Origin of the sequence: Brachybacterium sp., from assembly GCF_036379615.1 — a bacterium.
In the GTDB taxonomy this organism is placed as follows: domain Bacteria; phylum Actinomycetota; class Actinomycetes; order Actinomycetales; family Dermabacteraceae; genus Brachybacterium.
The window spans coordinates 1-57,005 of sequence record NZ_DASVGJ010000019.1 but is presented as its reverse complement, the minus strand read 5'-3'; the positions used below and the strand labels follow the sequence as shown (position 1 = coordinate 57,005).

The 57,005-nt window shown below is 69.6% G+C and carries 48 protein-coding genes and 4 pseudogenes (1 of these 52 running past the window's edge); 26 read left to right on the top strand and 26 right to left on the bottom strand.

The genetic code is table 11. The features are described 5' to 3' along the window. Positions 1 to 177, bottom strand: partial view of an alpha-L-rhamnosidase gene (locus tag VF289_RS04310; protein WP_330881431.1) — the start only. 2,154 nt of this gene lie to the left of the window's left edge; the window shows 177 of its 2,331 coding nt (coding positions 1-177); it begins with the start codon at positions 175 to 177; its stop codon lies off the left edge, out of view. A 249-nt stretch (positions 178 to 426) separates the two neighbouring features. Between VF289_RS04310 and VF289_RS04305 the strand changes: the two genes are divergently transcribed. Continuing rightward, entirely contained in the window at positions 427 to 1,437 is a 1,011-nt protein-coding gene (locus tag VF289_RS04305) for a LacI family DNA-binding transcriptional regulator (RefSeq protein WP_330881429.1), read from the top strand. Here VF289_RS04305 and VF289_RS04300 read toward each other — a convergent pair. From VF289_RS04300 to VF289_RS04235, 14 genes are all read right to left on the bottom strand, one after another. Continuing rightward, complete coding sequence (locus tag VF289_RS04300) at positions 1,397 to 2,929, bottom strand: rhamnulokinase family protein (RefSeq protein ID WP_330881427.1); 1,533 nt, start codon at positions 2,927 to 2,929, stop codon at positions 1,397 to 1,399. The genes VF289_RS04305 and VF289_RS04300 overlap by 41 nt on opposite strands. Positions 2,930 to 2,964: 35 nt before the next feature. Next, the gene (locus VF289_RS04295; protein WP_330881425.1) at positions 2,965 to 5,037 is read right to left on the bottom strand and encodes a bifunctional aldolase/short-chain dehydrogenase; all 2,073 of its coding nucleotides are present in this window, start codon (positions 5,035 to 5,037) and stop codon (positions 2,965 to 2,967) included. Between the two features lie 2 nt (positions 5,038 to 5,039). Then, entirely contained in the window at positions 5,040 to 6,218 is a 1,179-nt protein-coding gene (gene rhaI / locus VF289_RS04290) for an L-rhamnose isomerase (RefSeq protein ID WP_330881423.1), read from the bottom strand. Between the two features lie 169 nt (positions 6,219 to 6,387). Further along, entirely contained in the window at positions 6,388 to 8,262 is a 1,875-nt protein-coding gene (locus VF289_RS04285; protein ID WP_330881421.1) for a polysaccharide lyase family protein, read from the bottom strand. A gap of 63 nt (positions 8,263 to 8,325) precedes the next feature. Further along, a complete protein-coding gene (locus tag VF289_RS04280; protein ID WP_330881419.1) occupies positions 8,326 to 9,669 on the bottom strand; it encodes a Gfo/Idh/MocA family oxidoreductase in 1,344 nt (447 codons plus the stop codon). A gap of 104 nt (positions 9,670 to 9,773) precedes the next feature. Further along, positions 9,774 to 12,983, bottom strand: coding sequence for a fibronectin type III domain-containing protein (locus VF289_RS04275; protein WP_330881418.1), 3,210 nt, complete (start codon positions 12,981 to 12,983; stop codon positions 9,774 to 9,776). A 96-nt stretch (positions 12,984 to 13,079) separates the two neighbouring features. Further along, the gene (locus VF289_RS04270; protein WP_330881416.1) at positions 13,080 to 15,194 is read right to left on the bottom strand and encodes a hypothetical protein; all 2,115 of its coding nucleotides are present in this window, start codon (positions 15,192 to 15,194) and stop codon (positions 13,080 to 13,082) included. 76 nt (positions 15,195 to 15,270) lie between these two features. Next, on the bottom strand, positions 15,271 to 16,437 hold the full coding sequence (locus VF289_RS04265) for an oligogalacturonate lyase family protein (RefSeq protein ID WP_330881414.1): 1,167 nt from the start codon (positions 16,435 to 16,437) through the stop codon (positions 15,271 to 15,273). 29 nt (positions 16,438 to 16,466) lie between these two features. Beyond that, positions 16,467 to 18,686, bottom strand: a complete 2,220-nt coding sequence (locus tag VF289_RS04260; RefSeq protein WP_330881412.1) for an ABC transporter ATP-binding protein — start codon at positions 18,684 to 18,686, stop codon at positions 16,467 to 16,469. A 30-nt stretch (positions 18,687 to 18,716) separates the two neighbouring features. Next, positions 18,717 to 19,871 (bottom strand): ABC transporter permease, encoded by a 1,155-nt coding sequence (locus tag VF289_RS04255; protein ID WP_330881410.1) that lies wholly within the window; start codon positions 19,869 to 19,871, stop codon positions 18,717 to 18,719. Positions 19,872 to 19,881: 10 nt separating this feature from the next. Next, positions 19,882 to 20,874: an ABC transporter permease gene (locus VF289_RS04250; protein WP_330881408.1), complete on the bottom strand. Its 993-nt coding sequence runs from the start codon at positions 20,872 to 20,874 to the stop codon at positions 19,882 to 19,884. A 9-nt stretch (positions 20,875 to 20,883) separates the two neighbouring features. After that, positions 20,884 to 22,875 carry an ABC transporter substrate-binding protein gene (locus VF289_RS04245; protein WP_330881406.1) on the bottom strand — a complete coding sequence of 664 codons (1,992 nt, stop codon included), beginning with the start codon at positions 22,873 to 22,875 and terminating at the stop codon, positions 20,884 to 20,886. A gap of 284 nt (positions 22,876 to 23,159) precedes the next feature. Further along, a complete protein-coding gene (locus tag VF289_RS04240) occupies positions 23,160 to 24,161 on the bottom strand; it encodes a LacI family DNA-binding transcriptional regulator (RefSeq protein WP_330881404.1) in 1,002 nt (333 codons plus the stop codon). A gap of 87 nt (positions 24,162 to 24,248) precedes the next feature. Beyond that, complete coding sequence (locus tag VF289_RS04235) at positions 24,249 to 25,259, bottom strand: LacI family DNA-binding transcriptional regulator (RefSeq protein WP_330881402.1); 1,011 nt, start codon at positions 25,257 to 25,259, stop codon at positions 24,249 to 24,251. 411 nt (positions 25,260 to 25,670) lie between these two features. Between VF289_RS04235 and VF289_RS04230 the strand changes: the two genes are divergently transcribed. From VF289_RS04230 to VF289_RS04185, 10 genes are all read left to right on the top strand, one after another. Next, complete coding sequence (locus VF289_RS04230; protein WP_330881400.1) at positions 25,671 to 26,330, top strand: DUF1961 family protein; 660 nt, start codon at positions 25,671 to 25,673, stop codon at positions 26,328 to 26,330. Further along, the gene (locus VF289_RS04225; RefSeq protein WP_330881398.1) at positions 26,330 to 27,010 is read left to right on the top strand and encodes a DUF624 domain-containing protein; all 681 of its coding nucleotides are present in this window, start codon (positions 26,330 to 26,332) and stop codon (positions 27,008 to 27,010) included. Before VF289_RS04230 ends, VF289_RS04225 begins: the two co-directional genes overlap by 1 nt. Before the next feature lie 84 nt (positions 27,011 to 27,094). Continuing rightward, positions 27,095 to 28,627, top strand: a complete 1,533-nt coding sequence (locus VF289_RS04220) for an ABC transporter substrate-binding protein (protein WP_330881396.1) — start codon at positions 27,095 to 27,097, stop codon at positions 28,625 to 28,627. Positions 28,628 to 28,700: 73 nt separating this feature from the next. Continuing rightward, positions 28,701 to 29,690 carry a sugar ABC transporter permease gene (locus VF289_RS04215; RefSeq protein WP_330881394.1) on the top strand — a complete coding sequence of 330 codons (990 nt, stop codon included), beginning with the start codon at positions 28,701 to 28,703 and terminating at the stop codon, positions 29,688 to 29,690. A gap of 10 nt (positions 29,691 to 29,700) precedes the next feature. After that, positions 29,701 to 30,579, top strand: a complete 879-nt coding sequence (locus VF289_RS04210; protein WP_330881392.1) for a carbohydrate ABC transporter permease — start codon at positions 29,701 to 29,703, stop codon at positions 30,577 to 30,579. Between the two features lie 84 nt (positions 30,580 to 30,663). Then, entirely contained in the window at positions 30,664 to 32,775 is a 2,112-nt protein-coding gene (locus tag VF289_RS04205; protein WP_330881390.1) for a rhamnogalacturonan lyase, read from the top strand. Positions 32,776 to 32,849: 74 nt separating this feature from the next. Next, complete coding sequence (locus VF289_RS04200) at positions 32,850 to 35,537, top strand: Tat pathway signal sequence domain protein (protein WP_330881388.1); 2,688 nt, start codon at positions 32,850 to 32,852, stop codon at positions 35,535 to 35,537. Continuing rightward, entirely contained in the window at positions 35,534 to 35,893 is a 360-nt protein-coding gene (locus VF289_RS04195) for an L-rhamnose mutarotase (RefSeq protein ID WP_330881386.1), read from the top strand. The genes VF289_RS04200 and VF289_RS04195 overlap by 4 nt, the downstream gene beginning before the upstream one ends. Before the next feature lie 37 nt (positions 35,894 to 35,930). After that, a complete protein-coding gene (locus tag VF289_RS04190) occupies positions 35,931 to 36,929 on the top strand; it encodes an alpha/beta hydrolase (protein ID WP_330881384.1) in 999 nt (332 codons plus the stop codon). Between the two features lie 2 nt (positions 36,930 to 36,931). After that, positions 36,932 to 39,124 (top strand): sugar phosphate isomerase/epimerase family protein, encoded by a 2,193-nt coding sequence (locus VF289_RS04185; RefSeq protein WP_330881382.1) that lies wholly within the window; start codon positions 36,932 to 36,934, stop codon positions 39,122 to 39,124. Positions 39,125 to 39,131: 7 nt separating this feature from the next. Here VF289_RS04185 and VF289_RS04180 read toward each other — a convergent pair whose 3' ends face one another. Further along, positions 39,132 to 39,491, bottom strand: coding sequence for a DUF1330 domain-containing protein (locus tag VF289_RS04180; RefSeq protein WP_330881380.1), 360 nt, complete (start codon positions 39,489 to 39,491; stop codon positions 39,132 to 39,134). Between the two features lie 114 nt (positions 39,492 to 39,605). Between VF289_RS04180 and VF289_RS04175 the strand changes: the two genes are divergently transcribed. Both VF289_RS04175 and VF289_RS04170 read left to right on the top strand, forming a co-directional pair. Continuing rightward, the gene (locus tag VF289_RS04175) at positions 39,606 to 40,394 is read left to right on the top strand and encodes a helix-turn-helix transcriptional regulator (protein WP_330881378.1); all 789 of its coding nucleotides are present in this window, start codon (positions 39,606 to 39,608) and stop codon (positions 40,392 to 40,394) included. 67 nt (positions 40,395 to 40,461) lie between these two features. After that, positions 40,462 to 41,304 carry a DUF1206 domain-containing protein gene (locus tag VF289_RS04170; RefSeq protein WP_330881377.1) on the top strand — a complete coding sequence of 281 codons (843 nt, stop codon included), beginning with the start codon at positions 40,462 to 40,464 and terminating at the stop codon, positions 41,302 to 41,304. A 194-nt stretch (positions 41,305 to 41,498) separates the two neighbouring features. Here the strand turns inward: VF289_RS04170 and VF289_RS04165 are convergent, their stop codons facing one another. Beyond that, on the bottom strand, positions 41,499 to 41,675 hold the full coding sequence (locus VF289_RS04165) for a hypothetical protein (RefSeq protein ID WP_330881445.1): 177 nt from the start codon (positions 41,673 to 41,675) through the stop codon (positions 41,499 to 41,501). 89 nt (positions 41,676 to 41,764) lie between these two features. Next, positions 41,765 to 41,923: pseudogene (locus VF289_RS04160) on the bottom strand (SOS response-associated peptidase family protein); the annotation flags it as partial. 166 nt (positions 41,924 to 42,089) lie between these two features. On the opposite strand from VF289_RS04160, the pseudogene VF289_RS04155 reads away from it, so the two are divergent. The 4 genes and pseudogenes from VF289_RS04155 (at position 42,090) to VF289_RS04140 (ending at position 44,498) form a co-directional block, all read left to right on the top strand. Continuing rightward, positions 42,090 to 43,099, top strand: a pseudogene (locus VF289_RS04155) (IS481 family transposase). A gap of 130 nt (positions 43,100 to 43,229) precedes the next feature. After that, the gene (locus VF289_RS04150) at positions 43,230 to 43,592 is read left to right on the top strand and encodes a hypothetical protein (RefSeq protein WP_330881375.1); all 363 of its coding nucleotides are present in this window, start codon (positions 43,230 to 43,232) and stop codon (positions 43,590 to 43,592) included. After that, the gene (locus VF289_RS04145; RefSeq protein ID WP_330881373.1) at positions 43,589 to 43,939 is read left to right on the top strand and encodes a transcriptional regulator; all 351 of its coding nucleotides are present in this window, start codon (positions 43,589 to 43,591) and stop codon (positions 43,937 to 43,939) included. Before VF289_RS04150 ends, VF289_RS04145 begins: the two co-directional genes overlap by 4 nt. Before the next feature lie 4 nt (positions 43,940 to 43,943). Beyond that, the gene (locus tag VF289_RS04140; protein ID WP_330881371.1) at positions 43,944 to 44,498 is read left to right on the top strand and encodes a GNAT family N-acetyltransferase; all 555 of its coding nucleotides are present in this window, start codon (positions 43,944 to 43,946) and stop codon (positions 44,496 to 44,498) included. Between the two features lie 685 nt (positions 44,499 to 45,183). Here the strand turns inward: VF289_RS04140 and VF289_RS04135 are convergent. Continuing rightward, positions 45,184 to 45,573 (bottom strand): TetR/AcrR family transcriptional regulator, encoded by a 390-nt coding sequence (locus VF289_RS04135; RefSeq protein WP_330881369.1) that lies wholly within the window; start codon positions 45,571 to 45,573, stop codon positions 45,184 to 45,186. A gap of 134 nt (positions 45,574 to 45,707) precedes the next feature. On the opposite strand from VF289_RS04135, the gene VF289_RS04130 reads away from it, so the two are divergent. The 3 genes from VF289_RS04130 to VF289_RS04120 are packed head-to-tail and all read left to right on the top strand — an operon-like array spanning position 45,708 to position 47,930. Beyond that, complete coding sequence (locus VF289_RS04130; protein WP_330881367.1) at positions 45,708 to 46,619, top strand: oxidoreductase; 912 nt, start codon at positions 45,708 to 45,710, stop codon at positions 46,617 to 46,619. Beyond that, complete coding sequence (locus tag VF289_RS04125) at positions 46,616 to 47,443, top strand: SDR family NAD(P)-dependent oxidoreductase (RefSeq protein ID WP_330881365.1); 828 nt, start codon at positions 46,616 to 46,618, stop codon at positions 47,441 to 47,443. Before VF289_RS04130 ends, VF289_RS04125 begins: the two co-directional genes overlap by 4 nt. A gap of 37 nt (positions 47,444 to 47,480) precedes the next feature. Next, positions 47,481 to 47,930, top strand: a complete 450-nt coding sequence (locus VF289_RS04120; protein ID WP_330881363.1) for a nuclear transport factor 2 family protein — start codon at positions 47,481 to 47,483, stop codon at positions 47,928 to 47,930. A gap of 102 nt (positions 47,931 to 48,032) precedes the next feature. Here the strand turns inward: VF289_RS04120 and VF289_RS04115 are convergent, their stop codons facing one another. From VF289_RS04115 to VF289_RS04105, 3 genes are all read right to left on the bottom strand, one after another. After that, the gene (locus tag VF289_RS04115) at positions 48,033 to 48,347 is read right to left on the bottom strand and encodes a transcriptional regulator (RefSeq protein WP_330881361.1); all 315 of its coding nucleotides are present in this window, start codon (positions 48,345 to 48,347) and stop codon (positions 48,033 to 48,035) included. Then, a complete protein-coding gene (locus VF289_RS04110; protein ID WP_330881359.1) occupies positions 48,344 to 48,859 on the bottom strand; it encodes a hypothetical protein in 516 nt (171 codons plus the stop codon). The genes VF289_RS04115 and VF289_RS04110 overlap by 4 nt, the downstream gene beginning before the upstream one ends. Positions 48,860 to 49,219: 360 nt before the next feature. Continuing rightward, on the bottom strand, positions 49,220 to 49,801 hold the full coding sequence (locus VF289_RS04105) for a DedA family protein (RefSeq protein WP_330881357.1): 582 nt from the start codon (positions 49,799 to 49,801) through the stop codon (positions 49,220 to 49,222). A 120-nt stretch (positions 49,802 to 49,921) separates the two neighbouring features. Between VF289_RS04105 and VF289_RS04100 the strand changes: the two are divergent. Further along, positions 49,922 to 50,155 (top strand): annotated as a pseudogene (locus VF289_RS04100) (transposase); the annotation flags it as partial. An 87-nt stretch (positions 50,156 to 50,242) separates the two neighbouring features. Here the strand turns inward: VF289_RS04100 and VF289_RS04095 are convergent. Then, positions 50,243 to 51,289, bottom strand: coding sequence for an IS110 family transposase (locus VF289_RS04095; RefSeq protein ID WP_330881355.1), 1,047 nt, complete (start codon positions 51,287 to 51,289; stop codon positions 50,243 to 50,245). Between the two features lie 251 nt (positions 51,290 to 51,540). Here VF289_RS04095 and VF289_RS04090 point away from each other — a divergent pair. The 5 genes and pseudogenes from VF289_RS04090 to VF289_RS04070 all read left to right on the top strand — a co-directional run. Continuing rightward, positions 51,541 to 52,446: pseudogene (locus VF289_RS04090) on the top strand (IS3 family transposase); the annotation flags it as partial. 248 nt (positions 52,447 to 52,694) lie between these two features. Further along, on the top strand, positions 52,695 to 53,276 hold the full coding sequence (locus tag VF289_RS04085; RefSeq protein ID WP_330881353.1) for a helix-turn-helix domain-containing protein: 582 nt from the start codon (positions 52,695 to 52,697) through the stop codon (positions 53,274 to 53,276). Between the two features lie 141 nt (positions 53,277 to 53,417). After that, positions 53,418 to 53,642 carry a PLD nuclease N-terminal domain-containing protein gene (locus VF289_RS04080; protein ID WP_330881443.1) on the top strand — a complete coding sequence of 75 codons (225 nt, stop codon included), beginning with the start codon at positions 53,418 to 53,420 and terminating at the stop codon, positions 53,640 to 53,642. Further along, positions 53,639 to 54,571 (top strand): ABC transporter ATP-binding protein, encoded by a 933-nt coding sequence (locus tag VF289_RS04075; protein ID WP_330881351.1) that lies wholly within the window; start codon positions 53,639 to 53,641, stop codon positions 54,569 to 54,571. Before VF289_RS04080 ends, VF289_RS04075 begins: the two co-directional genes overlap by 4 nt. Next, on the top strand, positions 54,568 to 55,329 hold the full coding sequence (locus tag VF289_RS04070; protein ID WP_330881349.1) for a hypothetical protein: 762 nt from the start codon (positions 54,568 to 54,570) through the stop codon (positions 55,327 to 55,329). Before VF289_RS04075 ends, VF289_RS04070 begins: the two co-directional genes overlap by 4 nt. A 94-nt stretch (positions 55,330 to 55,423) precedes the next feature. Here VF289_RS04070 and VF289_RS04065 read toward each other — a convergent pair whose 3' ends face one another. From VF289_RS04065 to VF289_RS04055, 3 genes are all read right to left on the bottom strand, one after another. Beyond that, positions 55,424 to 56,260 carry a helix-turn-helix domain-containing protein gene (locus VF289_RS04065; protein ID WP_330881347.1) on the bottom strand — a complete coding sequence of 279 codons (837 nt, stop codon included), beginning with the start codon at positions 56,258 to 56,260 and terminating at the stop codon, positions 55,424 to 55,426. Beyond that, positions 56,257 to 56,595 (bottom strand): GyrI-like domain-containing protein, encoded by a 339-nt coding sequence (locus tag VF289_RS04060; protein WP_330881441.1) that lies wholly within the window; start codon positions 56,593 to 56,595, stop codon positions 56,257 to 56,259. Before VF289_RS04060 ends, VF289_RS04065 begins: the two co-directional genes overlap by 4 nt. Positions 56,596 to 56,889: 294 nt before the next feature. Next, a partial coding sequence (locus VF289_RS04055) for an IS3 family transposase (protein WP_330881439.1) occupies positions 56,890 to 57,005 on the bottom strand: 116 nt, incomplete at its 5' end.

The window sequence follows — 57,005 nt, the reverse complement described above, 5'->3', positions numbered from 1 at the left end:
GCCCGCCTCCGGGGTCGCCTCCCGCACCAGGACCAGGGCGCGCAGGGAGCGGTCCTGGGCGGTGATGGCCGCGGCGTCCGCGAGCTCCTCGGCGCAGGCGGTGTGTCCGGGGGGAGCAGAGGGTTGCGCGGAGGGCGTGGCGGGATGTGCGGCGGATCCAGCAGGGGAGCGGGTCACGGGGGTCCTCGTCCTCGGGGTGCGCGATCGGCCGACGGGCGTCGGGCCGGGGTGACAGCAGAGACAGCGGAGACAGCGGAGACAGCGGAGACAGCTGGGACAACCGTAGTTGAAACGACTAAATGTATCCAGGGTCCTCGGCGGGGTCGCCGGGCTGCAGGCCTGGCAGGCGATAGGGTCTCCGCACAGGACCTCGGCACCGGGGTCGCCGTCGGGAGCACCTCCGACCTGCACGACGAGAGGGGACCCATGGCCTCCGGGCACCTGGTGAGCATGAAGGACGTCGCGCGGCACGCGGGCGTCTCCGTCGGCACGGTCTCCAACGTCCTGAACCGCCCCGAGATCGTCTCCCCGGACCGCAGGGAACGGGTCGAGGCCGCGATCGCCGAGCTCGGCTACGTGCGCAATGACGCCGCCCGCCAGCTGAAGCTGGGGCGCTCGAGCACCGTCGGCGCGATCGTGCTGGACTCCGGGAACCCGTTCTACGGCCAGCTCGTGGGCGGGATCGAGGCCGCCGCCGAGGACTCGCAGCTGATGGTGATCGCCGGCAGCACCGGCAGCAGGGAGCGGCGCGAGCGCCTGTACCTCTCGCTGTTCGAGGAGCAGCGGGTGCGCGGGATCCTGCTCGCCTCCACCGGTGGCAGTGCCGATCTGGTCGAGGCCATCCGCGGCCGCGGCACCCCGGTGGTGCTGGTGGAGAGCGAGCGCGACGCCCGCGGCTCCTCGGTGAGCGTGGACGACATCGCCGGGGGAGAGCTCGCCGTGCAGCACCTGGTGGCCCAGGGACGGCGCCGCATCGGCGTGGTCGCGGCGCGGCAGGACCTCCGCCAGGTCGCCGATCGTCTGCACGGGGCGAGGCGGGCGGCGAAGGCCGCGGGTCTCGAGATCGAGGTGCTCGAGGCCGAGGACCTCACCGTGCTCGCCGGCCGCACCGTCGGCGAGGAGGTGGTGGCCCGTTCCGCCGCCGAGCGGCCCGATGCCGTGTTCTGCGTGAACGACCTGCTCGCCGTCGGTGTGCTGCAGGCCTTCGCCTTCCGCCACCAGGTCGCGGTGCCCGAGGAGATCGCGCTGGTGGGCTACGACGACATCGACTTCGCCCGCTCCACCGTGGTGCCGCTGACCTCCGTCTCCCAGCCGGCGGACCTCATGGGGCGCACCGCCCTCGCCCTGCTCGAGGAGGAGATCGCCTCCCCGGATGCCGCCCCGCGGCACGTGAGCTTCACGCCGAAGCTGGTGCAGCGGGAGTCGACGACGGGGTGAACCTCTCCACCTCCACGCTCGCCCGCACCAGCTCTCGGATCGCTCCCGGCTCCTCACCGACCGCGCCGAGGGCACGGGACTGCAGCGCCACGTTCCCCAGAGCCGTGGCCTCCATGGGGCCGGCGACCACCTCGAGGCCGATCGCGTCGGCCGTGAGCTGATTCAGCAGGGCGTTGCGGCTGCCGCCGCCCACCACGTGCAGCCGTTCCGGGAGCGGCACCCCGGCGAGCCGGCACGCCGTGCGCAGCTCCTCGCGATAGGTCTCGGCGAGGGACTCGAGGATGCAGCGCACGATCTGCGCGGGAGTCGACGGCGAGAGGTCATCGCCGGCGAGCGCGGTCGCCGCCGCGCGCACCCGGTCCGCCATCCGCCCGGGGGCGAGGAAGTCGGGATCGGTGGGATCGATGCGGAAGCGGTTCGCAGGCATGAGTGCGGCGGCTGCCAGCAGGTCGTCGAGGTCCACCCGGGCGCCGTCCTCCTCCCACTGCCGGATCGACTCGGAGACCAGCCACATCCCGGAGACGTTCTTGAGGAAGCGCACGGTGCCGTCCACGCCCGCCTCGTTCGTGAACCCTGCAGTGCGGGCCCCTTCGTTCGTCACGGGAGCCTCCAGCTCCAGGCCGATGAGCGACCAGGTGCCGGAGGAGATGTACGCGAGGGGACCGTCTCCCGGCGTCTGCTCGGCGGGGGCGGCAGGCTCGGCGGGGACGGCGAGCACTGCGGAGGCGGTGTCGTGGGAGCCGACGGCGATCACCGGCACCTCTCCGATCCCGAGTTCGCGGGCGAGCGCCGGGAGCACCGTGCCGAGCTGGTCACCGGGGGCGATCAGGGGCGCCAGCAGGGCCGGGTCGATCCCGGCCGCCTCGAGCAGCTCGGGGGCCCAGCCCTCGCCGTCGGCGGTGAGCAGGCCCGTCGTGGAGGCGTTGGTGCGCTCCGTGCGGCGCCTGCCGGTGAGCAGGTAGCCGATCAGGTCCGGGACCATCAGGGCGGTGCTGCCGGGCGGGAGGTCCCTCAGGCGGTGCTCGGCGGCGACCTGGTACAGGGTGTTGAAGGGCTGCTGCGCGATGCCGGTGAGGGCGAACTGCCGCTCCCGGGAGACACGCTGGGCCACCTCGTCCGCGACGCCGTCGGTGCGGGAGTCGCGGTAGGCGATCACCTCACCGATCCGCGTCCCGGTGCCGAGCACGGGACGGCCGTCCTCGCCGAGCCGGTCTGGCCCGACCAGCCCGTAGTCCACCGCCCAGGAGTCCACACCGATCGACGAGAGCCCGGGCAGGCCGCGCACCACGGCGAGGTCGCGGGAATCAGCGAGCCCCTGCCGGATCTCCGCCCACAGTGCATCGAGGTCCCAGCACAGATGCCCGCCGCGCTCGACCAGGTGGTTCTCGAAGCGGTGCGCGGGCACCAGCTCGATCCGCCCGTTCTCGACGACGCCCAGCATCACCCGTCCCGAGGTCGCCCCCAGATCGATCGCGGCGACGGCGTACGGCACGGCCCCTTCCGGTGCGGCGCCTCCCGGCCCGGCGGTCATCGCAGGAACGCCGCGGCGACCCCGGCATCGACCGGCACGTGCAGGCCGGTGGTGTGCGAGAGGTCCCCGGCGGTCAGCGCGAACACGGCGTTCGCCACGTTCGCGGGCAGCACCTCGCGCTTGAGCAGAGTGCGCTGGGCGTAGTACTCGCCGAGCTTCTCCTCCTCGACCCCGTACACCTTCGCGCGGCTCGCGCCCCAGCCGCCGGCGAAGATGCCGGAGCCGCGCACCACCCCGTCGGGGTTGATGCCGTTGACGCGGATCTGGTGCCCGCCGAGCTCGGCCGCGAGCAGCCGCACCTGATGCGCCTGATCCGCCTTGGTCGCCGAATAGGCGATGTTGTTCGGGCCGGCGAACACGGAGTTCTTCGAGGAGATGTAGATGATGTCCCCGCCCATGGCCTGGTCGATCATCACCCGCGCCGTCTCCCGGGAGACGAGGAAGCTGCCGCGCGCCATGACGTCGTGCTGCAGGTCCCAGTCCTTCGCAGTGGTCTCCAGCAGGGGCTTGGACAGCGAGAGCCCGGCATTGTTGACGATGAGGTCCAGCCCGCCGAAGGCGAGCACCGCCTCGGCCACCATCGCGATCACGGCCTGCTCGTCGGAGACGTCGGCCCGCAGCGCGACGGCGCGGTCGCGCCCGCCCAGCTCCTCGGCGGTGGCCTGCGCGTTCTCGAGGTTCAGATCCGCGATGACCACGCACGCGCCCTCGGCGACGAGGCGCTCGGCGGTGGCCTTGCCGATGCCGGAGCCGCCGCCGGTCACGAGCGCCACACGCGTGGCGAGCGGCTTCGGCGCGGGCCGGCGCTGCAGCTTCGCCTCCTCGAGCGCCCAGTACTCGATGCGGAACTTCTCCGACTCCTCGATGGGGGAGTAGGTGGAGATCGCCTCGGCTCCGCGCATCACGTTGATGGCGTTGACGTAGAACTCGCCCGCCACCCGCGCGGTCTGCGCGTCGGCGCCGAAGCTGAACATTCCCACGCCCGGGACCAGCACGATCGCCGGATCGGCGCCACGGATCGCGGGGGAGTCCTGCGCGGCGTGGCGCTCGTAGTACGCGGTGTAGTCCGCGCGGTACTGGGCGTGCAGCTCCTTCAGCCGCGCCACGGCCTCCTCGACAGGGGCGTCCGACGGGAGGTCCAGCACGAGGGGCTTGACCTTCGTGCGCAGGAAATGGTCGGGGCAGGAGGTGCCGAGCTCGGCGAGCGGTGCGAGCTTCTCGGAGGCGAGGAACTCATGGACCGCCTCGGTGTCCGTCCAGTGCCCGACCATCGGCGAGTCCGTTGAGGCGAGGCCGCGCACGATCGGGAACAGGGCCGACGCCTTCGCGCGGCGCTCCGGCTTCGGCAGTGCCGCGCGGCGCGCATCGTGCGCGCCGAACGGTTCGGGAGCGCCGGTGCGCTCGATGAACGCGGTGGCCTCGGCGATGATCCACAGGGAGTTCTCACGGGCCTCGTCGGAGGTCTCGCCCCAGGCGGTGATCCCGTGGCCGCCGAGGATGCAGCCGATCGCCGCCGGGTTCTCCGCCTTGATCGCGGCGATGTCGAGCCCCAGCTGGAAGCCGGGTCGGCGCCACGGCACCCACACCACCTTCTCGCCGAAGCACTCGCGGGTCAGGCGCTCGCCGTCGGCCGCGGTCGCGAGCGCGATCCCGGCATCGGGGTGCAGGTGGTCCACGTGCGGCGCGTCCACGAGCGCATGCATCGCGGTGTCGATCGAGGGGGCCGCCCCGCCCCTGCCGTGCAGGCAGTAGTCGAAGGCGGCGACCATCTCGTCCTCGCGCTCCACGCCCGGGTACACGTCCGTCAGGGCGCGCACGCGGTCCAGGCGCAGCACGGCCAGGCCCTTCTCCTGCAGGGTGCCGAGGTCACCGCCGGAGCCCTTGACCCACAGCAGCTCGGTCTCCTCGCCGGTGACCGGGTCGGTGGAGGTGCCCTTGGCGGAGGTGTTGCCGCCGGCGTAGTTGGTGTTGCGGGGGTCGGCGCCCAGCGCGTTGGAGCGGGCCAGCAGCTCGGCGACGGCCGGGTTCGTCGGTGCGGCCGACGGGTCGGTGGTGTGCGATCCGGGCATGCTCAGGCTCCCCATCCCATCTGGTTGCCGCCGACGCGCTCTGCGGCGACCTTCTCCTCGTAGCCGCTGGCGCGGAAGGCCTCGAAGGGCTCAGCGGGCAGGCCCTGCTCCTCGCGGAAGGCCGCGAGCGCGGGGCGCACATCGGTCCAGAACGCGTCCATCAGGATCGCGTTCGCCTCGAGCACGTCATGGCGGTCCTGCGCGTCGGCCAGGGCCGCGCGGTCCACCAGCAGCGCCTTGGCGAGGGTCTCCTGGACGTTCAGCACCGAGCGGATCTGGCCCTGGATCTTCGACTCCAGGTTGTGGCACTGGTCGAGCATGAAGTTCACGCCCGAGGCCGGGCGGTGCGCATCCTGCTGGACGATCTCGAACAGGATCCTGAACAGCTGGAACGGGTCCGCGGCGCCCACGATCAGGTCGTCGTCCGCGTAGTTGCGGGAGTTGAAGTCGAAGGCGCCGAGCCGGTTCTGGCGCAGCAGCTGGGCCACGATGAACTCGATGTTGGTGCCCGGGGCATGGTGCCCGGTGTCGAGCACGACCATGGCCTTCTCGCCCAGGGCCAGGCAGTGCAGGAGGCTCGTGCCCCAGTCCGGGACGTCCGTGTGGTAGAACGCCGGCTCGAAGAACTTGTACTCGAGCACGAGACGCTCGTCCTCGCCCAGTCCCTGGTAGACCTCCGCGAGGGACTCGGCCAGGCGGTCCTGGCGGGCGCGGATCGAGTCCTGGCCGGCGTAGTTGGTGCCGTCGGCCAGCCAGATCTTGAGCTCCTTCGAGCCGGTCGCGCGCATGACGTCCAGGCACTCGAGGTGGTGATCGATCGCGCGGCGGCGCACGGTCCTGTCCCCGGCGGTGAGCGAGCCCCACTTGTACTCGTCGTCCTGGAAGGTGTTGGAGTTGATCATGCCGATCGAGACGCCCTGCTCCTCGGCGTGGGCGCGCAGCGCACCGAAGTCCTCGACCCGGTCCCAGGGGTAGTGCAGGGACACGCGCGGGGCCAGGCCCGTGGCCCGGTGGGTCTGTGCGGCGTCGGCGATCTTCTCGAAGGGGTCCCGCGGGGTGCCGGGGGTGCCGAACACCTTGAAGCGGGTGCCGGAGTTGCCGTAGGCCCAGCTGGGGACCTCGATGGAGAACTCGGTGAGATCGCGGGCGACCTCGGCGGGCAGGGTGGGGAGGGTGGTCATGGGAGAGCTCCTTCGGCAGCGATTCCTCGTCGGCGGGATGTGCCCAGCAGTCGGGGCCATGAGAGGCGGTCGCGGATCCAGGGCGGCGAGCGGACCGCGCGACATGTATTGAAACGACTCAATGGAGGATAGCACGCGTCCGGCCGTCAGTGCGCGGGTCACGGGATCCTCAGCGGATCCGCAGCCGCAGGGCGTCGTAGGTGGCCTGGGCGGCGACGTCGGAGACGCCGTCGTTCACGGTCAGGACGATCGTGTTCTCGCCGCGGCGGAGATCCTCCCCGGCGAGGACGAAGGTCCTTCGGTGGTTCCGCGCGCGGTGCGCGCTGCGATAGATGGCACCGCGGGCGTCGTCCCCGAGGAACTCCCAGACCTGCGCCGCGCCGTCGTTGCAGCGCACCGTCAGGGTGCTGGGGATGCCGAGGTTCGGGTCCGCCGAGCTCAAGGACCACGCCGCCAGAGCGATGGTCAGCTCTGCTCTCCGGTGCCGAGGCGGTGGCTCCTCGAGGTCGAAGGTGATCCTCCACGGCGCGGCGATCTCACCCTCGACCAGCTGGGGCTGGGTGAAGAACCAGGGAGCATCCTCCGCCCCGACCACATGCTCCACCCCGTCGGGGAAGAGCTCGGCGTACTGAGAGGTGTTGTCATAGCGGCGCGCCTCCGGGCCTCCTGTGAACTCGAGGGACGTGCCGTCCGGAGAGCCGATCTGCCAGACCTGCTCCGAGGGGCGTCGGCCCGGCGACTCACCGCCGGAGCCGTCGTCCTCGCTGGGTCGCCACCGCACGGTGAGCCGGAGATCGCCGTCCACCTCCACGCCGTCCTGCACATGCTGGTCCCACCATCCGTCCTGGCGCACGGTCAGCCGGTACGTCCCCGGTCGCACTCCGTCCACGCGGAACTCGCCGTGGCGGTCCGCAGCGGTCCAGTGCTGGAAGCCGGCCGCGGTGTCCTGCGCAGGGGCCCCGTCATCGGAGAGGATCACCAGCGCACCGTCGATGCTCCGGTCGAGAGCCGGCACGTCACCGGTGAGGAGCACCTGCCCGCTGACGCACCCTCGTGCGGACGTGGGGCTCCACCCCTCGAGCGCCGCGGCATCGTAGAGCTCCGCGTGCTCGGGAGCTCCGACCATGGCCTCCGCCTGAGCCCGCAGCTCCTCGGGGGAGTCCGAGACGCCGAGATGGACATAGTGGGGGCCGTAGGTCTTCGACCAGTCGCCGTCGGTGACCACCGGGCGTGAACCGTAGTGCGTCGCGTGCGGTGCGATCAGGAGGACGGGGGCGTCTCCGGTCTGATGCAGCGTGAGGTCCTGGCGATCCGGGCCGCCGTTGAACGAGCTGCGGTCCGAGAGCACGGCGAACGCGCCGATCCAGCGGTCCTCGAGCCTGCCGCAGAGACCATGGACGGTGTGGTCGCGCATCGAGATCGCCCAGTCGTACTTCGTGTAGTGCCTGCGCGGATACGCGCTGCCGAGACCGGCGAGATCATAGGTGGCATCCATGACCATCTCGCCCGTGGACAGCTCGGACGGCGTCGGCATCTGCGCGGCGGAGGCGCGCCACGGCTCGCCGAAGTCATCGTCCTCGAGGCTCGCATGGGTGAAGATCTCGGGGTCGAACCAGCAGACGTAGCGGTGCTGCTCGATGCTGATCGCCGGATGTCCGGCCTGGTGCGCGAACAGGGATGCCAGATGGAAGCCGGGCTCGTTCGCGCGGACGAGGAGCATCCGGCCGCGGCGGTACGGTGACCCCGTCGAGGGCGGGATCGTCGCCGTCACGATCACGGCGTCCTCCGTGCGGCGGATCTCGTGGTCGACCTCCTGCTCGGGCAGCTCGATCTCCTCTCCGACGACGGTGACGTTCTGGTCGAAACGCCCCTTTCCCTTCTCGCCGATCAGCTCCTGGCCGTCGAGCATGAGGGAGGTCATGCGGCCCTCCGGCTCCTTCCGCAGAACGGCCCGCACCCGGCCGTTGTCGACGATGATCTCGGTGTCGGTCTCGATGACCTCTGGTGCGGCGGTGCGGGGGACCGTGGGGCGGGTGACGGACATGAGGAGTCCTCTCCATCGGGGGTCTGCGACGGTGTACGTGCGAGGTCGACGCCGCCGGAAGGATCAGAGGGGCAGGTCGAACCGGTCGACGTGGACGGTGCCCCCGCTCGTCATCGAGGCGTTCGCGGCGATGCCGATCACCGCACTGCGCAGGCCATCGACCCAGCTCGCCTGACGGCCCAGCGGATCCGAGGCGCCGCCGCCGAACACATCGTCCAGCAGCATCGCGTCCCCGCCGCCGTGCCCGCCCCGTCCCGTCGGGATCGGGATCTCCACGGCCCGCTCCCACTGGCGCTGCAGCCGCAGGGTGCTGCGACGCGTGCGCACCTCGGTCGCCTCCTCGCCCGGAGCGCTCTCCTCGAGGGCGCTGGGGTCGATCTCGGCCTCCTCCGGCGCGCGGTGCGGACGCTCGCACACGTCCAGCTCGATCCGCCCCCGGGTGCCGTTCAGCGCCACCCGGTACCCCTCCCAGGGGGCATAGGCGTGGAGGCTGTAGGTCAGGGCGGCTCCACCGCGGTAGCCCACCAGCACGTTCAGGGTGTCGTCGATGGTCACGCCCTCACCGAAGACGTTCTGGTCCCGGGCGTACCCGTCGGCCGCCTCGGCCTCCAGGTTCAGGGCCCGCATCCGCTCATCGGCGGACAGGTCGATGCGGAAGGGGTCCGACTCCGGCAGCTCGCGGCTTGTGCGTGCTCGGGGGTCCACACCGTGCTCCGCGGCATGCTCGGCACCGTAGAAGCGTCGGGAGCCGAGCGCGGTGACCTGTGAGGGGGTGTCGCCCAGCCACCAGTTCACGAGGTCGAAGTGGTGGCTGGCCTTGTGGATCTGCAGTCCTCCGGACATCTCCTTCTCGCGGTGCCAGCGGCGGAAGTAGTCCGCGCCGTGGCCGGTGTCCAGCAGCCATTCGAAGTGCACCGAGGTGACGGTCCCGATCTCGCCGGCGGCCACCAGCTCCCGCACCAGCGAGTTCCGCGGGGAGTAGCGGTAGTTGAAGGTCATGGTGATCCGGCCTGCGGAGCGCTGCGCCGCCTCGGCGATCGCACGCGCCTTCTCGGCGGTGGTGGTGATCGGCTTCTCCACCACGACATCGAGGTCGTGCGCGAGCGCGGCGACGATGTACTCGCTGTGCAGGGCGTCCGGGGTGGTGATCACGACGGCGTCCGGACGCACTGCGGCGACCATCTCCTCGAACTGCTCCGGGGCCCACCGCGAGGGCGGCTCGAGCTCGGGGTGCAGCGAGGCGACGAGATCGAGGTAGTGCTGCATGCGCACCGGATTGGGATCCACGAAGGCGACGGGGACGGCGTGCTCCGCGTGCGAGTCGGACAGCGCCCGGAGGTACATCTCGGAGCGGTGCCCGGTGCCGATCACGGCGTAGCGGCGGGGAGCGGGGGTCGGAGCGGTCATGGTGCCCTTTCGGTGCGGTGGGTGCCCGCCGAGCGGCGGGCATGGTCGGTGAGGAGGGGACGGAGGCGGTCCCGCCGGGACGCGGGCCCCGGCGGGGACGCGGCTCAGGACCCGTCGAGGCGGGTCCAGGCCCCCGAGTCGCCGGGGCGGTCGCCCTGGGTGCGCCGGGTGGCCTCCCAGACGGCGCCGTCGTGGCCCGCCCGGTCGCCGCGCGCATAGGTCCCCTCGGCGGACCAGCGCAGCGGGAGCGTGGAGACGGTGAGGGGCTCGGAGGTCTCCGAGGCGCCCGCCGCGTTCGTCGCCCGCACCCACAGGGTGTAGCCGGTGCCGGGCTCGAGGTCGCGCACGTACGTCGTGCTGACCTTGCCGGTCGCGACCACCGTGCGGACGCCGTCGATCTCGCGCAGCACCTCGACCACGTCCGTCCCGGCACCGCGATCCCAAGTCACCCCGAGGAACGTGTCGCCGCGCAGGGTCGGGGCGAGCGCGGAGGGAGCCTCGGGCATGAGGCTCGGCACGGCCAGCGCCTCGCCGGCGTCGGAGTCCCCGCGCTCGTTCGCGGCGACGATCCGGTAGGTGTATCCCGTCGCCCGGGCGGAGAGGGAGTCGTCGACGAACGAGGTCTCCGCGGTGCGGGCGATCTCAGCGGGAGCGGTCTCGCCGTCGGCGGTGCGCAGCACCACGTACTCCTCTGCGCCGTCCACGGCGGACCAGCTCAGCGCCGTGTGCGAGGGGCCCTGCTCCTCCAGCACCGGGGCGCCGGGGGTGGCGGGGATCTCCATCGCGGGACCGGAGGTGGCCGCGACCTCGGCGGACGGCGAGGAGAGGCCGCCTGCGGTCCGGGCGAGCACGCGGTAGCGGTAGGCGGTCGCCGGCTCGACCTCCTCGTCCGCGACGCTCGTCGCGGGGGTGCCGGCGATGTCGGCGAACTCGCCGTCGGGCCCGTCGGCACGCTGCAGCACGTAGCCGTCGGCGCCGTCGACGGCATCCCACTCCAGGGTCGCGCCGTAGCTGCCGATCTCCGTGACCTCGAGGCCGGTGGGGGCCTCGGGCACCGGGACCGAGGGATCGACGGGCGTGATCGAGGCGGGCGGCGAGGCCTCGGCGGCACCGCCCGCCGCCACCGGCACGATCCGGTAGTCGTGCCGGACGCCCAGCTGGGGTGCGTCATCGGTGAAGGCGCCGTCCGCGGAGGAGCCGATCACGCGCCAGGCGGGATCCGCGGCGGTGGAGCGCTCCACGAGCACCGAGGTCGCGCCGTCGATCGGCTCCCAGGCGAGAGCGACGGTCCCGGCGTCGGCGGAGGCGCTCGGGGCGGCGCGCGCCGCCTGCGGCACCACGCCCGACGGCGCGGTGGGCACCACGACGACCAGATAGTTCATGCGATTCCCGCCGGCGTTCGGGCCGATGATCACGTCCTCTCCGGCGGCGACGTCGCGGGAGAACAGCTCCCAGCTGACGGGCTGGGTGTCGGTGAGCCGCAGGCCCGTGGCCGCATAGTCCTCCGCGAGCCAGGCCGGCTGCTCCGAGATCCGGGAGTCATGGGCGATGAGCACCCGGGCATCGGCGGCGGCGTGGAAGCGCAGCGTGTCCTCGGCGCCCGAGGCCCGGGAGTCGACCGCGGTGCGAATCCACTCCGCGCCGCGGATCTCCTCGGGCACCTCGGCGAAGGTGTAGCCGGAGCGGTCCCCGGCCACGAGATCGCCGACCTGCAGGTCCGACTGCACCGACCAGTCCGCGGCGTTGTCCGCGCCGTCGCCGGAGTCGTCGTTCACGACGCCGCCGCGGATGATCCGCCCGTCGAGCGGAGGCAGCGGCGCGCGCGGCTCCTCCTCCGGGGCGGGGGCCGCCGGCGGCTCGAAGACCTCGCCGTCCCAGGGTGCGGGCGTCATCGGGTAGCCCTCGGGGAAGCTCGGCGCGGCCAGCTCGTGGAGGTACTGCTCGAGAGCGGTGTACCCGTCGCCGTCCGCGTCGTGGTTGCGGTCCGTGGGATCGCGGGGATCGAGCTGGTTCCGGCGCTCCCACAGATCGGGCATGCCGTCGCGATCGGTGTCCTGCGGAGGGGCCGCCTCCTCGATCGGGGCATACCCGCCCACGTCGTCCTGGTGGTCGATGATCGCGCCGGTCTGCTCGCGCACGCTCGTGATCACGCGCTCGTCCACGGCGTCGCGGACGAGCGAGGCCCCCGCATGGTCCAGGACCATCCCGTGCGCGTCGAACGCCTCCTGGGTGTGCACCGGCGGATAGGCGAAGCGCTCCTCGACCACCACGGCGGGACGATCCTCCTCGAGGATCTCCTCGCCGCCGACCTCGCCGTCCAGCACGCCGTTGCGGTTGCCGTCCACGACGTTGCCGTCGAGGTGGACCTGGTAGTTCTCGTTGCCGCGGACGATCGCGTCCTCGGGGCTGGAGGAGTTCACGCCGGCGATGAAGGTGTTGCCCACGACGTTGCCGTAGCCCTTGGTGCCCGACTCGCCGCCCGCGACGTAGGGGTAGTCGCCCCAGTTGTAGACCGTGTTGCCGACGAAGTCCATGACGCCCTTGGTCTTCGGGTTCCGGTCGTTGTTGTGGGCGTAGAGGTTGTGGTGCAGGGAGATGGTGTTCCTCTCGACCAGTCCGCCCATCGAATGGGTCAGCAGCCCTTCGGAGATGATCGACCACTGCACGGTGATGTTCTCCGAGGTGGGGTTCTCATAGTCCTTGGACTTGATCGACAGCACCTCGTCGGTGCCCCAGGAGAACGAGGAGTGGTCGATGATCACGTTCTGAGAATTCTCGACGTACATCGTGTCGTCGTTGACGCCGGGGTGCTTCCCCATGCGGAAGCGCAGGTGACGGATGACGATGTCGTGGCTGTCGACGATGCGGATCGTGTTGCCCGTCAGCGTCACGCCGCCGCCGGGGGCGGTCTGGCCGGCGACCGTGATGTGCGAGGCGTCCTGGACGATGATCTGCGGGATCTCCAGGGTCCCGGAGACCTCGAAGACGATCGTGCGCGGGGTGTCGCCGCTCGTGGTCAGGGCGTGGTGGAGCGTCCCCTCGCCGGTGAGCTCCTCGGAGGTCACGTGGTAGACCTCGCCGCCGCGGCCGCCGGTGGCGGCGTAGCCGAAGCCCTCCGCGCCGGGGAAGGCCGGCAGGGCGCCGGGAGCGGGGGCGTCGGCGAGCGCGGGCGAGGCGGCGCCGCCGAGCAGGGAGGCCAGCAGCCCCGCGGACGCCACGGACGCCGCGAACGCGGTCAGCCGGCGGCCGCGGGAAGGACGGGAGGGAAGGGCCGGGTGGGGGAGGGGGCTGCGGGCGGTGGGGCGATCGGACATGCTGCGTACCTCGCTGTACGTCGTCGGGATCAGGGAGGGCGGGCGGGCTCTGGAGTCGAGGGGCGGGCGGGGAGCGGGAGGGGTCGAGGACGACGCTCAGGGGGAGACGGCAAAGCCCTCGGCGCGGACGTCCCAGCCGACGGGGAACCCGGGGCTCGCCCGGGGCGCCGTCGACGCGTCCGTCCCGGCGCCGTCCCAGCCGCCGGCCATGAGCGCGACGGCCGTGAGCAGGCCGCCGTTGCCGGGCAGGTAGAGCGGCAGGGAACCGGTCTGGCGGTTGTGGCCGCTGGGCAGCACCGTGTTCTTCCCGGTGTCGGTGAGCAGGAGGTCCACGGCGTCCTCGGGCCGGCCCAGACGGGTGGCGGTCATCGCCATCACCGGGTAGTCCCAGCCCCAGGTGGAGTCCCAGTCCCAGGACTCCAGGACGTCCTCGAGGGTCGCGGCCATGACCTCGGGGTCGATCCGGTCGGTGAGGGGGAGCACCCCCAGCGCGCACAGCATCGAGGGGTGGTCCTCGCGGATCGTGTACGGCTCCACCGAGATCGCCGGGTAGATCCCGTCCCGCGGCGCGGGGGCGATCAGGAGATCGCGGATCTCGGCCCAGGCCTCCGGGACCGGCAGCCCCAGCTGCTGTTTGAACGCGCACGCCCGCTCGAGCGCCCAGTGCCACTGCACCAGCTCGAAGGTGGGGTTCCGCACCGCCGTGCGCATCCCGCCGTAGCTCTCCTGCGCCGGGATCAGCGGCGGCCCCAGCTCGGCGCCGTGCGCGGTGCGCAGCGCGAAGGAGGCCATGAAGTCCGCGGTCTCGGTGAGCAGATCGTCGACCTCCGCCAGGAGCTCGAGCTCGTCGACGCCCTCGGAGCGCCGCAGGAGCTCCACGAGATGGATCAGATGAGGCTGCTGCCAGATGAGGAAGGTGCCGATCCCGCTCGGGGTCTCCTCCCCCTCGGAACCCACCTGCTTGGGCCAGCGCGCGCCGGCGAAGCCCTGCAGGCGGGCCATCTCCCGGGCGCGCGGCAGGATCGAGCGGTACCAGTCCAGGCTGCGGCGCAGCAGCGCGGGGCGGTTCCACAGGGGGAAGTGCGCCGCGTGCCACCAGTGCATCTCGAGATGGGACTTGCCGCGCCAGGAGTTGCAGACCAGTCCGGTCTCCTGCGGCGGCATCCGGCCGGCGCAGTGGATCGCGGTGAGGAACTGCGAGAGGACCACGCGGCGCTCGAGCTCGGCGGCCCGCGGATCCTCCACCGCCCCCAGGTCCAGCGCGGCACCGGACTCCCAGAAGTCCCGCCAGTGCGCGCGGCACGCCGCGAGGGTCTGCTCCACGGTCGGGGACGGCCAGGCCGTCGACGCCGCCTCGCCGGGCAGGAGCTCGAGGGTCAGCGAGAGCTCCTCGGTCGCGGCCTCCACGAGGACCTCGTGAGGATCGGCGACGGACAGCCGTGCCCCGGGCGCCCGCACCAGGACGGTGTACGTCGTGGCGTCCACCTGCCGGTCGATGCGCCACCGGTCCTCGCCGAGCGCGGTGAGGATGGTGGTGTGCGCCTCGGGCCGCGTCCAGTCGTGCGCGCTGTGCCAGTCCGCGCTGCCGTAGGCGAAGGCGAGACCGACGCCGAGACCCGTACGCAGCGCCGGCGAGCTCAGCTGCAGGGCGACCAGGTCGCGCTCGGGATGCACGGCGGTGAGGGTCTCCAGGCGCTCGCCGTCGACGACGCAGACCGAGGAGATGATGCCCTCGTAGAGGGAGAGGTGCTGGCGGACGGGCTCGACCTGCTGCGCCGTGAGCGGTGACCCGTCCCGGCGCAGCCCGAAGGTGCCGAGGTCGAGCCGGTGAGGATTGCCGCGCAGCAGCAGGTCCCGCTCCTCGGTGTCCTGCTCGGTGCCGCCGGCGACCTTCCCCGACATGTCGACGTACGGCACGGGACCGCGCTCGGAGTCGTAGGTGACCAGGGCGTCCCGCCAGGTGTGGGCGCTCGCCTCCGGCAGGCTGTGCCAGCCCCAGGTGCTCAGGGTCCCCAGCAGGGTGCCTGCCTGCCGGTTCCCGTCCCGCGGGGAGACCGGGTGGGCGGCGGGCAGGGACTGCAGCCCGGTGGCGTCGACGGTGAAGGCCAGGTCGCCGTTGCCGACGCCGAGCGGCGAGCGGGGGTCGATGTCGCTCAGCTCGATGTCGTGGCGGGAGACGAGGGCGCGGCGGTCGATGCGCGGGAGGGACATGGGGCTCCTTGGGCGGGGTCGGGGAGGGATGGGGAGCAGATGGGCCACGTGGGAGGGGCGGGGCAGACGGCCCGGCTCAGGGCTCGACGAGTGGCAGCTCCCCGAGGTCCTCGGGGAGGTCCAGCAGGTGCACGGCGCCGTACCCCCGGGCGTCGGAGGTGAACAGCACCTGGGTGGCGTCCGGGCTCACCGTGGGATGCACGTGGAGGGCCTGGGTGTGGAAGGAGCCGCGGTGGCGGTGCAGCAGCCGCGGCGGGCCGAACCCGTCGCCCTCGCGCCGCCACACCATGAGCCGCGGGGCGGCCTTGGTGCCGTCGCCGACGATCATGTCGAGATCGCGGCTGTGGTAGTGCATCGAGCTCTCCACCAGCGGCGCCTCCCAGAGGCCGGTGCCGTCGTGCCGCACCGCCCCGTGGAACGGGCCGGTCTGCTCCCGGCCGCCGGTCCAGCCGTGGAAGCCGATGGACTCGCCGTCCTCCAGCCAGTACTCGTGGCCCACCATTTCCGTGCCGGCGGTCGGGCGGATCGCCGTGGTCCCCCCGGTGCTCAGGTCCAGCAGCCAGATCCGATGGTCCACCAGGTGCCAGGGCCCCTCGTGGCAGAAGGTCAGCAGCTCCGGGCGGGTGGGGGAGGTGTTCACGTGGCCGATCCAGGCGCGCTCCTCGTGCACCACCTCGGCGTCGCCGCCGTCGACCGGCACCCGCAGGATCTGCGAGAGGGGTCGCGCCTCCCAGTACTCCCGGAAGCCGACGTAGCCGTTGCCCAGGTCCAGGGCGAGGCGGTCCGAGAGGTCCTCGCTGCAGCTGATCATCACCGAGGTGCCGTCGGCCGTGACGTTCGTGGTCCCTCCCTCGCCGAAGCGGGCGGGCGTGGTGTGCAGCACCCGCTGCTCGAGGGAGACCAGGTCCAGCGCCACCAGCTCCCGGCCGTGCCAGAAGTACGCCTCGGCCCGGTGGGGGTTCAGGCTCAGCGAGTGGAACAGGTTCGAGGCCACGGAGGCGGCGTCGGGCAGGTCGGTGAGCTGGCGGAACTCATGGCCCTCGAGATCCAGGCCGTAGAGGTTCGTCGCGTTGCCGCGGTCGGAGGCGAACAGCAGGCGCCGGCCGTCGTCGTACCAGCCCGGATTCGTGAAGTAGGTGTGGTGGCTGTGCGCCTTGTGGTCGGTCAGCTGCGTGATCCGCACGTTCGTCTCGGGATCACGGAAGGTGCGGGACTCTGCGGGGAAGAGGGTGCCGAGGGTCATGAGGGGCTCCTGGGTGGGGGCGGAGGCGGTCAGTCGAGGCCGCGGGAGATGCCGGTGAGCTCGATGTCCTCGGCGCGGTGGCAGGCCGTGCGATGCCCGGGGGAGAGCTCCCGCAGGGCGGGGACCTCCCCGTCGCAGAGGCCGTCGCGCACGTGGATGCACCGGGTGCGGAAGAGGCATCCCGAGGGCGGGTTCGAGGGGTCGGGCAGATCGTCGGACCGCAGCGTGCTGCGATGGCCGCCTCGTCGCTCCGGATCCGGGACCGGGACCGCGTCGAGCAGGGCCTCGGTGTACGGGTGGCGCGGGGCGCGGTACAGCTCGTCCGTCGGTCCCTGTTCGGCGAGCCGCCCGAGGTACATGACCCCGACGTGGTCGCTGACGTGCTCCACGACGGAGAGGTCGTGGGAGATGAACAGGTAGGTGAGGTCGAACTCCTCCCGCACCTCCTCGAGCAGGTTGAGGATCTGGGCGCGGATGGAGACGTCGAGCGCGGAGACGGGCTCGTCGGCGATCACCAGGCGCGGCTGGGTGATGAGGGCGCGGGCGATGTTCAGGCGCTGGCGCTCGCCGCCGGAGAAGGCGTGCGGGTAGCGGCGCATGTGCTCGGGGCGGATCCCGACCCGGCGCAGCATCTCCGCGACCTGCTCCCGAAGCTCCCCGCCGCGCGCCAGGCCGTTGACCTGCAGCGGCTCGCCGACGATCTGCTCGACGGTCATCCGCGGGTTCAGCGAGGAGAAGGGATCCTGGAAGATCGTGCGGATCTCCGTGCGGTAGGCCGTGAGCTGGCGTGTGGTCAGCGCGGCGAGGTCCACGGTCCCGCCGTCGGCCCGGTGATAGAGGATCTGTCCGGCCGACGGTGCCAGGAGGCCCGCGACGCAGCGGCCGAGCGTGGTCTTCCCGCAGCCGGACTCGCCGACCAGCCCCATCGTCTCCCCGGCGCGGATGCTGAGGTCGATGCCGTCCACTGCCTTCACGCTGCGGGTGGCGCGCCGGAACATCCCTCCGCCGACGGGATAGTGCTTCGCCAGGCCCGAGACCTCGAGGATCATCGGCGCCTCGTCCTCCCCGCCAGCGACCTCGTCGGGCCGGGGGCGCGGGGTGAGCCCTAAGGGCGGGGCGCTCGCCTCGTCCGCGGGCTCGACGGCCTCGATGGTCTCGGCGATCTCGTCGGAGGGCGGCACGGCCCCCTCGTGGCTGTAGAGGTGGCAGGTGGCTCCGTGATCGTCCCCGAAGGTGGTCAGGGGCGGTGCCTGGACGTCGCAGATGCCCTCCATCGCGAGATCGCAGCGGGTGCGGAAGGCGCAGCCGCTGGGCCGGTTCCGGGGGCTGGGCACCATGCCGCGCACGGTCGGCAGGTGCTCGCCGCGGCGACCGCCCTGGGCGTCGGGGACCGAGCGCAGCAGGGCCCGGGTGTACGGATGCTTGGGATGACGGAAGATCTCCTCGACGGGTCCCTGCTCCACCACCTTGCCGAGGTACATCACTGCCACCTCGTCGGCGATCTCCGCGACCACCCCGAGGTCGTGCGTGATGAACATCAGCGCCATCCCGTTCTCGGCCTGGAGGTCGCGCAGCAGGTCCAGGATGCGCGCCTGCGTCGTGACGTCGAGGGCGGTGGTGGGCTCATCGGCGATGAGGAGCGAGGGGTCGCAGCACAGCGCGATCGCGATCATCACGCGCTGGCACATGCCGCCGGAGAGCTGGAACGGGTAGGCGTCCAGCCGACCCTCCGGGTCGGGGATGCCCACGCGCTTCAGGAGGTCCAGGGCCTTGGCCCGCGCCTGCTGAGGAGTGAGGTCCTGATGGAGACGGATCGCCTCGGTGAGCTGCGCGCCGACCGTGTACAGCGGGGACAGGCTCGCCATCGGCTCCTGGAAGACCATCCCGATCTCCCCGCCGCGCACCGCGCGCAGCTCCTCGCTCTCGTCGGCCAGGGAGGCGAGGTCGACGCTGTCGCGCCCCTCGGGGGACCACAGGATCTCTCCGCCGACCACGCGTCCGGGCGCGTCGACCAGCTGGAGCACGGAGCGGGCGGTGGCGGACTTGCCGCAGCCGGACTCACCGACCACGCACAGCGTCTTCCCGGGCCGGACCGTGAGATCCACGCCGTCGACCGCCTTGATCGCATGGTCCGGGGTCTCGAAGTGGGTCTCGAGCCCCCGGATCCGCAGCAGGGGGCGCTCGCCGGGTGCGACGGCAAGGCCGGACCCGGCCGGACCGGTGCGGGGGGCGGTGGTCTCGGATGTCATGTGGAAGCTCCGTCGTGGTCGCGGGAGGGGTCAGTTGTTGTAGGGGTCCGCGGCATCGCGGATGCCGTCGCCGAGGAAGTTCATGGCCAGCACGGTCACGACCACCGGGATGCCCGGCAGCAGGATCCACGGCGCCGTGGAGATCGCGCGGATGCTCTGCGCCTGCTCGAGCAGCACGCCCCAGCTCACCGTCGGAGCCTGCAGTCCCAGCCCCAGGAACGACAGTCCGGTCTCCGCGAGGATGATCGCGGGGATCGACAGGGACAGGTTCGCGATGATGTGGCTGGTGAAGGAGGGCAGCATGTGCCGGAACATCACCCGCTGCTGGGAGCAGCCGTCGGCGATCGCCGCCTGGACGTACTCCTCACCGCGGACGGCGAAGAACTTCCCGCGCACCTCGCGTGCCATGCCGACCCACCCCACCAGGGAGATGACGACCGTGAGGGCGAAGTATCGCTGGAGCGGCCCCCAGGTGGGAGGCACCGCCGCGAACAGCGCCATCCACAGCGGGATCGTCGGGATCGACATGATCAGCTCCATCAGGCGCTGGATCGCGGAGTCCAGGCGCCCTCCGACATAGCCCGAGATGCCACCGATCACCACCCCGAGGATGAGCGAGAAGAACACTCCGACCAGTCCCAGCGACATCGACACCGTCGTGCCGTGGATGATCTGCGAGAGCAGGTCGCGGCCGCTCGCGTCGCCGCCCAGCAGATACATCGGCCCGAGTTCGGGATCGACCGGTCCGATGAGGTGCCGATCCATCGGGATGAGCCACAGGAGCTCGTACTCCGCGCCCTTGACGAACACCCCCACCGGGATCGTGGTGGACGGGTCCGTCTCGAACTCGAGCGCGAGCGTGGCGGGGTCCTGGGTCATCACGAGCCCGTTGACGTGGGGGCGGAAGGCGCCCTCGTCGAACAGCTGGAGACGCTGCGGCGGGGCGTAGGTGTAGTCCGCATCGTGGTGCGAGCCCGGGTAGGGGGCCAGGAACGGGGCGAACAGCGCGACCAGATAGATCAGCAGCGTGATCACACCGCACACCTTCGCCACCTTGTGGCGGGAGAACGCCTGCCACATCAGCTGCCACTGCGAGGCGACGGCGAGGTCACCGGTCTCCTGGTCGAGGAGCAGGGGCTCGTCAAGGGCGGTGCCCGCCGATGGCGGGGCCAGGGGTTCGGCCATTGGGGCCTCCTCAGTAGCGGAGCCGGACGCGCGGGTCCAGCCACGCGAGGGCGAGATCGGAGATCAGGGTGCCGATGACCACGAGCACCGCGCTGATCAGGAGGATGGAGCCGGCCAGGTACATGTCCTGGCTCATCAGCGCGTTGAGCAGCAGCGGACCGGTGGTGTTGAGGTTCAGCACCTGGGAGGTGATCGCATCGGCGGCGATCAGCCCCGGCAGGATCCAGCCGATCGTGGAGAAGAACGGGTTCATCGCTGCGCGCACGGGGAACTTGATGATCAGGCGATTGCGCTTCATGCCGCGGGCCCGGCCCGCTGACACATAGGGTTTGCGCAGCTCGTCCAGCAGGTTCGCGCGCAGCACGCGGATGTTCCCCGCCGTGCCGGCCGTGCCCCAGATGATGATGGGGATCCATAGGTGGGCGAGCAGATCGCCGAACTTCGCCAGGCTCCACGGCGCGTCGCGGTACTCCGGGGAGAAGAGCCCGCCAACGCTCTGACCGAAGTACGTCAGGCCGATCCACATCAGCACTAGGGCGATGAGGAAGTTCGGCACCGCCAGGCCGAGGTAGCCGAAGAACGTGAAGGCATAGTCCGTGACCGAGTACTGACGCAGCGCCGAGTACACGCCGATCGGGAAGCTGATCGCCCAGATGAAGATCAGCGTCAGGAGGGAGAGCGTGATCGTCAGCGGCAGGCGCTCCATGAGCAGGTCGCTCACCGGGCGGTTGTAGCTGAAGGATTCCCCGAAATCGAGGTGGACGACGATGTTGGTGATCCACTTCCAGTACTGCACGTACCAGGGATCACCGAGACCGTAGCGATCGCTGAGCCGCTCCAGCTCCGCCGCGTCCAAGGGCTGGTCGCCGGCCGCGGCGAGCGAGGCCTGGACGGTGGTGAGGTAGTCGCCAGGAGGGAGCTGGATGATCAGGAAGGTGATCAGGGAGATCGCCCAGACCGTCGGGATGAGGATGAGGACACGGCGGGTGATGTAGCGCAGCATCGTGGTCCGTCAGCCGAAGTACCAGGTCGGCGGATCGATGTGCCCCGGAGAGAAGTACAGGGGGGACTCCGGGTAGGTCTCGACGACATTGCGCAGGTGGTTCTTGGCGATCGCGAAGCCGTCCCCGGGAAGCACGGTGCCGATCGCGTAGAACTGCTCCTTGGAGATCGCGAGGATCTGCCGGAACAGCTCCTTGCGCTTGTCCGCATCCGGTTCCAGCGGGATCTGGCGAGCGAGCTCCATCTGCTCGAGGGCCTCGGCGGGCGGCTCCTCAGCGTTCTCGCCAGTGCCATTGGTGGTGAAGTACTCCGCCCACTTGACGGCGTAGTTGGATTCACTCCAGGAGGGGAACCACCAGCGCAGCTCATCCATCTCGGTGCGATAGCCACCGTCGCCGCCCCAGGTGTTGGCGTCGTGCTGGTTGGCCGCGGCGGTCTTGCGGTCGTAGAAAAGGGTCCGCTCGAGCGGGTTCACCGTGGCCTTGATGCCCACGGACTCCCAGGTCTGGACGACCAGCGCCATGGCCTGGCCGTGCTGAGCGGCGTCGGCCGTCACATCCACCTGGAAGGTGAGGCGCTTTCCGTCCGGGCGCAGTCGGAAGCCGTCGGAATCCTTCTCGGTGAGCCCTGCTGCGTCGAGGTGCTCTCCCGCGAGGTCGATGTCGAACTCGGTGTACTGGGTCGCGAACTCCTCGTCGAAGAACTCCGACTTCGGGCTGGGTGCGGCCTGGTGAGGCTGCCCCTGGCGCTGGTACACGGTGTCCTGGATGTCCTGCCTGTTGATGGCATGGGACAGCCCGATGCGGAAGTCCTTGTTCCGGAAGATCTTCCGAAGCTCCTCGTCGCGGTGGTTGAGGTTCAGGGAGATGACCATCTGGTTCATCGAGGTGTTCTCGACGGTGAGGAACCGGAAGTCCCCGGCCTCCCGGGCGTCGGCGAGCACCGGTCGGTTCGGGTCGGTCGTGAAGTTGCGTCCGTGCATGTCGATCTCGCCGTTGACCGCTTTGAGCAGCATGACCTCGTCGTTCTGGACGATCTCGAACTCGAGGTGGTCGATGAAGGGCAGCTGGGCGCCGGTGTCATCGGTCTTCCAGTAGTACGGGTTGCGCTCGGCCTTGACGACGGAGCCCTCATTGAGGGGGCTGGTCAGCCGCCAGGCCGTGAGCACAGGGAGCTCGATGTTGTTGAAGTACGCCTTGCGATCGGCCCAGTGGTCCGTCCAGTCGCCCATGCCCGCCTCCTCGGCGAGCTTCTCCGCCTCGGGATTCAGATCGGGGAGGAACTGCGAGAGGTAGTGCTTGGGCCAGCCCAGGAGGTTCTTCGGCTGCTCGCCCCGGCTCGCGGTGACCAGGAAGTCGCCGCGGGGCCCCGGGTAGGTGAGGGTGACCGTCGACTCGTCGACCTTCTCCGCGGTGCAGGGCTCGCCATCGGCGGTGAGGAACTCCGGCACGGTGGGGTACAGGGTGTCGTTGAAGTACACGTCCTGGATCGCGAACATGACGTCGTCCGCGGTGACGGGCTCGCCATCGGACCATCGCATGCCGCGTCGCAGGTGGAGCGTGAATTCGGTGCCCTCGTCGTTGACGTCCACGGCCTTGAGCGTCCCGGGGAGCCCGAACTCGTCGAGCTGCTGGCTCGCGCGGACGGTGGGCTCGTAGTGGATGAAGCGATCGAGCCATCCGCGGTCCTGGTCGAGGACCACGCCGGCGAAGGTGCCGCCGTAGGGGCCGTACTCCGGGGTCGCGATGACCAGCCGGTCCTCCTCGACCGGCATGCGCTCCTCGAGCGGGGGCAGATCTCCGGCGTCGACCTGCTCGGTGAGCATCGGGGATTCCGACGGACGGTCGGGATCCGGGGCGGTGTTGCGGCCGGCATCGCCGGCCTCGTCGGTGCCGGACGGAGCACAGGCCATCAAGAGGCCGCTGAGTCCGAGGGCTCCGCTGCCGGCCACCAGCTGGCGGCGGGACAGGAAATGGGGGCGAAGAACGGGGGAGTCGGGCACGAAGGGTCCTCCTTGACGGGTGTGCCTGCGCCATGAGTCGTTTCAAATTCGGGGGCGGGAGATCCGCGATGAGCGACGGGATAACTCTCGGCGATGAGGGATCGGATGGCTCGTGGTGCCGGAAGTAGAACACGAGGTCTTCGCGACGGTCAACAGCAAACGCTTGCCTGGCGTTCCTTCGTTGTCAAAACGGAGGCGACTGACCTGCAGTGACGTGAGTCAAGATCTCCGGAAATCAGTTTTTCGAACGATCCGGCGGTCGTCTTACGTATCTCGGCGCGGACTCAGATGGTCGAGCCGCGCACCACCAGATGAGGTGGGACGGTGAGCAGTCGCGTCGGAACCGGACGCCCCTCCACGAGGTCCAGCAGCATCGATCCGGCGAGGCGTCCGATCTCCCGAAGATTCTGTTCGATGCTCGTGATCGGGGGCACCGTCGCCTCCGACATGGTGGTCCAGTTGCCGAACCCGGTCACGGCCACGTCCCCGGGCACTGATCTGCCATGGGCGATGAGCCGCTCCAGAGCGCCTCGGGCGATCTGGTCGGAGTCGCAGCACACCGCGTCGATGTCGTGGCCGGAGGCCAGTGCGATGTCGATGGCCCGGCGCCCCCATGCCTCGCTCCAGTCCCCGTGCATCGTCCTCCGCACCAGGGCCGGGCCCGCATGCTCGGCCACGGCCTGCGCCTTCGGGGCTGCGGTGCGGGAGGAGGCGGGGCCGGCGACGTGCAGGATCCGCGTTCGTCCGAGCTCGAGGAGGTGGTCGATTGCCAGGCCCATCGAGGACCTCCGGTCGGTGACCACGGCATGCTCCGCCGGTGCATCGGGAGTGTCGAAGGTGTAGACCGTGGGGACGTCGGTGCGCAGCGGACCCTCCAGGCCGTGCGGACGGTTGGTGACGATCAATCCGTCCACCCTGCGCTCCTGCAGAGCGCGCAGCAGGTGGTCCTCGCGCATCTGGTCCTCGCGGGTGTCGCTGAGGATGATCGACATCTTCCCCACCGCCAGGGCGTCCTCGGCGCCCATGAGGATCGGCATCGAGAACCGGCCGTAGCTGTCAGTGGTGAGGAAGCCGACGGTGTACGTCCTACCGCTCGAGAGGTTCCGGCCCCGCGGGTCCGCGATGAAGCCGAGCCGGTCGGCGACGGAGCGGACGTGCTCCCGGGTGGACGGTTTGAGCGTGCCGGTGTTGTTGAGCGCCTTGGAGACGGTCCCCACGGAAACCCCGGCGGCACGGGCCACATCGGAGATGCGGACTCGATCAGTGGTGCTGTGCCTGGTCTGCATGGCTGTAGAGTACGCCCGTCACGGTCCGCGAGCGGCGAGCGACCGCATGGCGGAAAACGGTTGCTTCGTTCTGGGAGATCCAAGGGTTCAAGGGTGCCGCGCGCGGTCAGGGGCAGGCCCCGTCGACTCGCGCCAGAGGATCCGGGTGATCGAGGGCCGATCCATCGCCGGTGCACCGCCTCCCATTACCTGCAGCAGCTCCTGGAGCAGCTCGGCACCGAGGCGATGGTGGTCGATGGCGACCGAGGTGAGCGAGGGGATCATGGCGGCGCTGAGCGGCTGGGTGTCCCAGCCGGTGACGCTGAGGTCCTCCGGCACCCGCCAGCCCCGTTCGGTCGCGCCGCGGACCGCTCCGGCGGCGAGGGTGTCGTCGCCGGCGAGCACGGCCGTGACGGGCGAGTCGGCAGGGAGGTCGCGGACGGCGCGGCGTGCGATCTCCGCATCCCATCGCCCGTCCACGATCCCGGCCGAGCGCAGGCTGAGGTCGCGGGTGGTCCTCTCGAAGGCTTCGAGCCGTCGGGTCGAGGCGGGGTGGCCACGCTCGGCCATGATGTGCAGCAGGTCGCGGTGCCCCTGTGCGGCGAGACGGGTGACGAGCTCGGACATCCGTGTGGCTTCGGACAGGGGGCCGATGCCTCGCATCTGCTCGTCGTAGACGGGGGCGGAGATCACCGGCACGGCGTCGGTGCGCCGGCGGTGCGCCTCAGGAAGGTCCGTGAGGGCCAGTACCGCTTCGTAGAGTCCGGAGTCAGCGAGGTCGGCCACCCGGCCACCGTGCAGCTCGGCGGCGGCGAGCGAGACCACTTCGACCGCGAATCCCTCCTGCTGGGCGGCATCGCTCACGCCGCTGAGCAGCTGCACGGAGCTCGTCGCGTTCCCGGTGGGCAGCACCAGTGCGAGCCGTCCCGTGCTGCGGTTGCGCATGGCGCGGGCCACCAGGCTCGGGCGGTAGTCGAGCTGGGCCACGGCCACGTCGATGTGCGAGGACAGCATGGGGGAGACGGTGGGATCCCCTCGCAGGTGCCGGGAGACGGTCTGGTGGGAGACGCCCGCGAGGCGTGCGACATCCCGGATCGTGGGCCGGCGTGCAGTCGTCATCGAAAGCTCCTGAGGTCCGCAGTGCTACGCGATCGGCACCCGTGCCGACGCCCCGTCGGTGCGCTCGGCAGCATCACGATCCGATCACGGGTGACCGTTCATCGTCGAGGGTCGCGACGCTGTCGAGTGACAGCGCGGAGGGTGCGCGCATCAGGGATGGTGGTGCGAGCGTCGCGCCAAGATAGCAGGTCCGCGCCGGGCCGGGGAGGCCGAGGGGCGCGAGGGGCTCGGCGGGGTCATCGACGGAGTGAACGGTCACTCGAGCAGTGCCGGCAAGCGCTTCCTGCGAGGGGCGGGGCCGGGTTCGGGAGAGTGCTTGACGGCACCGCTGGAACGATTCAAGATGACGTGGCACACACCGGACCCGCCGCGTCGGCGGCGTTCAGGACGGGACGACGAGGAGGTCCGACGATGAGCACCGAGCTGTACCGCAGCGCTCTGTCCACCCCCGAGCACCTCGCGGGCTGGACCGTCGAGGGCCCCCTGGTCGCCTCCTTCCCGCAGGGTCGACTGCGCCTCGAGAGCGCCACGGAGCACACCCCTGGGCAGGCCGAGCACTTCGTCGCCTGGCTGCCCGTCGAGCACGAGGGCGACGTGCGCATCTCCTGGGGCTTCCGGCCTCTGCGCGAACCGGGTCTCGCGATGATCTTCTGGGCGGCGCGCGGGCGCGGCGGGCAGGGCATCCACGACCCCGCGCTGCCGCCGCGCACCGGCGAGTACGCGCAGTACCACTCCGGGGCGATCGACGCGTACCACCTCTCCTACTACCGCCGCATGTGGGCCTCGGAGCGCAGCCTGCACACCTGCAACGTCCGCAAGAGCCACGGCTTCCACCTCGTCGCGCAGGGCCCGGACCCGCTGCCCTCGGTGCTGGACGCGGATCGCGACTACCGCCTCGTGCTCACCTGGCAGGGGAGCACCGTCGACCTCACGATCGACGGCATCCCCTGCCTGCGCTGGACGGATGACGGCTCCCTGGGCGGCGCCGCCCGACCGGGTGGCGCGATCGGGCTGCGGCAGATGGCGCCGCTGATCGCCGAGTACTCGGATCTCCTCGTGGAGGCGCTCTGATGGGACGGGCCGCGCAGGCGCTCTCGGGCGGGATGGATCTCGTCCTGCGTGCACTGGTGCTCCAGGGGATCTGGGTGCTGGGCACCCTCGCCGGCGGCGTCGTGCTGGGCTGGGCCCCGGCGACCATGGCCGCGCTCGACGCCGCCGCCCGTGCAGAGCGCGGCGAGCCGATCCGCTGGCGGCGCACCGCCAGGGTCTGGAAGGACTCGTTCGTCCGCAGCCAGGTCACCCTGGGCCTGCCCGGTCTGTTCCTCGTGCTCGCCGTCTCGGCCGCTCTCAGCGGGGTGCTGCCCACCACCGTCGAGATCGTGCTGTGGCTCGTGGCCGTGCTGCTGCTCATCGCTCTCGCGCACATCCCCGATCTCGATCGCCGCTACCACCTCCCGGCCACCCGGGTGATGGGCCGGTCCGTCGTGCTGGGCCTCGCCCAGGCACCCACCTCGCTGCTGATGCTGGCGGTCCTCGCGCTGTGGACAGCCGTCGTGCTCGCCGTGCCCGGACTCGCCCCGTTCCTCGGGGTCGCCGTTCCGCTGATGGTCGTCCATCACCTCGTCGACCGGTCCCTGGACCGCAACGAGGACCTGCTCTCCCGACCGGCAGGACCGCCGGACGGGCACCCCGCACGACCGTCGCGGGGCGCCGTCGCCCCGCCTCGGCCACGCATCGCTCCCACCGCCTGAGCCGCCGTACGTGTCGAGGAACCCCTCGGCACGGCCCCACCTGCGCCGCCGCACGACGCGACGACGCCCCAGAAAGGAACAAGGATGTTCTCTCGACGCACCCTCCTCGGCGGTGCCGCCGCCGGCGCCACCGCTCTCGGCCTCGCCGCCTGCGGAGGCAGCGGCGGATCCGCCGACGCCGACACCGAGATCACCACGCTGCGGATCATGGCGCCGCTGCTCTCCGACACCGCCCCGGACCCCGAGGGACAGCTCCACCAGGCCGTCGAGGAGCTGATCGGCATGCCGGTGGAGATCACCTGGGTCCCCAACTCCAGCTACGGCGACCGCGTCACCGTGACCATGGCCAGCGACAGCATCCCCCACGTGATGGTCCAGACCGGCAAGACGGCCGAGTTCGCCCAGACCGCGGAGGCGGGCGGGTACTGGGACCTCACCGACATCCTCCCCGAGTACCCGAACCTCACCCCGGAGAACGAGGAGGTCGCGCACGGGGCGAGCATCAACGGCCGCACCTACGGCATCTTCCGCCTGCGCGATGCGATGCGCGCCGCGATCAGCATCCGCAAGGACTGGCTGGACGCCCTGGGCCTCGACGAGCCCGGCACCACCGAGGACCTCATGGAGATCGCGCGCGCCTTCACCGAGGAGGACCCCGCCGGGGACGGCTCGACCACGACCGGCCTGATCATCCCCGCCTGGAACGGCTATGGGAACAACGGCCCCTATGACCTCTGGGAGACCTGGCACGGCACCGCGAACGTCTGGAAGGACGAGGGTGGCACCCTGTCCCCGGCCTTCCTCGCCCCCGAGTTCGTCGAGGCGAACCGCACGATGCGCCAGATGGTCGAGGCCGGGCACGTCAACGCCGACTTCGCGACCATGGACGCCGCCACCTGGAACGAGCCCTTCTTCACCGGCCAGGGCGGTCTGATCGCCGACGTCTCCTCGCGGGCCCTGCAGCTCCTGGGCCTGTTCAAGGATGCGGACTCCGAGGCGTACGCCGACAAGGTCACCTTGGTCGGGAACCTGACGGGTCCCGATGGCACCCAGTGGTCGCTGCCCACCCCCGGCTACTCCGGCTACCTCTCCATCCCCAAGGCCGCGGTCCCCGGCGACGCGCAGCTCGCCACCGTGCTCACCGCCCTGGACGCGCTCTCCTCCGAGGAGGGTCAGCGCCTGCTGAACAACGGCATCGAGGGGGTCAACTACGAGGTCGACGGTGAGCAGTCGGTCGCGATCGAGAGCGAGGAGGCCTCGCTCGTCCAGAGCGACGTCTCGGCCTTCGCGCAGATCGGCAGCCAGTCCAACGGCTACCTGGGCCTGCCGGCCAAGCCCGAGGGGGAGGCGGAGGCGGCGCTCGACGAGAAGCGCCTCACCGTCCACGAGGCGGACATGGACAGCGCGGTGTTCAACCCCGGCGCGGCGTACATGTCCGAGTCCTACCTCCAGAACGGCGCGATCCTCGACCAGATCGTGGTCGATGCCCGGCTGAAGTACCTCGCGGGACAGATCGACGAAGCGGGGCTGACCTCCGAGCTCGAGCGCTGGACCAGCAGCGGCGGCCAGCAGGTGGTCGACGAGATGAACGAGCTGTACCAGCAGGGCGCGAACTGATGATCGGCCGGTGGGGGCGCGTCGCCGCACGACGCGCCCCCGCCCTCACCACGAGGACGGAGCGAGAATGGTCATGACGAACAGCGCCGGCGGTGCCCCGCCCGTGCCCCTGGAGGTCGAGGAGCAGCCGGCGCCCGGGGCGAGCAGCACCCGACGGCGGCGCAGCCTCCTGAAGCGCCTGCGCCGCTCCCCGATGCTCTATCTGATGCTCCTGCCGGGCGTGGTCTACTTCGCGGTGTTCAAGTACGCCCCGATGTACGGGATCACGATCGCCTTCCAGGACTACCTGCCCTTCCTGGGCATGCAGGGCAGCCCGTGGGTGGGATGGGACCACTTCGAGAGGCTCTTCAGCGGCCCGGACTTCGGGCGCCTGCTGAGCAACACGCTGATCCTGGCGTTCCTGAACATCGTGATCGCCTTCCCGGCGCCGATCATCGTCGCGCTGATGCTCAACGAGCTGCGCAAGCAGATGCTCAAGAAGTTCATCCAGACCGCGATCTACATCCCCCACTTCCTGTCCTGGGCGATCGTCTCGGGCCTGACCTATCTGCTGTTCGCCCTGGACATCGGACCGATCACGGTCCTGTTCAACGACCTCTTCGGCGGGCGGGTCAACTTCCTCGCGGACCCGGACTGGTTCCGACCGCTGATCATGGCCCAGACCCTGTGGAAGGGCACCGGCTGGGGCACGATCATCTACCTCGCCGCTCTCGCGGGCGTGGACAAGCAGCAGTACGAAGCGGCGATGATCGACGGCGCCGGACGCTTCCAGCAGCTGCGCCACGTCACCATCCCCGCGATCATCCCGACCGTGATCATCATGCTGATCCTCAACATCGGGAACTTCCTGGACACCGGGTTCGAGCAGATCTACATGCTCACCAACTCGCTGAACCGCGAGGTGGCGGACGTGTTCGACACCTACGTCTACTTCATGGGCATCACCAACGGCGCCTACAGCTATTCGACGGCGATCGGGCTGTTCAAGTCCCTCGTCGGCCTCGTCCTGATCCTCGGCGCGAACTGGCTCGCGAAGAAGTTCACCGAGTCCTCACTGTTCTAGGAGCCCTGCCATGCCCATCAAGTACGACACCCGGCGGGACAAGGTCTTCGACGGGGTCAACATCGCGCTGCTGCTCGGATTCGCGGCGATAACGATCCTGCCGTTCCTCTACGTGCTCGCCGCCTCCTTCGCGACCGAGTCCGAGATCGCCGCGCGCCCGTTCTTCCTGTGGCCGGACACCCCGACCCTGGAGACCTACCGCTACATCTTCTCGACCGACACCTTCCTGCGCTCCCTGGCGGTGACCGTCGGTGTGACCGCGGTGGGCACGCTGGTGCAGATCACGCTGACGATGCTGATGGCCTACCCGCTCTCGGACCCGAACCTCGTGGGCCGTGGTCTGATCATGCGCCTGGTGCTCTTCGCGATGCTCTTCTCCGGGGGCATGATCCCGCTGTTCCTCGTGGTCAAAGAGCTGGGACTGCTGGACTCCTACTGGGCGCTGATCCTGCCGATGGCGATCAACCCCTTCAACCTCATCGTGATCCGCACCTTCTTCCAGCAGCTCCCGCACGAGCTGCGCGAGGCCGCGGAGATCGACGGAGCGAACGAGTTCACGACCTTCTGGCGGATCATGCTCCCGCTGTCCAAGCCGGTGATCGCGACGTTCTCGCTGTTCTACGCGGTGGGGCTGTGGAACGACTTCATGTCGCCGCTGCTGTACATCTCCGACAGCTCGAAGTGGACCCTGCAGATGTTCGTGCGCCAGGTGACCATCTCGAGCGATCCCTCCACCACCCTCGGCAACCTCGACCCCAACTATGTGCCGCCCAAGGAGGGCCTGAAGTTCGCGGTGATCGTCATCGCGACCCTGCCGATCATGCTCGTCTACCCCTTCCTCCAGAAGCACTTCGCCAAGGGCGTGATGATCGGCTCCGTCAAGGGCTGACCTCACGAACCGGTTCCGCCGTGCGTCGGCCGGATCCACCTCTTCGGCACCCGCCCGATGCAGCGCCCCCCGAACGGAGCAACGATGCACCCGACGTCCCCTGCACCCTCGTCCCCTGCACCTTCGTCCCCGACCTCCTCCCTGGCCCCAGTTCCCTCCGGCGCGGGCTGGTCCCGGGTCCTGCACCGCCCGGCGTCGCTGCTGCTCGCGATCCCGCTCGCCCTCGGGGGCGCCGGCATCGCGGTCGTGGAGACCGCGTCCCCGGCGGTCGCAGCGCCGAACTCGGGGACGGCGCTGCAGCGCGACGCCGAACGCCTGGACCGCGGCGCCGTCGCTGCGGTCACCGACGACGGCGTCTTCCTCTCCTGGCGCCTGCTGGGGGACGAGTCGATGGACACGCAGTTCGTCCTGTTCCGCGACGGAGAGCGGATCACCCCGGAGCCGATCACCGATTCGACCAATCACCTGGACGCAGGCGGTACGGCGGACTCGACGTACCGCATCGCGCGGGTCGGCGGGAACGCGAGCCCGGACTCCGGTCAGCAGTCCCCCCGCGGCAGGAACCTGGTGTGGGTGAGCGAGACGTTCGCGCCGTGGGCGCAGAGCCACCTCGACGTGCCGCTGGACAAGCCCGCGGACTTCCTCGCCGTCGACGGCACCGCGCAGACCTACCGCGCCAACGACACCCTCACCGCGGATGTCGACGGCGACGGAGAGCTCGAGCTGGTCGTCAAGTGGGACCCGAGCAACTCCCAGGACAACTCCCGCCCCGGCGCCACGGGGACCGTGTATCTCGACGCCTATGAGCTCGACGGGGAACAGCTGTGGCGCATCGACCTGGGCGTGAACATCCGCGCCGGCGCCCACTACTCCCAGCCGCAGCTCTACGACTTCGACTCCGACGGGAAGGCGGAACTGATCGTCAAGACGGCCGACGGCACGATCGACGCCGAGGGCACCGTGATCGGAGATCCCGACGCCGACCACCGCAACGCGGAGGGATACGTGCTGGACGGTCCCGAGTTCCTCACCGTCTTCGACGGGGAGACCGGAGCCGCGATCGACACCATCGACTACGGCGTCCCGCGAGGCACGGTCTCGGACTGGGGCGACGGCTACGGCAACCGCGTGGACCGCTTCCTCTCCGCGACCGCGTATCTCGACGGGGAGCACCCGTCGGCCGTGTTCGCGCGCGGCTACTACACCCGGGCGACGCTCTGGGCCGTGGACTTCGACGGCGAGCGCCTCAGCGAGCGCTGGCTCTTCGACTCCGACGACCCCGGCGACGAGGGCTACGCCGGCCAGGGCAACCACGGCCTCACCGTCGCGGACGTCGACGGAGACCAGAGGGACGAGATCGTCTACGGCTCCGCGACCATCGACGACGACGGCACCGGCCTGTACTCCACGGGCCTGGGCCACGGCGACGCGCAGCACGTGAGCGATTTCGACCCCTCGAGGCCGGGTCTGGAGGTCTTCTCGGTCCACGAGTCGATGAGCCAGAGCGGCGGCCTCGGTGCGACCTTCCGTGACGCCGCCACCGGTGAGGTGCTCTGGGGCGTGCCTGCGGCCAGGGACACCGGGCGCGGGGCGATGGCGGACATCGACCCCCGGTACGAGGGCGCGGAGGGCTGGAACGTCGGCGACGACGCCGAGTGGAACTCCCCGGTCGGCTCGCTGCGCTCCGCGCAGGGCGAGCTCATCTCGACCGAGATCCCGGCAGCGAACTTCGTGATGCTCTGGGACGGCGACCTGCTCAGCGAGATCGTCGATCACGAGTTCGACGACGGCCCGCGCACCGGGGTCCCGACCATCTCGAGGTGGGACTACGAGAACGAGCGGCCCGTGGCGATCTTCCGGGCCGAGGGCACCGCGAGCAACAACGACACCAAGGGCAACCCGGCCCTGCAGGCCGACCTGCTCGGCGACTGGCGCGAGGAGCTCGTGGTCCGCACCGAGGACTCGACCGCTCTGCGGATCTTCACCACCACCGACCTGACCGAGCACCGGTTGCGCACCCTGATGTCCGACCCGCAGTACCGTCTGGCGATCGCCGGGCAGCACGTGGCCTACAACCAGCCTCCGCACACCTCGTACTTCCTCGGGGAGGGGATGGAGACCCCTGCGGCGCCTGCGCTGCGCTACACCACCCCAGCACCGAAGAACGAGCCCGTGCGCGGGCACGAACGCGGCTGACCTGCACGCCGGCCGGTCGCGCCTCGGCGCTCGGCCGGTGTGCCAGTCCCCTTCCACCACGTCAGAGAGACCCCATGCCCTATCCTCCGTCGGACGCCGCGGCGCCGATCCCCGCCACCCCGCTGCGCGTGCTCGAACCGCGCGAGGCCACCGCCGCCGTGCCCACCCAGTTCGGGGTGCCCTGGCCGCGGGGCGTGCTGCCCGAGCCGCCGGCCTTCGAGCTCGTGCACGACGGGGGAGCGGCACCGGTGGACACCTGGGTCACGGCGCGCTGGCCGGACGGGTCGGTGAAGTGGACGGGGCACGCCGGGCTCGCGCCGGCAGGCGACGCCCATCTGGTGCCCGCCGAGGGGGCCGACGGCCTCGACGGAGCGGCGGCGCCCCGGGCGGGCACCGGGGTCGACCTGACCGAGCAGGCCGACGGCTCGATGCTCGTGGACACCGGAGCGCTGAGGGCAGTGATCGCCCCGCACGACGCTGCGCCGCTGCGCAGCCTCGAGATCGAGGGGCGCCTGGTCGGGCAGGACGGACGACTGGTCGCCTCGTCGGCACCGTCTCCGGACTCGGGCGCGAGCCGCCGGGAGCATCGGGTGCGCACCACCGCGGTGCGGATCGAACGCCAGGGAGCCCAGCAGGTCGTGCTGCGCCTCGAGGGCCACCACGAGGTCGCGGGCGGCCGGGTGCTGCCGTTCGTGCTGCGCCTGTACGCGACGGCGGGGTCCCGGCGGCTGCGGGCCGTGCACTCCCTGGTGTGGGACGCGGACCCCGAGTCGCTGTTCCTCACCTCGCTGGGGCTGCGCCTCGAGGTGCCGCTGCGCTCGGCCGCGCACGACCGCCATGTGCGGATCGCGGGCTCCGAGGGAGGCTTCCTCACCGAGGCGGTGCGGGGCCTGACCGGGCTGCGGCGCGATCCGGGCGCGGAGGTGCGCGAGGCGCAGATCGCGGGCCGTCCCACACCACCGATCGAGACGTGGGCACGTGCCGTCTCCGACCGGCTGCACCTGATCCCCACCTGGAACGACTGGACGCTGCGCCAGCTCAGCGCCCAGGGCTACACCCTAGCCAAACGCACCGCGACGGACCGGCCGTGGATCACCGCGGGCGGCGGCACCCGCAGCCGCGGCTACGCCTACCTCGGCGACACGGCCGGAGGGATCGGGGTCGGTCTGCGGGACTTCTGGAAGCTCGTGCCCACCCAGCTCGACGTCACCGGCGCCGCGACCGACCGCGGCGCGGTCACGGTGTGGATGCATGCCCCGTCGGCCGAGCCCATGGATCTGCGCTTCTATCACGACGGTCTCGGCCAGGACACCTACGAGGACCAGCTCGAGGCGCTCGAGATCACCTATGAGGACTACGAGCCCGGCTACGGCGACGCCCGCGGCATCGCCCGCACCCATGAGCTGGTGATCGACGCCTTCGCCGCCACGCCGCGCCCCGAGGAGCTCGCGGACCTCGCCGGGACCAGTGCCCTGCCCCCTCAGCTGCTGGCGAGGCCGGAGAGGCTCCGCGCCGCCGGGGTGCTGGGCACCTGGGACGTGGTGGACCGCTCGACCCCGCAGCGCGCGGCGATCGAGGACCGCCTGGTGTGGCTGCGGGAGTTCTACCGCGATCAGGTCGACCAGCGTGGCTGGTACGGGTTCTGGGACTACGGCGACGTCATGCACGCCTACGACGCGGACCGGCACACCTGGCGGTACGACGTGGGCGGGTACGCCTGGGACAACTCGGAGCTGTCCCCGGACCTGTGGCTCTGGCTCGATGCGCTGCGCAGCGGCTCGGCCGATGCCTTCCGCCTCGCCGAGGCGATGACCCGCCATACCGGCGAGGTCGACGTCTACCACTCGGGCCGCTTCGCGGGCCTCGGCACGCGGCACAACGTCCAGCACTTCGGCTGCAGCGCCAAGCAGCTGCGGATCTCCGGCGCCCAGTACCGCCGGGTCTTCTACTTCCTCACGGCGGATGAGCGCACCGGTGAGCTGCTCGACGAGATCGCCGCCTCCGAGCATGCCCTGCTCGCGGTCGATGCGACCCGGAAGGTGCGCGGCGACGTGTACTCGCCGGATCCCCGCGCGCTGGCGATCGGGCTCGGCACCGACCTCGGCGCCCTGCTCGCCGCCTGGATCACCGCCTGGGAGCGGCACGGGGACGCCGAGGCGGAGGACAAGGTGCGCGGCGCGCTCGCCGGCATCGGCGACCTCCCGCAGGGGTTCTTCACGGGTGAGGCCCTGTGGGACCTGGAGACCCGCCGCTTCGACACCTCCCGCGACCGGGTGCAGGTCTCCCACCTCGCAGCCGTGTTCGGGCTGGTCGAGATCGTCACCGAGGCGATCGACCTGGTGCAGGACCCGGCGTTCGAGCAGGCCTGGCTCGAGTACTGCCGCTGCTACCTCGCCACCCCCGAGGAGCAGGCCGAACGGTTCGGTGCCCCGCTGACCGGGATCTCGCTGGTCCCGGCCTACAGCAGGCTGCTCGCCGTCGCTGCCGCCCACCGCGGGGACCGGGGTCTCGCCCACCGCGCCTGGGACGCGTTCTTCGTGGGCCTCGGCGATCAGCTGAACGTCAACGCCCTGGTGGGGGAGAGGGACTGGCACCGCACCCGGATCGACGGCCCCACGGTGCTCGAGCCGGTCGACGAAGCGCCCTTCGTCTCCACCAACGACGCCGCCCAGTACGGGCTCGCCGCGATCCAGAACCTGGCGCTGATCGGTGAGCATCTCGAGACCGCCGACAGCGCCCCGACCCCCAGGAGCCCCGCATGAGCACCCCTGAGCTCGACCACCTGCTCGCCACCAGCCCCGCCCGCAGCTCCCAGCGCTGCTGCTTCCTGCTGCACGTGCGCCCCGAGAAGCTCGCCGAGTACGTCGCCGCGCACGAGCAGGTGTGGTCCGAGATGCGGCAAGCGCTTGCCGCCGCGGGGTGGAGGAACTACTCTCTGTTCCTGCGTGCCGAGGACGGCATGGTCGTCGGCTACTTCGAATCCGAGGACGTCGACGCCGCCCAGGAGGCGATCTCCCGCGCCGCCATCAGCCCGCACTGGGAGGCGGCGATGAGCGAGTACTTCGCCCCCGGAGGCGGCCAGAAGCAGATCCTGCCGCAGTACTTCCACCTCCCCTGACCCGTCGGCGCACCCCCATCCCCGAGAGGACCGACGCATGAGAGTCACCGCCCCCACCGAGATGGAGCGGCGCCTGCGCACGCTCGTCAGCGCCCTCGCGCACGGCCCGCTCACCCCGGAGGACGAGGCCGCCTGGAACGCCCCGTACGGTCGCGCCGAGCGCTGGGACCTGCGGATCGAGGACCGCGAGGCGCCCGGGCCGCACGGGCCCGTCCCGGTGCGGGTCTACACCCCGATCGTTCCCGCGAACGGGCCTCGCGCGGTGCTCGTGTTCTGCCACGGCGGCTCCTTCCAGCACGGCGACCTCGAGATGCCCGAGGGCGACCACACCGCCCGCGGCGTCGCGGGCCGGGCCGATGCGGTGGTGGTCTCGGTGGACTATCGGCTGTGCGACGAGCCGCCCGGCGGCAGCCCCGCCCGCCGCCTGCCCGGCACCGCACCGGATCTCGACGTGCGCGCCCCGATCCCGTGCGATGACGTGATCGCCGCGGTGGACTGGACCCGTGCCAGCGCCGACGAGCTCGGCATCGATCCGGGCCGCCTCGCCCTCGGCGGGGCGAGCGCCGGCGGGAACCTCGCCGCCGCCGCCTCGCTGCGCCTGGCGGAGGAGGGCCGCGCGCCGGCCGCCTCGCTGCTCATGTACCCGGTGATCCACCCGCTGAACCCCGAGGCCACCGACGAGGAGGCGCGCGCCCTCGGTGACCTCCCCGGGCACCTCCGCTTCACCCCCGAGAAGATGCGTCGCATGAGCGAGAACTACCTCGGTGCTCCGCTCGAGCAGGCCACAGCCCACGACTTCCCGGGCCTGGCCACCCCGGAGCAGCTGTCCGTGCTGCCGCGCACCTACCTCGAGTCGGACGAGTTGGACGACCTGCGCACCAGCGCCCGCCGCTACGCCGAGCAGCTCGCCGTCGCCGGGGTCGAGGTCGAGCACGAGGTGCGCCGCGGCGTCACCCACGGGCACCTGAACAAGGTGGGCCTGCCCCAGGCCGCCGCATCCCGCGACCGTCTGGCCGCCCTGATGAAGGAGCTCTGAGCATGGAGCACGGCATCCTCACCGACCGCGCCGGCACCGCCGCCGCCTACGCCGCCGGCGCCGACTACGTCGAACCGACGGTGCTCGGCAACCTCCTGGTCCAGGACGCCGACGGCGCCTGGCAGGAGGCGCCGCTGACCGACGCCTGGCAGCCCGCACCGTCCTTCGCGGTGATCTGCCCGGCCGATCTGGGGCTCTCCGATCCCGCCGCCGACCAGGACCGCATCGCCGAACACCTGCGGCGTGTCATGGCGGCCGCGGCGCGCCGGGCACGGCCGGGCGCGACCGTGGTCCTCGGCAGCGGTGCGTCCCGTCGGACCCCCGCAGGCGTCGATCCCGCCGCCGCCCGGGCCCAGCTCGCCCGCAGCGTGCGCCGCGCGCGCGACCTGGCCGCCGAGCACGGACTGGAGGCGATCCTCGAACCGCTCCACCAAGGGGAGACCGACCAGATCAACAGCATCGCCGAGGCGGTCGAGTTCCTGGAGGAGCACGAGCTCTCGAGCATGCGTGTGGTCGCGGACCTCTTCCACATCATGCTCGAGGACGAGAGCCTCGAGGTGGTCCGCGAGCACGCCGGCTGGGTCGCCCATGCGCACATCGCGGACTCCGGTCGCCGCCCGCCCGGCCAGGGCGACTGGCCGCTGCGCGCCTTCCTCGCCTCGCTGCGCGAGGGCGGCTACCGCGGCGCCGTCTCCATCGAGTGCATCTGGGCCGATCTGGCCTCCGAGGCGGCCCCCGCGCTCGCCGCGGTGCGCGAGGCCGACGGCATCCCGTCGGCCCGCCCGAGCGCGGGCACCGCCGGGACGGCGGCCGGGGCGAGCATCGACCCGGCCACCGGTGCCCGCACCGCCGCGATCACCTCCAACGGCGGCTGGTGCTGGTTCCAGGACGAGCGCGGCCTGGTCGATCCGGCGACCGGCACCCTCCTGCTGGGCGCCGTCGCCTCCACCGGCGGGGCCGACGGGGACAGCCGCGGCGGGGACGTCGACCTGCACGTCGTGGACCTCGACCGGCTCGGAGAGCAGGGCGCGGCGGCGACGATCGTCCTCCACGCGGGCCTGGAGTCCGATGACCACGACAACCCGGCCCTGTGGCGACGGGCCGACGGCCGCTGGCTCGCCGTCTACAGCCGCCACAAGAGTGACGACCTCACCCGCTGGCGGCTCAGCGAGGTCGACGACCCCACCCGCTGGGGCCCGGAGCACTCCTTCGACTGGACCGGGCTGTTCGAGACCGAGCAGCAGGCCGCGGCGCTGGGCGGCGCACGGGGCGTCACCTACCAGAACGTGCACCGGCTCGACGGGGTGCTGCACTGCTTCGTCCGCGCGATCAACGACGACCCCTGCTATCTCATCTCCCACGACGACGGCGAGACCTGGCAGTTCGGCGGCCGCCTCCTGACCCGCGAGAAGATCGGCTACGTCAACGGCTACGCCCGCTACGCCTCCGGGACCCACCTGGGCACCGAGGACCGCATCGACCTGATCATCACCGAGCATCACCCGCGCGACCATGGCACCTCGATCTGGCACGGCTATCTCGCCGACGGGCGGCTCCACCGCGCCGACGGCACCGCCGTCGGGCCGCTGGGCCGCGGCCTCACCGACCCCACCCCCCGCGCCGAGGACCTCACCCTGGTGCTCGGCAACGGCTCCACCTGGGACGGCGCGGTGATGACCCATGCCTGGACCACGGATCTGCGCCGCTTCGCCGAGGGCACGCTCGTCGCCCTCATGACCGCCCGGGCCGATGACACCCTCGGGACGGCCACCAGCCGCCACGAGACCGATCCGATCGACCACCGCTTCTTCCGAGCCGTGCTCGCCCCGGGGCAGTCGCAGTGGCAGGTGCACGAGCTCGCCACGGCCGGCCCGCAGCTGTTCCCCCACGAGGAGGACTACACGGGCCTGGCCAGCGTCGACCCCGAGGACCCGGACGCGCTGTGGATCTCCACCTCCGTCGATCCCCGCACCGGGGCCGCCCTCGCCCACCACGAGATCTTCCACGGCATCACCGCCGACGGCGGCGGGAGCTGGACCTGGACCCCCGTCACCGAGGACTCGACGGTGGACAACGTCCGCCCGATCGCGGTGCCCGTCGACTCCGGCCGCGAGGTGCTCGCCTGGTACCGCGGCACCCTGCGCTCCTCGCAGAACTACGACGCGGAGGTGGTCGTGCAGGTGCGGACGCGGTGAGGGGTGCTCAGGGCGATGCCGCGGCGCGCAGGCTCTCGACCGTGCTCGAGCTGGTGTAGCCCTCCCCGACCCCTTCGAGGAGGACCACGGTGGAGCGGCTATGTCGGGTCCGCAGCGGCACCAGGTCCTGATAGGCGGACGAGCGGTACCAGGCCCGGGCCGCGTCGAGGTCCGGGAAGCCGATGATGACGATGTCCTCGTGGCGGCTGCCCTCGAGCAGCTCCGGGGAGCGGCCGTGGCTGATCCAGCGCCCACCGAAGGGCTGCATGGTCTGCTCGACCGCCTCCATGTAGGCGAGCAGCTCGTCGGTGACGCGGACGTCGTGGAGCATCGCGATCGCGTATGCCGGGGAGTTGTGGGCTTTCATGGGGCATCCTTCCGAGGGCCCGTGCCTCTCCACGGGGCGGTGTGCTCGTACTCTTCCTGCTCCGGGGCCGCCCTGACCATGACGTCGGAGGTCATGCCCGGATAGGCTCCTCCCATGACCCGCACCGCATCCCGCGAGGGCGTGGGGGCCGAGCTGCGTCGATGGCGTGAGCACCGAGCGCTCAGCCAGCTCGCCCTGGCCTCCCGGGCGGAGGTCAGCACCCGGCATCTCAGCTATGTCGAGAACGGCCGGTCACGGCCCACCCCGGAGATGATCCTGAAGCTCGCCGACGAGCTCGACGTCCCGCTGGGCGCGCAGAACCAGCTCCTGCTCAGCGGCGGCTATGCGCCGCAGCACCCGCAGCGCGCGCTCGAGGACCAGGACCTCTCCACCGTCATGGACGGGCTGCGCGCCCTGCTCGACGCCCACGCCCCCTGGCCCGCGCTGCTGCTGGACGACCACTGGGACCTGATCGATGCGAACAATTCCATGGAGGCGCTCCTCGCGGGCTGCGATCCCACGCTGCTCGAGCCACCGATCAACGTGCTGCGTCTTGCGCTGCATCCCCGGGGCCTGGCGCCGCGGATCCGCAATCTGGCCATCTGGCGCAGCCACCTGATGGATCAGCTCGCCCACCGGCTGGAGCGCACCGGAGGGGATGCTGTGCTGCAGGCGCTGCACGATGAGCTCCTCACCTACCCCGGCGGCACCGGGTCGGGCGCGGCGCAGGGCCCGGTGGTCGTGCTCGAGCTGGAGACGCGGGACGGCCTCCTGCGCTTCTTCAGCGTGGCCGGTCGGCTCGACGGGCCGACGGACGTGACCCTCGATGCACTGCATCTGGAGACGTTCGTCCCTGCGGACGAGGAGACACGACAGAGGATGGCGGCGCGCAGTCCCGGCTGAGCTCCCGCGCCCCGCAGCAGGAGCTGCACGGTCGTCGGGCGGCTCTCCGCCGCTCTACGATGCCCCCATGGCATCCCTGCAGAGCGCCCGTGACGGCGCGGAGAACGTCGGACGCACCGCCGAGGACATGGCGGAGCACCCGGTCTTCGAGAACATCGCCCGCGGCGGTTTCGTGATGAGCGGCCTCGTGCACATCCTGATCGGGGGGATCACCCTGCGGATGGCGCTCGGCGGCTCCTCGCAGGAGGCGGATCAGAGCGGCGCCCTGCGCACGGTCGCCTCCGCCCCGGGCGGGAACATCCTGCTCTGGATCGGCGGCCTCGCCATGTCGGCGCTCGTGCTGTGGCACCTGGCCGAGACCTGGTTCGGCGCGCGCTGGACGCACGGGACGAAGGACCGCCTCGCCCACGTCGTGAAGACCCTCGGCAAGGCGGTCGTCTACGGCGCGCTCGCGGTGACCTCCCTGCGCTTCGCGGCCGGGTCCGGCAGCGACTCCGGCCAGCAGACCTCCGAGCTCACCGCCGGGCTGATGGGCAGCGCCGCGGGCCGCATCGCGGTCGTGGTGGTGGGCCTGGTGGTGATCGGCATCGGCTGCTACCACGTGTTCAAGGGCGCGAGCCGCGGCTTCGAGGACGATCTGAGGGTGCCGAGCGGACAGACCACGGCTCGCGCGATCGTCGTCACCGGCGTGCTCGGCTACCTCGCCAAGGGCCTCGCCCTGCTGGGTGTGGGCCTGATGTTCGGATGGGCGGCGATCGGGGCGGACCCGGAGAAGGCCACCGGCCTCGACGGCGCCCTGCAGTCCATGGCCGCACTGCCGGCCGGCGGGGTCATCCTCGCCGTCATCGGCGCCGGACTGGTGCTCTACGGGATCTACGCGGTGCTGCGCTCACGCTACGCGCCGATGTGAGTCTTCAGAGGGAGTGTGCCGACCTGAAGCGGAGAGAGCAGGAGGCCCAAGGACTGCCCGATCTGATCGACGGCGCGGCGCTGCACGCGGCGCGGCGAGCGCGGTCCTGCTCGGACTGGTGATGGCGGTGGTAGGGATCAGCCCGACGTCCCTCAGCTGCCTCTGATCGTCGACGCGGTGCCGGACGATCTGCATCAACGCTGAAGTAACCCTCGAGCGAAGGTGACGTCCCAGCCGTCGCCGTCTTCGGCCTTGCGTGCGGCGGTGAGGCCGGCGGCGTGCAGCAGCTGCCCGCCGGGGTGGTGGATGAGGAAGGAGGCCCTGCCGCCGTCGTCGGTCTCGACCCACTCGGAGCAGCCGGTTGCGGGCACGACGGCGCGGCCGCTCGAGAACGGCCGAGGAACATGCCGTGGGTCGCGATCGTCTCCGGGCGCACGTTGATCGGGCGGAGACCCTTGTCCTTCGCCCACGCGGGGTGCAGCCCCCAACGTGCGAGCTCGAGACTCCGCTGCACCTCGCCGTCGTCGTCGACGAACTCGCGCACCACCGGCGCCTTGGTGCGCGGAGCGATGCTGTAGACCGGTTCCCACTCCCGCGCGCGATCACTCTTGGTCGCCACGCAAGAGTGGAGCAACCCCTCTTCGTCGAGCTCGAGAACATAGCGGCCACACTAAGTGTTGCGGGTCATGACGTTGTAGGCACCGCGCAGGGGATGAGGGAACGGGTCCCTGACCGGCACGATGGGTGGTGCTTAAGCCATTCATCTGCTGGAGGAGACCCGTTCCATGACCCACCGTAATGCCCCGCTGACCGCTGTCGGAAGACACCGCGCAGTCGCTCAGGTCCTCGAAGTTGGCCGTCCGATCGCACACGTCGCCGCGGAGTTTCATCTCGCTCGGCCCACGCTGTCGAAATGGGTCTCCCGCCACCGCGCGCACGGCCTGGCCGATCTGGAAGACCGTTCCAGTGCACCAGCGAACCGGCCATCGCGGCTGCCCGTGCGGGTGGTGGAGCTGATCGAGCACTGGCGACGAGAGAAGATGTGGTCCGCTCGACGGATTGCTCGTGAGCTCGCCCACGGGCACGGCGTCCGGTGCTGCGTGAGGACCGTGACGCGCTGGCTGGACCGGCTCGGACTCAATCGGATCCGCGACATCACCCCGGACGGCGAGAACCTCCGTTCACCAGGGAAGATCATCGCCCGCTATCCCGGCCACATGGTCCACATGGACGTGAAGAAGGTCGGGAAGATCCCCGACGGCGACGGCTGGTGGGCCCACAGCCGCGGCAGCGAACAGGCCCTCGCCGACAAGCGCGCCCACAAGCAGAAGGTCGGCTACACCTATCTCCACTCGATCATCGACGGGTTCTCCCGCCTGGCCTACACCGAGGCTCTCGGGGACGAGAAAGCCATCACGACGATCGCCTTCTCTACCGCGCGCGCGTGTTCTTCGCTGCCCACGGGATCACACGGATCACGCGGCTGATCACCGACAACGGCGCGAACTACACCTCGACGGCATTCCACCGATCGACCTGCGCGTTCATCCGCCGCCACCAGCGCACCAGGATCTACACGCCCCGGCACAACGGGAAGATCGAGCGCTACCGGCGGCTGCTGACCGATGAGTGCCTCTACGCCCGCCCCGACGCCTCCGAGAACGAACGGCGAGAGGCCATCGCGGTCTGGGTCCATCACCAGGACTACCATCGCCCCCACACCGCCTGCGGCGACCAGCCCCCAGCCTCACGCCTCCACGCCGGCGTCGACAACGTCATGACCGACTACACCTAGGGCGCTGTGTTCGCACCTGCCACACCTGGAGTTCGCGCGAGCTTGCACCTCGCTTTATGCGTGATAAATTAGTTTCGTGTCGCAACACAGTATCTCTGTAGATGAGGTTCGGGCTCTCATCGCCTCGGAGGTGAAGATCTCAGCCGAGGCGCGACGAGCAGTGCGCTGGTTCGTGGTCGCGCAGACCTTCTTCTCGCTGTCGTTCACGATCTCGCTCGACGTGCGCCACATGCCCTATTGGAACGCCTTCGTTCCGATGCTGCTGGGGACCGCATCGATCTGGATGGTTGCCTATCTCCAGCGCCGGTCTGCCCCGCGGCATGGGCTGCGGAACATGGGGATCGCCATGGCGACGTGGTTCGCGCTCTACACCTTGATGCTCGACCCGGCGCTGCGGCTCGTCGGGGCCACCTCCTCATGGTGGTGGGCCCTGGCCGGCATCATCGCAGCGAGCCCGATTCTTGCCCGCCTGTCAGCGAGCTCGCGCGGATGAGCCATCCGCGCAAGAACCTCGACTCCCTCATCCACTCCCCGGTCAGATTCTCCCTCCTCGCAGCCTTGCGGAATCTCGAGGACGTGGACTTCCGCTTCCTCGCCGACCTGCTCGAGGTCAGCGACTCGACGCTGTCCCAGACCCTGACGGCACTACTGGACGCCGGGCTGGTCGACGTGCGCAAGGAACCCTCTGGCAGACGTACCCGCACCTGGATCAGCATCACCGACGCCGGCCGTGCCGCCTTCCTGCAGCACCTGGCCACGCTGGAAGCGATCGTCGAGTCAGGCGACGTGGCCACCCCGGAATCTCAATCCTCGAGCCCCGAACCGAAAGCGAACACCTGACCCTGTGAGCACCTTCGTCCGCCTGTGCGCACCCGCAGACCTCGACCTGGCAGCACGAACACTGACGGCCGCCTTCACCGACTACCCGTGGACGCGCTACGTCATCCCTGACGACGACTACCCGGGGCGCCTGCACGCACTCCAGCACCTCTATCTCGCTCACGCCCTCCAGTACGGGGTCACGGCAGTCGTCGACGATGGATCCGGCGTGATCGCACTGCTGCCCCCCGACGCTCCAGGTCCCGACAGCCACACTCTCGAGCAGATCATGACCCTGCACGGTGACCGACTCGACCGTCTCACGCAAGAGGCCTCCTCTCACGGGGACTGGACACTCGAGACGCTCGGCGTGCATCCGCAGGCCCAGGGGAGAGGTGCCGGCGGTGCGCTGCTCGAGTTCGGCCTCGCCCTGGCCGCCCGGCGCGGAGCGCGAGCAATCCGTCTGGAGACCTCCAGTCAGGACAACGTGCGGCTCTACGAACGCCATGGATTCCAGGTCACAGGCTGGCGCGATCTCCCGGGTGGGCCCTCCGTGTGGACGATGCGGGCGGTGGTGTAACACCCACGAAGACTGTCCGTTCGGTTCTTGACCTGGTCTCCAAACATGCCTTCATCCTGTCAGGCGCGCCCTCGTCGGGTCTCACCGCAGGCCTTGTGGCTAACGGACTGCCCGCCCTGCCGTGGCCCACCCGGCCGAGGTGGGCGTTGCCGTGCTACCGATGTACGGGGCGGGCGCCCAACATCGAACTGTGTCAGTGCCCGAATAATGGCCCCTCTGGCACTGCATGGCGGCCGAGCAGCATGACCCGCAGGACTTGGGGCTTCAACTCCCAGGGCGTGGCGAAATGAAAATCTCCACACGGGTGGAAATCGCTCGTTTCGTTCACCGAGAATGATTCGATGAGGCTACGTCGGGCTTGCGCCACACTGGGATGTCACAGCCCAGCGTAAGATTGCCCTATGGCACTTGCGCACATCGCCCTTGCCCTCGCCGCCGTCGCCATGGCGACCGTGATCGTAGTCGGTATCGGAGTGCTACTGGTCGCCGTACTTAGACAGGCACTCGACGCGGCCCTCCTCGCGCGAAAAGACCGCCAGTAGAGGCCAACCTCCCTCATCGCCTAGGTAGTGCGAGTCAGGACGGTTCCGAACCGGATCGGCGTGGTGTCACCCGCCTGAACGGTTCGGGAGCTGGAACACGATCTCTGAGAACTTCCGTCCCTGGGCGGTCGACGGGGGCGTCGCTACCCTCGCGTGGTCGTGCCTGTCAGGAACTTGTCGAGGGCGATGTCGGTGAGCTCATCCAGCCGCTCCACGTCGATCGCCCCGGTGGTGACGAGTTTCGCCGCGTTCATCAACTCAAGCAGAGAGGGATTCTCCGTGGCGACGTGCGCAAAGGCTGACGTTGCTCGCCGGATGCGGGTGGAGAACTCCGCATCGTGAGGAGCGACCGCGTCGCAGAGGCCTTTCCTCAGCCGGGCATAGCCGTTCTCAGCCAGGGCGTCGAGCAGATCCTGGCGCTCCGGGAAGTGTCGCCGGGATGCGGCGTGGCTGACACCGACCTCTCTCGCCAAGGTCCGCAATGACAACTGCGCCGCCCAGCGAGCACGCAGGGTGCGTTCGGCGGCCTCCAACAGGGCGGCGCGCAGATCACCGTGATGGAACCGACGCTGCTCCGATGGTTGGTCCGAACTGTCGCTCGTGGCGTCAAGCGCAGGGGGTGAAGTAGACGTTGACAACTTGAGTAGTCAGTGACTACTTTGGCGTCATGACGTCTTCCGGACCGGGTGACATCCCGGCACTCAGCGGCCGTTCGATCGTGATCACGGGCGCCAACAGCGGAGTCGGCTACGCCACTGCCGCCGTACTCGCCGGCAAGGGAGCACGGGTAACCCTCGCCGTGCGCGACCTGAGCAAGGGGCGCGCCGCGGCCAGGGCAATGGGCGGCGACACGGAGGTGCGGCAGCTGGATCTGGCCAACCTGTCGTCGGTGCGGAGGTTCGCCGCCTCACTCACGGAGCCGATTGACGTCCTGATCAACAATGCCGGCATATCGATCCCACCGCTAAGGCGCACCGTCGACGGTTTTGAATCCCAGTTCGGGACCAATCACCTCGGTCACTTCGCCCTCACCAACCTGCTCCTACCCCAGGTGCGTGACCGGGTGGTCACGGTCGGCTCGCTCGTGCACCTCATCGGCCGCATCGACGTCACGGACCTCAACTGGCGCCGACGGCCTTACCGGCCCTACGGCGCGTACGGGCAGTCCAAGATCGCGAACCACCTGTTCGCTCATGAGCTGCACCGCAGACTCGTCTCCGCCGGTTCGCCGGTGATCTCGGTCCTCGCCCACCCGGGCATCGCCTCGACGAGCCTGATGAATGTCGAAGGGCAAGGGCTCAGGCCCCGCATCGAGAGGTTCTTCGTCCACTCGCTCGCGCAGTCCGCCGAAGCTGGGGCCTTGCCCAGCCTCTACGCGGCGACCGCTGACTTACCCGGTGATAGCTACGTCGGCCCCAACCGCATGATGGGGATGCGGGGCGCGCCAGCACCCGCCCGGCGCGCAGCCAAGACGCGGAATGTGCACACAGCACGACGCCTATGGGAGGAGTCCGAAGAGCTCACCGGCGCCGCCTTCCCACTCACGGGTGCCCGGCCTAACGATGGCGCACCACGATGACCGGGGAGCTGATCGTTGTCTCGGGAGCTTCGTCAGGTATCGGGAAGGCGACGGTCCGTGAGCTTGCGTCGCGCGGGTTCCACGTCCTGGCCGGAGTCCGCCGGGAGGAAGATGCAGCGGCCATCCGTGGCGAACGCATCGAACCGGTGATCCTCGATGTCACGGTCGGGGAGCACGTTGCAGCGCTCGCGTCCCGCGTCAGCGACGACGCGCAGCGCCGTCCCCTTCGGGCAGTGATCAACAACGCCGGCATCGAGATCAACGCTCCCGTAGAGGTCCTCCCGTTGGAGATCTGGCGCGAGCAGTTCGACGTGAACCTGTTCGGTCCCATCCGCATCATCCAGGCATTACTGCCCGCTCTACGGAGTAGCCGAGGGCGGATCGTCAACATCAGCTCCGTCGGCGCCGAGGTCGCACTCCCCATCTACGGCGCCTATGCCGGGTCCAAGGCCGCGCTCGAGTCCGCGAGTGATGCGCTCCGACGGGAAGTTCGCTCGCAGGGCGTACAGGTCGTGATCGTCCAATCTGGCGGCGTGAAGACACCCATGGCCGACCGCAGCGGGCCGCTCTCCTTAGAGCTGGCTACCGGCATGACCACTCGGCACTCGAACCTCTACGGCGAGTTGGTTGCATCCACCGTCAAGTTCCAGTCCTCGTTCCTGCAGAACGCCATCACCGCCGAGAAGGCAGCGGTCAAGATCGCGCGGATCGTCACTGCCAAGCATCCCCGGCCCCGGTACGGCCTCGGCCCCGATGCAGCCACCACTCTTCCCCTCAACCGCGTCCTGCCGACTCGTCTCATGGACCGCATCGTGTCCCGCTGACCTCCCCGCTCCAAAACCTCACGAAAGGGCAATCCTCATGACCCTAGAAGGCGGCCGCGCCGACGTCATCGAGCTCTTCGGACGCTATGCCGACATCGCCGACATGAAGCAGTTCGAGGAACTCTCTCAGCTCGTCCACACGGACCCTTACACCATGGACTCCGAATCGATCACGGGGACGGCTGCTCCCAGCACCTCCCTGAACGATCACGCCGCCATGCTCAGCGGCTCCTTCTCGAGGTTCGTCGCCACCCACCTCCCGATCACAGGACACGTCATCGACATCGCCGGTGACCACGCCACCGCTCATGCGCACGTACGCGCTGAGCACTGGGTCCTCGAGGACGTCGCGGCGGGCGGTCCGAACCGTTGGCTCATCGTCGGCTTCGACGACAACGAAGCGGTGCGAACCGAGCACGGCCGGCGCTTCAGAAAGGTCGAACTCACCGCCGCCTACGCGAAGAACAACCACCTACTCCAGAGCTAGGGCCTGTCATCAGAACGCGCAACTTCCCCTCCGGCAGTGTCTCGGGCGAGCTGACCGATGCGCTGGGAGCGCGCTGGCCAGGTCGTGTGAGCGCGCGAGGTCTCATACCTCGCCAGCGGCGATGCGGTCGAGCGAGGCGAGATGTTCTTCGAGCGCTGTTCGGCCGGCCGGGGTGAGCGCCACCCACGTGAGTCGGCGCGCATCGGTGCGCGATGGCGATCTCTCCTTGCGCAGTACGACCACGTCGGCCTCGGCGAGGACCTTGAGGTTCTTGGACAGGTTCGCGTCCGTCAGCTTGAGCGCGTCGCGAATGACGCCGAACTCGAGCTCGGAGACCTGCCGCAACAGGCCACAGATGCGCAGGCGCAACGGAGCGTGGATCACCACGTGGAAGGTTGCGGCGGGCTCGGCGCTCATGCCGCCCCGCGACTTCGCCCATCGGTCCGCCCGCCGCTGGCCAGCTCGGTACGGAGGACGTCGTCGTAGTGACGCCCGAGTACGGCGGTGACCGCCCCGCAGATCACGGCAGACACGAGGCCCCAGGCCGGTTCGATGCCAGTGAACTTGATGCCAAGGTTGCTGACCATGCCTACGGTGAGCACGCCGACCAGGACTGTCATGAGCCGTCGGGTCCGCGGGCCGACGGGCGCGGTCACCGACACGCCGTAGCTCCGGGTATAGGCCGTCACGAGCACGGGGATCATCACGACCCCGAGGGCGAGTACGGCCATGGAGAGCACCCCCGGTAGGGCCTGCGCTCCGACGAGGAGTGTCACTATCCCACCGAGTATTGGGTGGTACCACCACGGAGTAACGACGCGTTCGGCCAACAGAGCCCGGTCGACATCGAGACTGGCCAAGGTCTCGAGCGCCTCCTGCTGAGAACTGACGTCGCCACCTCGGGCCTCGGCGCTCTGGTTGTTTTCCATGTCGGCAACTCTATAAGTTCCTTGCGGCTTTGGCAACTACGCCCCGGATACTCGGAACCGAGCGTGGAGCACGCCGAGTGGGGCGGCCTAGCTAGGGAGCAGGCCTCGAGCTCATCCTGAACGTTCGTGACCCCCTACCTCCGCTATAAAAGCGGGATAGAGCAACGTATCGTTTGGCCGTGCCAGGCGTGAAAGATGTGTCGCAAAATTTTCACTCCCGGGCCCTATTGAGTACCCTAAACTACCGGCTCGTAACTGTTCCGCTGGGGTGTCTCTGTTTGCACCGGCTCGGCGCAGCCGCGAGTGAACAGCCTCTCGGGAGGTCTTAGAAAGCGACAGAGAACGTTGGCCGGTTCAGTGTCAGGCTGCTGTTTCCTTGCGGCGTTTGCTGGCCGCGGCGCCGGCGAGGTATCCACCGACTGCCAGGATCGCGAGGGTCACCCACAGTGCGTATTTGTCGACAGCGATGACGATGTCGACCGCGTCTTGTCCTGCGCTGTATCCGAGCCACACCACGGTGCCGGTGATGAGGAGCGCGCCCAGGGCATCGGCGATCAAGAAGGTGGCGAGGCGCATTTGGGCGAGTCCGGCGAACAGGTGGACCAGGAGCTTGGGGATGCCGGGCAGGAAGGACAACAGGACCATCAGGACCAGGACCCAGCGTGGCATCTTCTCGAGTCGCTTCGCGAAGCGTTCGGCGTACCGGCCTGGGGTGAAGAAGGTCAGTGCCTTCGGGCCCCACGTGCGTCCGGCGAGCCAGAACAACCAGTCGAGCTTGATCATGCCAAGCACTCCGGCGACGATCACGAGCCACAGAGACGTCTCACCGATCCGAGCGAAGGCCGCGCCAGCGCCGATGGTGGGGAGACCACCGGTCAGTGCACTGAGGGCGACGGGCGAGGAGGCGACGAGAAACGGTCGCAGGGGGAGCGAGGCGAGCATCAACAGAAGGCCACCGAAGATGCCTCCGATAAGAACCTTGTCCCTCCGGGTCATCGGCGGGGACTGATGCGCGGGTAGGTGTCACGTGATCTGTGGCGCTGAGGAGCGTTGCAGGGAAGGATGTGTGCCATGCCCGCTCCCTATCCCCAGGAGTTCCGGGACGACGTCGTCCGCGTCGCGAGGAACCGTGAACCTGGCCAGAAGCTCGTCGTGATCGCGAAGGACTTTGGGATCTCCGAGTCGTGCCTGACGAACTGGATGCGTCAGGCCGATGTCGAGGACGGCGCCCGGCCCGGAAAGACCCGGGAAGAATCGACTGAGCTGCGCGATCTGCGTCGCCGGAACCGGCTGCTCGAGCAAGAGAACGAGGTCCTGCGCCGCGCGGCCGCCTACCTGTCCCAGGCAAACCTGCCGGGAAAAGGACGCTTCTATGCCTTGTTGTCAAGCCATCCGAGTCCGAAGTTCTCGGAACAGAGACCGGCAGACGTAACGTTTGAGGCATCGTCGGATCTCGCGCTTGGAAAGCCCTTCGGCACGCCGACGCTCAACATATTCGCAGGTGGCGGGGTCGTAGCTCATCCGCGTGCGGACGACGACGTCGACGGCACGGTTGAGTTGCCGGTCGCCTGAGCGGGAGAGCCGATGGCGACTGGTGTTGCCCGAGGAGGCCGGCAACGGGGCTATGCCGCCGAGCGCCGCGAAAGCCGCTTCAGAGCGCACCCGTCCGTGGTGTGAGTACGACGCCACCAAGATCGCTCCCGTGACCGCGCCGACCCCCGGGATGCTCTGGAGGCCCGGGGCGAGAGTCTCGGTGAGTACGGACAGCGCCCGGTGGTTCTGCTGCAGTGACCTGGTCTGCTCGATGATCGACTTGGCCAGTCTTCGTCCCTCCTCACGGAAGACTCGATGTGATCGCTCATCTCGCCCGGTCCGCCAGGCCGCGATGGTGGCGATCTGAGCGTCAGTAAGCGGTTTGCGCGCATCGATTCCGACGTCGGTGGTGCGCAGGAGTGCCGTGAGCGCGTTCTTGTTGGCCGTGCGCTGCTGATCGGTCAGCGACCGGCTCGTGAGCAGCACGCGGAGCGCCGCGCGGTCACCAGAGCGACGTGGATGAGCGAGCTTCTCGGTATCCGTGGAAAGCGCCGTTCGAGCGGCTGCTTCTGCATCCAGCGGGTCTGACTTGCCTGTTCGTGCTCGGGAACGGCGGTAGAGAGCTCGAATCTCGGCCACCTCGATCCCCTCGGTCAGAAGGGCGGCGGTGATGCCAGCACCGTACGAGGAAGTACCCTCCACGGCTGCGAGCACCGCCGTCCCTTGAGTTCTTCGTCGGATCCAGGAGACTGCACGCTGCATCCCGGGGGCCGTAGTCGGGAACGATCTCGTATCGACCATCGCTCCTGTTCGGGACTCGATGATGCAATACGTGTGAGTACGCGCGTGGGTATCGATCCCCGCGACGTGCTCGTAGCGTTCGGTAACGGCGGCCATGGTGAGTTCCTCCAGTCGTCAGCACTTCAGCGGGCTGGCCCGGGTCGCTCAGAGTCACATCTGTAATGAGTCACGTCCCTGGGGACGGACAGGCTTCTGATCAAGGCATCTGGGCGGAGAGACCGAGCCGAAGCCCGGCCGAGGGCACGTCCTTTTGAAGACATCGTGAACTCTTCACGAGTCGGTTCTACCCGGAGCCACTCGGCCGAGCTACGGCTCAGCATCCCAGCCGGCCGCAGGCCCGCCAGAGGCCATTACAGTTCTACCCGCTCGTGAGCGAGCTCGCCGCCGACGGCATTCCCGTCGCGGTGTCCCTGCGGGTCCTGAAGCTCTCCCGCCAGCCCTACTACCGCTGGCTGCACGAGCAGGTCACTGCAGCCGAGCTGACCGAGGCCTATCGAGCCAATGCCCTGCTGGATGCCCATCGCGACGATCCGGAGTTCGGCTACCGCTTCTTGGCAGGCGAAGCCGCAGCAGCAGGCGTAGAGATGTGTGAGCGCACGGCGTGGAGGATCTGCCGGGACAACCAATGGTGGTCCGTATTCGGGAAGAAGCGCGGCAAGAATGGAAAGCGGCCCGGTCCACCGGTCCACGACGACCTCGTGAAGCGCGACTTCACCGCCGACGACGCCAACGAACTCTGGCACACCGACATCACCGAGCACTGGACCGACGAGGGGAAGCTCTATCTCTGCGCTATCAAGGACGTCTTCTCCGGCCGGATCGTTGGCTACTCCATGGACTCCCGGATGAAGGCTCGCCTCGCAGTGAACGCCCTGGACAATGCGTTATCTCGGCGCCGAGATGCGGCTGGCTGCATCGTGCATTCCGACAGAGGGTCACAGTTCAGAGCAAGGAAATTCGTCCATGCTCTGAACCTCCACCACCTCATCGGCTCGATGGGCCAGGTCGGTGCGGCCGGTGACAACGCCGCCATGGAGTCCTTCTTCGCCCTGCTCCAGAAGAACGTCCTGGACCGCAAACGCTGGCGGACCAGAGAAGAGCTGCGGACCGCGATCATTCCCCCGCAAGCGGGAGGTACCCCCTCCTGGATCGAACGCACCTACCACCGCCGACGCCGGCAGGCGCGCCTGGGCCGATTGACCCCCATCGAATACGAGACCATCATGAACCAGCCCGTCAGCCTGGCGGCCTAACCCCAGCTGACACCTCATCGCGCATCAGTCCCGAGCACCACTTCTTTGTGGCGCTTCCCGTGGACGCCGACCCGTTGACAGCGCTGGTGCTTAGCGTTGTAGAGCCAGTTGATGCGGCACGGCTCCAGTCCCCTCTGGGGGTGCAGCCAGTGCCGACGGACGTGCTGCAGAGTGCGGAAACACCTGACGGCAGTCGTCCTCCGAGAGCCAGACGCCGGTATCGCTATCAATACTGATATAATTCGCGGATGGCTACACCGTCAGCACTGCTGCATCCCGTCCGGCTTCGGATCGTTCAGTCACTGCTGGGCGACGAGGAGCTGACGACACATCAACTTCACGAGCGACTCTGCGATGTTCCGATCGCGACGCTGTACCGGCACGTCGGCCACCTGGTCACGCACGAGGTTCTCGAAGTGGCCGACCAGCAGCAGGTTCGGGGAGCAAGCGAGAAGACATACCGGCTGGTCCCAGAAATTGCAAACCCCTCAGCGGAGGAGCTGAAGGCTCTCAGCGCAGAGGAGCTCTTGACCGCGTTCACCGTGTTCGCCTCTGGCCTCATCGGCGACTTCGATGACTACCTCAAAGGGGGAGATCCTGACCTGTACGCGGATCGGGTGAGTTTCGCGCAGGCCTCCTTCTGGGCGAGCGACGAGGAGCTCGATGTGTTCGGTCAGGCGCTCATGGCTGCGCTTGCGGAGCTGAGGGCCAACGGTCCAGGTCTGGGCCGTCGGCGTCGCATCTTGAGCACAGTGCTGATGCCGCGCGACGCAAACCCACCGAGGGGCACCGCTGACCACGAAGCGGCCCCAGGAGAGTCAGACGAATGAGTGCGCCGAGCCCATAACGGCTGTCGGCCGAGTGGTCGGTTGTTGTGGCGCTTCCCAGGACGAACAGCTGCTCACGCGGGGCGGCCGGATATGCATCCGCTCGGCAGCAGAAACCCAAATGAACGGAAAAAAGTGAACGTTATGAACGCTGATGCGGCGATGCTCGGGCCGCTCATCCCCGTGCTGATACTGACCCTCCTGCTGGTCGGGTGGTCATTGATCGACATCGCGCGAAGACCAGTTCAGCACCTCCCCAAATGGGCGTGGGCGCTGCTCGTGCTCGTCGCGGTGCCGCTCGGCGCGGTCATCTATCTCGTCACCGGACGCACCCGAGGCCAGAAGCTCCGGGACGAGGATCTGCGATGACCACAGCGCTGACCGTCAAGAACCTCACCCGCGTCTATCCGGGAGGCGGGGGTGTGCGCGCCATCGACTTCACTGCGGACGAGCGTTCCGTTACGGCCGTCATCGGCCCCAACGGGGCCGGAAAGACCGTGCTGTTCAGCATCATCGCGGGTCTCGCCTCGGCGGAGTCCGGGACCGTGGACATCGCGTTGCCGCACGCGAGGGTCGCCTACTGCCCCGACGTGCCCCAGTTCGAATCCTGGCTCACCGCGCTGGAGGTCGTACAGATCTCCCTCGCTGTCGCCGCCGAGAGTGCCAGTCGGGATGGCGTCGTTGGAAGCCGAGCACGCGCGGACCGCGCACGAGAGGCGCTCCAGATCTGCGGCCTCGGTGCGGTCATGCACCGTCGCGTCGGCGATTTCTCCCGCGGCATGCTGCAGCGGCTCGGGATCGCCGCGGCGCTCATCACCGATCCCGAGATCCTGATCCTCGACGAACCCCACAGCGCACTCGACCCCATCGGTCGCGCCGACATGCGCGCACTCATCACCGAGCAGAAACGCCACCGCTGCATCCTGCTGTCCAGCCACTTGCTGAGCGAGGTCGAACAGCTCGCCGACCACATCGTCGTCATCGACAAAGGACGCCTCGTCACGCAAGGCGACACCGTATCGATCCTCACCGAGGGCCTCGAGCCGGTGTGGACCATCCGCCTCGGCGCACCGGCGCAGATCAGCGAGGATGACCTCGCCGCCGCCGTTCCCGAAGCTCGCTTCACGTTCGAGGCCGACACCCTGTGCACCGCCCGGTTCCGCAGCTTCGACGCCGCCGCCACCCAGCTCATGACGGCACTGCACCACCTCCGCGCGCCCCTGCTCGAGGTCACCTTGCGCGACCGCGACCTCGACGCCTCCTTCGCCCGCATCGTCCAGAACCAGGACCGACCATGAGCCTCATCCTTGCCTCGGCAGCCGTCGAGGTCCGCCGCCTCACCCGTTCGGGTCTGCTCGTCGGACTGCTCGCCGTCTTCGCCTTCTTCGGACTCGCCGGGCCTGCCCTGGCGCTCTACATGCCCGAGATCCTCGGAGCCGCAGCCGGTACCGAGCAGCTCTCCATCCAAGCGGCTGAGGCCACGCCCGAAGACGGCGTCGCGCTCTTCAACCAGAGCGCCATGCAGCTGGGGCTCATCCTCGCAGTGGCCGTCGCGATCACCTCACTGAGCTGGGATTCCCGACCGGGATCCTCGATCTTCTACCGCACCCGCGTGACGCGCCTCGCTCGCCTCACAGTGCCCCGACTCATCATCGGCTGGATCGCCGTCATCGCCAGCTACACCATCGCCCTGGTGCTCGCGGCAGGGCTTACCGCGATGTTCCTGGGCCCAGTCGAGCCCCGACAGCTCATCGGGGTAGGGACGGCCTCCGCCATTTACCTCGTCATGGCCATGAGCATCGGCTACCTCATCATGACGCTCACCCGCCGAACCGCCGCAGCGATCGCCTCGGCAACCGTGCTCATGTTGATGCTGCCCCTCCTCAGCAGCATCGATCACCTGACGGCGTGGGCTCCGACCACACTCCTCGCTGCGCCTGGGCTCGAGCCTGCGGAACTTGCGAGGCCGCTTCTCTCAGCGACTGTCGTCTCGGCCGGATGCATCGTCACCGCGAGTCTCCTTGCCACTCGGCACAGCCTGCGGCGCGAAGCATAGACGGCGAGAGAGGACTTCCATTAAGAGATGGACCTATGGCCCGCATGGGTATGCCCAACCGCGACGTTGGTTCCACTCGGCACATGATCGCCGCCTATGGGTCACCCGAGGTCTCATCCATCCAAGGCGTGGTCCCCTCGAATCTTTGTGCGACCTGGCATCGGAAGGGGTCCCCGTCGAGGTAGATCTCGCGCGGCGGTCCCACCGGGCAGTGCGCACCCTGGGACGCGGCGTCACGCACGGCATCGAACGAGCGTAGGATCGTCGGGAACTGCACCTCCCCGAACGGCACCTCGACGAAGAACTCCGAGCCAGCGTGCTCAACTCCGTCCGCAAGCGATACGTTGACGACCGGGACACGTACGTCGATCGGCCCGTCGGACTCCCAGCTGACCTCGCCGTGATAGACCACGACAAGGTGCGACGAGCGATCGAAGTTCGCTCCTGCGCGGTCGACGAGGGCCGCAGCGGATCGCTCGATATGCGCGGGAAGATCGGCGGCAGTGGTACGCACGGTGCGCGAGAGGAAGGCCTGGGCAGCCACCTCGCGGCTGCGCACCCCCGTCGTACACCCATCGCCCGCAGGCCGATTGCCGCCGCGGGTACTCGCAAGATCGTCGAGCAGCGCGACGGCCCGTTGATGCGCCCGAACCGTCTCTGCTCTGTACTCATCGAGCAGAGCGGCTCGGTCCTCACCCGTGGCGGCCAGCACCGCGCCGATGCGCGCAAGAGGCATCCCGGCCCGGCGCAGCAGGGCGATCAGCTGTGCGGCGTCCGCCTGTGCCGGCAGGTAGTAGCGGTATCCCGTGTACTCATCGACGAGATCCGGGCGCAGCAGTCCACGACGCTCGTAGAGCCGTAACGCCTTCGGAGACAGCCAGGTGAGTTTGCTGAACTCTCCGATCGACAGCCTCTCGACGGGCTCGCTCATGCCAGCAAGTATGCAACCTCCACATCCCACCTGCTGCGGTCCGGTTCGGACTGCGGGTCCGTCAGGAACTGCTCCGTGCGTGCATGCCAGAGGATCCCGTCCTGGCGTTCATCGATCGCAAGTTCGAGCCCCTGGTCACCGGCCCACTGCCACATCTCGGCGTGCACCTTCTCGAGCACATCCGGGCCCCCATCGGGCCGCGCCACGATATAGCGCCCAGCGGGAAGGGCGCCTGTCGCGAATCCTTCCCCGAGCTCGAGGGGCGCGGCTACGGGCACCGAAACGGTGATGTCCATGGGATCCGCAGCGGTCTTCAAGCGGTGGTACTGATAAATCGGACCTCCCAGGGGGATACCGCCCGCCGCCGCGAGAGCCGCATAGATCTTCGGAACGTACGCATTAACGCGATTCTAATGAGCGAGCTCGGCCGTCATCGCGACACCGACCCACGGACGCTCCGCACGCTCCTCGACAACAAATCCCGTCATCATCGTCCTCCTGGTCGCCCGCCGACTCTCGGAGGGGCCTCCATCAAGGAGAGACGTTCACCCAAGGACAAGGTCAACACCACGATCACGGCAACCATTCGAACGTCGCTCTGCAAGTGAACCGGCTCAGGTTCTCTGCCGCTACTTTGCGGGTTCGGGCTCTCGGGTGAGGGCCTCGTAGTGGAGCGTCTCGAACTCTATCGGGGTGAGCATCCCAAGGGTCCCGTGGAGGCGCCTGTTGTTATACCAGTCGACCC

What these genes read in the sequence shown, in the direction of transcription:
- VF289_RS04305 (WP_330881429.1), top strand. Translation starts at nt 427, where the DNA reads ATGGCCTCCGGGCACCTGGTGAGCATGAAGGACGTCGCGCGGCACGCG.
- VF289_RS04295 (WP_330881425.1), bottom strand. Translation starts at nt 5,037, where the DNA reads ATGCCCGGATCGCACACCACCGACCCGTCGGCCGCACCGACGAACCCG.
- rhaI (WP_330881423.1), bottom strand. Translation starts at nt 6,218, where the DNA reads ATGACCACCCTCCCCACCCTGCCCGCCGAGGTCGCCCGCGATCTCACC.
- VF289_RS04285 (WP_330881421.1), bottom strand. Translation starts at nt 8,262, where the DNA reads ATGTCCGTCACCCGCCCCACGGTCCCCCGCACCGCCGCACCAGAGGTC.
- VF289_RS04280 (WP_330881419.1), bottom strand. Translation starts at nt 9,669, where the DNA reads ATGACCGCTCCGACCCCCGCTCCCCGCCGCTACGCCGTGATCGGCACC.
- VF289_RS04275 (WP_330881418.1), bottom strand. Translation starts at nt 12,983, where the DNA reads ATGTCCGATCGCCCCACCGCCCGCAGCCCCCTCCCCCACCCGGCCCTT.
- VF289_RS04270 (WP_330881416.1), bottom strand. Translation starts at nt 15,194, where the DNA reads ATGTCCCTCCCGCGCATCGACCGCCGCGCCCTCGTCTCCCGCCACGAC.
- VF289_RS04265 (WP_330881414.1), bottom strand. Translation starts at nt 16,437, where the DNA reads ATGACCCTCGGCACCCTCTTCCCCGCAGAGTCCCGCACCTTCCGTGAT.
- VF289_RS04260 (WP_330881412.1), bottom strand. Translation starts at nt 18,686, where the DNA reads ATGACATCCGAGACCACCGCCCCCCGCACCGGTCCGGCCGGGTCCGGC.
- VF289_RS04255 (WP_330881410.1), bottom strand. Translation starts at nt 19,871, where the DNA reads ATGGCCGAACCCCTGGCCCCGCCATCGGCGGGCACCGCCCTTGACGAG.
- VF289_RS04250 (WP_330881408.1), bottom strand. Translation starts at nt 20,874, where the DNA reads ATGCTGCGCTACATCACCCGCCGTGTCCTCATCCTCATCCCGACGGTC.
- VF289_RS04240 (WP_330881404.1), bottom strand. Translation starts at nt 24,161, where the DNA reads ATGCAGACCAGGCACAGCACCACTGATCGAGTCCGCATCTCCGATGTG.
- VF289_RS04235 (WP_330881402.1), bottom strand. Translation starts at nt 25,259, where the DNA reads ATGACGACTGCACGCCGGCCCACGATCCGGGATGTCGCACGCCTCGCG.
- VF289_RS04230 (WP_330881400.1), top strand. Translation starts at nt 25,671, where the DNA reads ATGAGCACCGAGCTGTACCGCAGCGCTCTGTCCACCCCCGAGCACCTC.
- VF289_RS04225 (WP_330881398.1), top strand. Translation starts at nt 26,330, where the DNA reads ATGGGACGGGCCGCGCAGGCGCTCTCGGGCGGGATGGATCTCGTCCTG.
- VF289_RS04220 (WP_330881396.1), top strand. Translation starts at nt 27,095, where the DNA reads ATGTTCTCTCGACGCACCCTCCTCGGCGGTGCCGCCGCCGGCGCCACC.
- VF289_RS04215 (WP_330881394.1), top strand. Translation starts at nt 28,701, where the DNA reads ATGACGAACAGCGCCGGCGGTGCCCCGCCCGTGCCCCTGGAGGTCGAG.
- VF289_RS04210 (WP_330881392.1), top strand. Translation starts at nt 29,701, where the DNA reads ATGCCCATCAAGTACGACACCCGGCGGGACAAGGTCTTCGACGGGGTC.
- VF289_RS04205 (WP_330881390.1), top strand. Translation starts at nt 30,664, where the DNA reads ATGCACCCGACGTCCCCTGCACCCTCGTCCCCTGCACCTTCGTCCCCG.
- VF289_RS04200 (WP_330881388.1), top strand. Translation starts at nt 32,850, where the DNA reads ATGCCCTATCCTCCGTCGGACGCCGCGGCGCCGATCCCCGCCACCCCG.
- VF289_RS04195 (WP_330881386.1), top strand. Translation starts at nt 35,534, where the DNA reads ATGAGCACCCCTGAGCTCGACCACCTGCTCGCCACCAGCCCCGCCCGC.
- VF289_RS04190 (WP_330881384.1), top strand. Translation starts at nt 35,931, where the DNA reads ATGAGAGTCACCGCCCCCACCGAGATGGAGCGGCGCCTGCGCACGCTC.
- VF289_RS04185 (WP_330881382.1), top strand. Translation starts at nt 36,932, where the DNA reads ATGGAGCACGGCATCCTCACCGACCGCGCCGGCACCGCCGCCGCCTAC.
- VF289_RS04180 (WP_330881380.1), bottom strand. Translation starts at nt 39,491, where the DNA reads ATGAAAGCCCACAACTCCCCGGCATACGCGATCGCGATGCTCCACGAC.
- VF289_RS04175 (WP_330881378.1), top strand. Translation starts at nt 39,606, where the DNA reads ATGACCCGCACCGCATCCCGCGAGGGCGTGGGGGCCGAGCTGCGTCGA.
- VF289_RS04170 (WP_330881377.1), top strand. Translation starts at nt 40,462, where the DNA reads ATGGCATCCCTGCAGAGCGCCCGTGACGGCGCGGAGAACGTCGGACGC.
- VF289_RS04145 (WP_330881373.1), top strand. Translation starts at nt 43,589, where the DNA reads ATGAGCCATCCGCGCAAGAACCTCGACTCCCTCATCCACTCCCCGGTC.
- VF289_RS04130 (WP_330881367.1), top strand. Translation starts at nt 45,708, where the DNA reads ATGACGTCTTCCGGACCGGGTGACATCCCGGCACTCAGCGGCCGTTCG.
- VF289_RS04125 (WP_330881365.1), top strand. Translation starts at nt 46,616, where the DNA reads ATGACCGGGGAGCTGATCGTTGTCTCGGGAGCTTCGTCAGGTATCGGG.
- VF289_RS04120 (WP_330881363.1), top strand. Translation starts at nt 47,481, where the DNA reads ATGACCCTAGAAGGCGGCCGCGCCGACGTCATCGAGCTCTTCGGACGC.
- VF289_RS04115 (WP_330881361.1), bottom strand. Translation starts at nt 48,347, where the DNA reads ATGAGCGCCGAGCCCGCCGCAACCTTCCACGTGGTGATCCACGCTCCG.
- VF289_RS04110 (WP_330881359.1), bottom strand. Translation starts at nt 48,859, where the DNA reads ATGGAAAACAACCAGAGCGCCGAGGCCCGAGGTGGCGACGTCAGTTCT.
- VF289_RS04105 (WP_330881357.1), bottom strand. Translation starts at nt 49,801, where the DNA reads ATGCTCGCCTCGCTCCCCCTGCGACCGTTTCTCGTCGCCTCCTCGCCC.
- VF289_RS04095 (WP_330881355.1), bottom strand. Translation starts at nt 51,289, where the DNA reads ATGGCCGCCGTTACCGAACGCTACGAGCACGTCGCGGGGATCGATACC.
- VF289_RS04085 (WP_330881353.1), top strand. Translation starts at nt 52,695, where the DNA reads ATGGCTACACCGTCAGCACTGCTGCATCCCGTCCGGCTTCGGATCGTT.
- VF289_RS04080 (WP_330881443.1), top strand. Translation starts at nt 53,418, where the DNA reads ATGAACGCTGATGCGGCGATGCTCGGGCCGCTCATCCCCGTGCTGATA.
- VF289_RS04075 (WP_330881351.1), top strand. Translation starts at nt 53,639, where the DNA reads ATGACCACAGCGCTGACCGTCAAGAACCTCACCCGCGTCTATCCGGGA.
- VF289_RS04070 (WP_330881349.1), top strand. Translation starts at nt 54,568, where the DNA reads ATGAGCCTCATCCTTGCCTCGGCAGCCGTCGAGGTCCGCCGCCTCACC.
- VF289_RS04065 (WP_330881347.1), bottom strand. Translation starts at nt 56,260, where the DNA reads ATGAGCGAGCCCGTCGAGAGGCTGTCGATCGGAGAGTTCAGCAAACTC.